Source organism: Salinimicrobium marinum (genome assembly GCF_014651535.1).
In the GTDB taxonomy this organism is placed as follows: Bacteria; Bacteroidota; Bacteroidia; order Flavobacteriales; family Flavobacteriaceae; genus Salinimicrobium; species Salinimicrobium marinum.
This window is the reverse complement of record NZ_BMXB01000022.1, coordinates 1-57,671: the sequence shown is the minus strand read 5'-3', so window position 1 is coordinate 57,671 and position 57,671 is coordinate 1. Positions and strand designations below refer to the sequence as shown.

Here is a 57,671-nt window from a genome sequence, read left to right as displayed (position 1 = left end):
TCATCCGTGATAGTCACATCAAAGCTACAGGTAGCAGTGTTTCCGGCTGCATCAGTTACCACGAAAGTATTGGTAGTGGTTCCTAATATGAATTCACTTCCTGAAGCTAATCCGGTAGTTTGTTCAACAGTGAACTCGCAGTTATCAGAAGCTACAGGAGCATCGTAAGTTACAACTGCAGTTGTTCCACCGGAAACTACAGTGTCAAAAATGTCATTTACACAAACAATTTCCGGAGCGATATTATCAACTACAGTTACCGTGAAAGTAGTAGTTACTTCGTTTCCTTCAGCATCGGTTGCAGTGTAAGTCACTGTGGTTTTTCCTAGCGGGAAAACTTCTCCTGAAGTTAAACCTTCAGTTAATGTCACAGTTACACCATCACAATTATCAGTGGCAGTTGGTAGTTCATATTCCACAGTTGCAGAACATGAATCTACATCTACATTCTGAGTGATATTGGCCACTGAAGTTATCTCAGGAGCTTCATTATCATTTACAGTCACGGTAAAGCTACAGGTTGCAGTGTTTCCTGAAGCATCTTCCACCTGGAAAGTCACAGTAGTAGTTCCCACAGGGAAAACTTCTCCTGACACCGGACCGGCAATTTGAGTTACAGTTACATAACCTGAGTTATCAAAACCTTCCGGAGTTGTGAATTCCACAACCGCGCCGCATGTTTCTGCATCAACGTTTACGTCAATGTTCTCAGGACATGAAATCGTTGGATCTTCATTATCGTTGATGATTACGTCAAAGCTACAGGTAGCGCTGTTTCCGGCATCATCAGTCACAACAAAGGTGTTTGTAGTAGTTCCCAATGGGAATTCAGATCCTGAAGGAAGTCCGGCAGTTTGTTCAAGAGTATAAGTACAATTGTCTGCAGCTACTACTTCGTAAGTTACTGTTGCAGAAGTTCTATTCTCACTAACTGGCTTAGAAATATCACCAGGACAAACGATGGTTGGATCAATGTTGTCAACCACAGTCACAGTGAAAGTAGTAGTTACAGTATTTCCTGCAGCATCGGTAGCAGTATAAGTCACAGTGGTTTCCCCAAGTGGGAAAACTTCTCCTGAAGTTAAGCCTTCAGTTAAAATTACTTCAACCCCTTCACAATTATCAGTGGCAGTTGGTAGTTCATATTCCACAGTTGCAGAACATGAATCCACATCTACATTTTGAGTAATGTTTGAAACTGAAGTGATTTCAGGATCCTCATTATCAGTTACTGTTACATCAAAGCTACAGGTTACAGTGTTTCCGGCAGTGTCTTCCACCTGGAAAGTCACAGTCGTAACTCCCACAGGGAAAACTTCACCTGAAACCGGACCGGCAATTTGCGTTACAGTTACATCTCCTGAATTGTCATCACCTTCTGGAGTTGTAAATTCTACAACTGCGCCGCAGATTCCTGCATCAACATTTAGATTAATAGGAGCAGGGCAGGTTATAGTTGGATCTTCATCATCGGTGATGGTTACATCAAAGCTACAGGTAGCAGTGTTTCCAGCAGGATCGGTCACCACGAAAGTATTAGTAGTAGTTCCCAATGGGAATTCACTTCCTGAAGGAAGTCCGGCAGTTTGTTCAACGGTGAACTCGCAGTTATCAGAAGCTACAGGAGCCTCGTAATTTACAACTGCAGTGGTTCCACCGGAAACTACAGTGTCAAAAATGTCATTTGGACAAACAATTTCCGGAGCAATATTATCAACTACAGTTACAGTGAAAGTAGTAGTTACTTCGTTTCCTGCAGCATCGGTTGCAATGTAGGTCACTGTGGTTTCACCAAGTGGGAATTCACTTCCTGAAGCTAAGCCTTCAGTTAAAATTACTTCAACCCCTTCACAATTATCGGTTGCAGTTGGCAGTTCATATTCCACAGTTGCAGAACATGAATCCACATCTACATTTTGAGTAATGTTTGAAACTGAAGTGATTTCAGGATCCTCATTATCAGTTACTTTTACATCAAAGCTACAGGTTACAGTATTTCCGGAAGCATCTTCCACCTGGAAAGTTACAGTAGTAGTTCCGACAGGGAAAACTTCCCCTGACACCGAACCTGCGATCAGGGTTACAGTTACGTCACCTGAATTATCAAAACCTTTGGGAGTATCAAACTCCACAACAGCACCACAAATTCCTGCATCGACATTAACGTTGATTGGAGCAGGGCAGGTGATGGTTGGATCTTCATCATCGGTGATGATTACATCAAAGCTACAGGTAGCAGTGTTTCCGGCAGCATCGGTCACTACAAATGTGTTGGTAGTGGTTCCTAATGGGAATTCAGATCCTGAAGCTAAACCTTCAGTTTGTTCAACAGTGAACTCGCAATTGTCTTGAGCGGTTAGCTCGTAAGTTACGATGGCAGATGTTCCATTCTCTCCAACAGGCTGAGAAATATCACCAGGACAAACGATGGTTGGATCAATGTTGTCAACCACAGTCACGGTGAAAGTAGTAGTTACAGTATTTCCTGCAGCATCGGTAGCAGTATAAGTCACAGTGGTTTCCCCAAGTGGGAAAACTTCTCCTGAAGTTAAGCCTTCAGTTAAAGTAACTTCAACTCCTTCACAATTATCGGTGGCAGTCGGTAGTTCGTATTCCACAGTTGCAGAACAAGAATCGACATCCACATTCTGCGTGATATTGGCCACTGAAGTAATTTCAGGAGCTTCATTGTCATTTACAGTTACTTCAAAGCTACAGGTTGCAGTGTTTCCGGCAGTGTCTTCCACCTGGAAAGTCACAGTCGTAACTCCCACTGGGAAAACTTCACCTGATTCCGGACCGGCAATCTGGGTTAAAGTTACGTCCCCTGAGTTATCAAAACCTTCCGGAGTTGTAAATTCTACCACCGCGCCACAGATTCCGGCATCAACATTTACGTCAATGTTTTCAGGACAAGTTAATGTTGGATCTTCATCATCGGTGATGGTCACATCAAAGCTACAGGTAGCAGTGTTTCCGGCAGTATCGGTTACTACAAAAGTATTGGTAGTAGTTCCCAATGGGAATTCAGATCCTGAAGCAAGTCCGGCAGTTTGTTCAACAGTAAACTCGCAATTGTCTGCAGCTACTACTTCGTAAGTGACGGTTGCAGTAGTTCCATTTTCACTAACAGGCTGAGAAATATCATTTGGACAAGAGATTTCCGGAGCGATATTATCAACCACAGTTACAGTGAAAGTAGTAGTTACAGTATTTCCGGCAGCATCAGTCGCTGTGTAAGTCACAGTAGTTTCTCCCAGTGGGAAAACTTCTCCTGAAGTAAATCCTTCAGTTAAAATTACTTCAACCCCTTCACAATTATCGGTTGCCGTTGGTAGTTCGTATTCCACAGTTGCAGAACATGAATCTACATCTACATTCTGAGTGATGTTAGCACCTGAAGTAATTTCCGGAGCTTCATTGTCGTTTACAGTTACGGTATAGCTACAAGTTGCAGTGTTACCTGAAGCGTCTTCCGCCTGGAAAGTTACAGTCGTAGTTCCCACAGGGAAAACTTCTCCTGACACCGGACCTGCAATTTGAGTTACAGTTACATCATCTGAATTGTCAGCACCTTCCGGAGTTGTGAATTCTACAACAGCGCCGCAGATTCCAGCATCAACATTTACGTCAATGTTCTCAGGACAAGTTATAGTTGGATCTTCATCATCGGTGATGGTCACATCAAAGCTACAGGTAGCAGTGTTTGCTGCAGCATCGGTCACTACAAAAGTGTTAGTAGTGGTTCCTAATGGGAACTCAGAACCTGAAGCAAGTCCGGCAGTTTGTTCAACTGTGAACTCACAATTATCGGAAGCAACAGGAGCGTCGTATGTAACCACGGCTGTAGTTCCATTTTCTCCTACGGTCTCAGAAATGTCATTTGGACAAGTAATTTCAGGAACGACAGTGTCTTTAATAATTACTTTTTGAACCGCGGTGGTTTGGTTTCCGCTCTTGTCGGTAAAGGTCCAGGTAATAAAATAATTACCTTGTTCTGTAAAAGAAACAGCATCAGTAGTGGTCGCTGTAATTTCTCCGTCACAATTATCTATGGTTAAAGGCGCTGCAACTTCCGCCGCACATTGTGCCGTGATTTCTTCTAAAGAAATGTCCTCAGGAGAGGTGACATCTTTTACTTTGATTACCTGTTGTACATCAACACTACCACATTCAGAAGCTATTCTGAAAGTTCTGGTGATTACAGCAGGAAAGGTCTGATCAAGTTTGTCCCGATATTGGATTTTTTGAATATCCTTTTCCGAGGCAATCGTACCTCCCAGATTTTCGAAAGAATTTTTGGTGATGGTAGTGAATTGAGTTGAAAAGCCCGGAACTGAGGAACTGCTGAACTCTGTGCCACAACCTTCAATTTCTATATTTTCCGGTGAAGTAACTTCCGGTTTTGAGAAAACTGTTACGGTAATGGAAGTTTTGTTAGGGCTTATACAGCTTGAGGACTCTCCTTCGGCAACATAATAGGTGAATTCCCCGGCTTCTTCAGTAGAAGGAGTAATAGAGGTTTGAGGAGTTCCATTTTCAGAAGTATAATAGAAAAGCGAATAGTTTGAAAGGCTAGGCGTGGCCTTAAGGGCAGCGGCCTCTTCACCTACACAGTACTCAACATCTGGTGCATTGGGAACAGAAGTTATCTCATTTACAACGATGTTGAATGATATAAAACAGTTCTCAGACCTCGGTAAAACTGCATAAAACTGTCCCGAAGAATTTGGGAAAGGATTGTTAACAGAGTATTCCGTAGAACTTGTAGTGACTGGATTTTCATTATAAAATCGTGTTCCGGCAGGAAATGCAGAATTTATACTGGAAACCGGAATTCCATTTCCGATGTTACAGAAAACAAACTCCCTTTCATTTGGAGTATTACCACAATTTTTTGCAATAAAATCTTCGGCGTCTATGGCTACACCCAAAGTTTCGGAAATAGGTTGTCCCTGGCAGAAACCATCTTCAGTATATCCCTGTATGAGATCAACATTTTGAAAAGCAGTACCACTAATTTTCCCTTTTCCGCTGATGCTTCCTTTAAAGGAAATATTTGCACCATCTCCACAGCTGGAGTTTTTTAAAATGGTACAATCTTCGGTAACTTTGAAACTAACCCGCAAATCGGCAAGGATATTATTAGTATTATCAGAATCAGGTAATGTTCCGATATTCCAGACAAGGGAACCTGTAGCTCCAAGGGAAGGATCATAGGTAATCTGATTCGGGGCAGGAGCAGGAGAGAAGTAAATATTTTTTTCTGCGGAATTTGTTATATACTCTACATTGTAAGGAACCGGAATTACAAGTTTTGCATTTTCTATAGGTTCTGTCCCTTTATTTTTTATGTCTATTTTATAGGTGATTTCATTGCCTGGTAATGCCGAATACGGCTGAGAAACAGGATCATTTCCAATACTAAAAATGGAGCTTATTCCTTCAACTTCGGGAGCATAGGCATCCACCGACATGACCATGTTGAAAATAACATACGTATCCTGCGTCGATCCATACCTAAATCTGGCGGACGTCTGATTATTTTTAATTACCGAATTGTTTGGGTTCGGTATATTAAACATGCTGATATCGAGGCCGGTGTTGTTTTTAAGGTTTGGTAGCCTTTTACCTTCTGTCTTTATAGAGGAATTAAAAAAATTATTTTGGGAATTCTGACTGTGGTTTAGATCAATCCATGAAGAATTATCCTGATTTCTAATTTGAAAATAATCTCCGGAAATACCTTTGTCGCCTTCCCCGGCCATCATTCCCAGTTTCATGTTTACCGGACCTTCTTTGGCAGTATTAAATCCTGAAACCGGAATTTGAAATGAAGCGGTTTTATTTCCTTCTACATAGGCATATCCATCAAAAACAGTTACATCCCTTAGGTTCATCATCTCATTTTCATAGATAACCACCAATCCCCAGCCTCCGTAAAAACCTGTGACTCCGCCGTTTCCAGTAGAAACTTCTATGTCTGCTACCCAATATTCCCCTGTTCCTCCGGTTTTTACCTCGTCAGTGACTTCTGCATAGGCCGCATACATGTTATCATCTCCCGGAAAAAGAATGTCTGCTGAATTTGCGGTAATCGTTTTATAAGAACCTTTAGGAGTTTTAAATTTAACCGATTGTTTATTGGAATCCTCTATCTTGTTCTTTGTTCTTCCTGTCCAGTATAAACCGGCATATATAATTTTTGAACATCCTGGATCGGCATCATTTTCAGAAGAAAATGTAAGTTCGGCCATAGATGAATTAGTTGTGGAGGTAGAGTTATCTTCATCCACATGTTGCATCTGGTTATTACTATTGTTGGTATTCTCCCCATAATTCACGAGCGTCATGTTGGTATTCCCAATCATGGTGAAATCTCCATTGATATTGTAAATTTTTTTGTTGGAAGAATATTGCGAAGTCCGTTGATTGAAATTCTTTCTTACCTGTGCATCTGTATGTTGAATTCCTCCCAGTATGAAAATTAATAGGAGGAAAAATGAGCTTGTAAATGTAACCGATAAGGACTGAAAGTAGTTTTGTTTCATAATGCTAAATTGACCGGCAGGAATATTATTCAGGAGTAGCGATGATATAGAAAACCAAAATGTCCTCCAGATTTGAGAAAAGATTTTGAATGGCCGTTGAGTTGCAGTCAAAAGAACATTCTATGAGGATATATTTCAGGCTGCGGAATGCAGTAAGAGTAGCAGCATCAATAGTAGCATTAAGATCTGCGGCTTTGTTTATTTTAATCGTCAATAACTTAACCGCATTATAATTTTGATTGGTTGTTTGCAGGAGTGTGTAATTGGCCGCGTGAAATTCTGCTTTTACGGGAGCTTCCTGGCCAAAAGTTTTAATCTCTGCATCACTTATGAAAACAGTTGGATGAATATCGTACACCAGGGAATTGATCTCTTCAGATTCATTTAGAGTAAAAGTTTCGCTGTAATTATCCGGTGACTGGATAAGATCGTTTAAATGGATCACCTTATTTTGCGCAAAGGAATTGGCAGGTGAGAAAAGGAACAGGTTTAGAATTCCTATAATGCAGGTTAATTTAATGTTCATAATAGTATATTGAGAGTTGTTTTTCCGACTACTTATACGAGAAGTGGATTCACTATTTGATGGACCTGCAGGGGAATAAGTCCGGCCGATAAGGAAATAGAGTTTTTTAGCTTTTTCGGAAGTGGTTTTTACGGTTCATAATTCGATTAAAGGGCAACTTAAAATATGAATTGTGAAGTAAATCTATCTTCAAAATTCTGGTAAAAAAAGTAATTGCAGATGTTTTAGATATAATGTGCGTTTTTACGGACAAAATACATATAAGCAGTCTGTTACAATTAATATTTTAAGCTAGGGGTTTTCCACCATAAGCTTTTTTTTTTAAGTCCATTTTTATGAAAAATTCCTTTACACAAAACGACCATTTTTTGAGAAAATATGAGTAATTTCAGGAGCGTAAAGAAGGGCGAAGAAAAGCCCCGTTTTAATAGGTATTTGGTGTGAAAACTTTAGTTTTTCATATTCCCTTTTTTAGTCTTCATCATAAATCTTGTAAATTGCAGTAATGAAAAACAATCTCCACGATTACAGAAAATCATACGAGAAGCATAAACTCCTGGAAGAGGAGATTGTGCTCGATCCATTTCAACTTTTTAATATCTGGCTGGATGAAATTGAAGCCTCAAGAGAGGTGGAAGAAGTCAACACTATGACAGTTTCTACTGTGGGACTGGACGGATTTCCCAAGTCCCGGGTTGTGCTTTTGAAGGAATATGACAATGAAGGATTTACTTTTTATACCAACTATTCTTCTGAAAAAGGAAAATCTATAGCGAATAACCCAAAGGTTTGCATATCGTTCTTTTGGCCCGATTCCGAACGGCAGGTCATTATTAAAGGAATTGCTGAAAAAACTTCGGAAGAAGCATCTCTGGAATATTTCAATTCCCGGCCCAGGGGAAGTAGACTGGGTGCCTGGGCTTCTGAACAAAGTAGTGTGATAACTTCCCGTGATTTCCTAGAAAAGAAACTTGAGGCGTTGGAACGCGAGTATGAAGGAAAAGAAATCCCGAAACCTCCTTATTGGGGTGGTTACAAGGTGATTCCGTCCGAATTTGAATTCTGGCAGGGAAGGCCTAACCGACTTCATGACCGGATTTATTTCACAAAAGAATCCGATGCCAACTGGAAAATTGATCGTTTAGCACCTTAATTATGAAGAGATTGATCCTCGTTAGACACGGAAAATCCTCATGGGAGAAAGACTTGCCAGATGATGAGCGTCCTTTGAAAAAAAGAGCTTATAATGATGCCGAACTGGTGATCAATGGGTTTAAAAGTGCTTTTGAGAAGCCTTTTACTATCTGGAGCAGCTATGCAAAAAGGGCTTTAACTACGGCTAAAATATTCAAGGAACGATTAGAAATAAGGGATGAGGATTTCCATATAAAGGCAGAGCTTTACACTTTTGATGCCCCCGTCCTGTTGCAAACAATAAAAAGCTGTGATAACAACGTGGACCAGTTAATGGTGTTTGGACATAATCCGGCAATGACCGAAGTAGTTAACTCTCTTGGAAGTTCTTCCTTTGAAAATGTTCCTACCACAGGATTATGTGTAATTGAATTTGAAACAGATTCCTGGAAAGATCTTAAAAATGGGAAAACCCTTCTATATTTGTTTCCGAAGAACTTAAGGTAGTATATGCAGAATAATCAATATGTTAACAGGGAAATAAGCTGGTTACAATTCAATGCCCGCGTCTTACAGGAAGCTGCAGATAAAACTGTTCCTCTCATCGAAAGATTAAGATTCATAGGGATCTTTTCAAATAATCTGGATGAATTTTTTAAGGTTAGATATGCGACCATAAAAAGAATTGACCTTGCAGGAAAAGGAGGTAAAAGTGTTTTAGGTGGTGTAAAAGCAAGTACGCTGTTGGAGGAGATTACTCAAATTGTTATAGAACAGCAAAGTGAGAGTTTGAAAATACTTGATTCCATACAAAATAAGCTTACGGATCATAACATTTTCATCATTAATGAAAAGCAGGTAGAGAATTCTCAAAAGAAATTTCTCAAGAATTTCTTTCTGCAAAAGGTCAGTCCGGCGCTTGTGACGATTATTCTTAACGATTTGGCAGAACTGCCCCGCCTTAAAGACAGCGCAGCTTATCTGGCAGTAAAAATGACCATGAAGTCTCCGGCACAAAAAGAAGGAGTACCTACAACAGCAAAAGCTGCTGTTACAGAGAAAAAATATGTTTTAATAGAGATTCCCCGAAGTATTGAACGTTTTGTGGTGCTTCCAAAAGAAGGAAAAAAACAGTATGTCATGTTGCTCGATGATCTCATAAGATATCATCTTCATTCCATATTTAATATTTTTGAGTATGAAAGCGTTTCTGCTCACATGATCAAGATCACCAGAGATGCAGAACTGGATATTGATAGTGATCTTAGTAAATCTTTTATTGAGAAAATATCCGAAAGTGTCCAGGATAGAATAGAAGGAGAGCCTGTGCGTTTTGTATATGATATGAATATTGAAGAAGATACCCTTCAGTATTTAATGAATAAAATGGGTATTGATGTTACCGATAGTATTATTCCGGGAGGGCGCTATCATAACAGGCGTGATTATATGAACTTCCCAAGCCTTGGCAGGGAAGAATTGCTGTATGAATTTTATGAGCCCCTATCTATTCCGGGACTGGTATTGCAAACAAGTCTGCTAAAAGGAATAGCAGAAAAAGATTATTTGCTGCACACCCCTTATCAGAATTTCTCCTATATCGTAAAGTTCTTGAGAGAATCGGCCTTAGATCCTCAGGTAAGAACAATTAAGATCACCATTTATCGCCTGGCCAAAATTTCTCATATAGCCAGTTCTCTTATCAATGCCGTGAAGAATGGCAAAAAAGTCACAGTTCAAATAGAACTCAGGGCACGTTTTGATGAGGTGGCGAATATCAATTATGCAGAACAACTTCAGAAGGAGGGGGTAAACCTCATTTTTGGGGTAAAAGGTTTGAAAGTGCATTGTAAAGCTTGTGTAATTGAACGCCAAGAAGAGGGAAGGCTAAAAAAATACGGCTTCATAAGCACTGGAAATTTCAATGAATCTACTGCGAGAATTTATTCAGATTATACCCTTTTTACAGCCAACCAGCCCATTCTGAAAGAGGTAAATAAGGTTTTTGATTTCTTTGAAGTCAACTACAAGATCAACAGGTATAAACATCTTATTGTTTCTCCTCACTACACCCGTTCTGCCCTTATAAAACTCATCCAAACTGAAATAGAAAATGCGGCAGCCGGAAATCCTGCGGGGATAAGGCTAAAACTGAACAGCCTGTCTGACTATACAATGATTGACAGGTTGTATGATGCCAGTCGTGCAGGTGTGAAAATCAAACTTATTGTTCGGGGAATTTGCTGCCTGGTCCCCGGTATTGAAGGAATGAGTGAGAATATTGAAGTAATTAGTATTTTAGATAAATATCTTGAGCATCCAAGACTGTATATTTTTGAAAATGGAGGTAAACCAAAGATCTACATTTCATCTGCAGACTGGATGACCCGAAATCTCGACCTTCGGGTGGAAATTGGCTGTCCTATTTACGATCATAGTATCCAGCAGGAAATAATGGATACTTTCGAAATATGCTGGAAGGATAATGTTAAAGCAAGAGTACTTTCTGCCAGCCAGGACAATGCATATCGCAAGAATAATAAGCCCGCCCTACGGTCGCAGTTTGCACTTTATGATTATTATTTAAAAAAAATAGAAAAAGAAAGATCTTGATCAATCAAAAAAAATATGCCGCTATAGATATAGGCTCCAATGCCGTGAGGTTGCTGATCTCAACTATTACTGAGCAGGAGGGGCGGGAACCTCTCTTTAAAAAGACCTCTCTTGTACGGGTACCAATACGCCTTGGAAGCGATGTTTTTATTTCTAAAAAGATCTCTTCTGAAAATATTACCAGGATAGTCGATACGATGCAGGCTTTTCAGCTATTAATGAAATCCCATAAGATCGAAAAGTTTAAAGCCTGTGCCACTTCTGCTATGCGGGAATCTTTGAATGGACAGGAAGTTGCTGACCTGGTGGAGGAAAAAACAGGTATTAAGATCAACATTATTGACGGAAATGATGAAGCTGCTATCATTGCAGCTACAGACTTACATGCCCTTATTAAAACCGATAAAACCTATTTGTACGTAGATGTTGGAGGTGGAAGTACAGAGTTCACCTTGTATTCTAATGGCAAGACCATCGCTTCCCGATCTTTTAAATTAGGTACAGTGCGTTTGCTCAACGAAATGGTCTCCCAGGATGTGTGGAATGAGGTGGAACAATGGATAAAATCTGTGACTAAGAAATATTCAAAAATAGACCTTATAGGATCTGGTGGGAATATCAATAATATTTTTAAAAGTAGCGGAAAATCTGCCGGGAAGCCTCTCAGTTTTTTCTACTTAAGTTCTTATTATCAGTTGCTGCAGTCATTTACCTATGAAGAAAGGATCACTGAATTGAACCTGAATCAGGATAGGGCAGATGTGATCGTTCCGGCGGCGAAGATCTACCTTTCAGCAATGAAATGGACCCGTGCCCGTAGGATTTACGTACCGAAAATAGGACTATCAGATGGGATTATTAAATCTTTATATCAGGAAAATCTTGAAGTTGTTTAACCGTGCACAGTTTCTGAAGTTCCAAGATCTTTCATGATCTCTGCTTCATATTCCAGAAGTTCTTGCCACTTTTGATCCACCTCTTTGCGGTCACCAAATTTACGGGCAAAATTTAGGAACATGGTGTAATGGTTTGCTTCGCTCACCATAAGGTTGTGGTAGAACTCGGCAAGCTCCTTATCCTTTAATTTTTCTGATAGTAACCTGAACCTTTCACAGCTTCTGGCTTCAATAAGTGCAGCATACAACAGTCGGTGAATTAGGTTGGTGAGCCTGCTTCCTCCTTTTGGGAAAAACTTCAGCAATTGTAAGACATATTCATCTTTTCGGTCTCTCCCCAGTGTAAGCCCACGTTCCAGCAGTTTGTCATGAACCATTTTAAAATGGCTCATTTCTTCTTTGGTGAGTGCTGTCATGGCCGTCACCAGTTCGGGATACTCGGGATAGGTAACAATTAGGGAAATGGCAGTTGAAGCCGCTTTCTGTTCACACCACGCGTGATCAATAAGGATTTCTTCTATGTTTTTTTCTGCAATATTAGCCCATCTCGGGTCTGTTGGAAGTTTTAAGCCTAACATATTAAATATCTAAATCAAAAGTGGTGCGTAATTTATCGATCAAAGGATTCTTTTCCCTAAGTTTTTCATATTTCTCCATTGGAGTAAAGGCATATTTTTTAGCTACCTGTTCATTTACCTTTATTTTAAGGGCAATATGGGTATTCTGTAATTTATCTTTAATGTGCCCTAACAGATGATACTGTGCACGTTCAAGCTCCTGCTTCATGGTATCGTTAGGAAGCTCCAGGCAAATATTTTTCCCTTCCAGCCGCGGCGTATCGGTTTCCATAATAGATGCCAGTATCTTTTCGCCCTGCTCATGCTGTTTGTCTACGAATTCTTTCCAGGCTTCAAGCATTTGTGCTTCTGTGAAATCTTCGTTTTTTTCTATTGCTCTTTCTTTTTCTGCCTGTCGTTGTTGTGCTTCCAGCTCTTTTTTCTTCTGAATACTTTTTAACGACAACCCGGAAACCTTCCTTTTTTCAGTCTTTATTTCTACTGAAGGAGTTTTATCTGTTTCAGGTTCCTGAACCGGAATTATAGCTTCATCGTTTTCTTCCTGAACCTCTCCGGAAGCTTCAGACAGATTAGTTTCAGGAGCACAGGAGGATTTTCCGACTTCAGTTGAAGGAATTTGTGATTGTTGAGAAGGAGCAGAATCTCCCTCCGAATATTCATTATTCGTAATGACGGCTTTTTCTTCCCGCGATAATTTCAATGCAGGTGCGGGTGCGGGAGCCTGAGTAAAATGAGACGCCGGAATTATGAAGTGATCATACTTTTTTTTTTCTCCGTCGAAAGTGACAGAGGCTAATTGCATTAGGCAAAGTTCAACCAACAGCCTCTGGTTTCTGCTGTTTTTATACTGGAGATCACACTCATTAGCCAGCTCAATCCCTTTCAGAAGAAACGGGGTAGAAGCTTTTTGAGATTGTTCAAAATATTGTGCCTTCGTGTTTTCTCCCACCTCCAGCAGGTTTATTGTTTTAGGATCCTTGCAAACAAGCAGATCTCTGAAATGTGATGCCAATCCTGCTATAAAATGATGTCCGTCAAAGCCGTGAGACAGGATCTCGTTGTACAATACCAGCAGTTGGGGAATATCGTTTTGTAAAATAAGCTCTGTAGCACTTAAATAAGTGTCATAATCAAGCACGTTCAGGTTTTCGGTAACAGCCTGCCGGGTAAGGTTATTTCCGCTAAAGCTTACTACCCTGTCGTAGATGGAAAGGGCGTCTCTCATGGCTCCATCAGCTTTCTGAGCAATGATGTGCAAAGCGTCATCCTCTGCATTCACGCCTTCCTGTTCTGCTATATGGCCAAGATATTGTTTGGCATCTTTTACGGTAATCCTTTTAAAGTCGAAAATCTGACAACGGGAAAGGATCGTAGGGATGATCTTGTGTTTTTCTGTAGTAGCAAGTATAAAGATGGCATGCTTTGGTGGCTCTTCCAGAGTTTTTAGAAAAGCATTGAAGGCCGCCTGGGACAACATGTGTACCTCATCGATAATATAAACCTTGTATTGACCTACCTGTGGCGGGATCCTTACCTGATCGATAAGATTCCTGATATCGTCTACCGAGTTGTTAGAGGCTGCATCCAGCTCAAAGATATTGAAAGCAAAATCTTCCTGTGGATTCTCGGTGCCGTCCTGATTGATCTTTTTGGCCAGGATACGGGCGCAGGTAGTTTTTCCTACTCCGCGAGGTCCTGTAAATAACAGTGCCTGGGCCAGATGATCATGTTCAATGGCATTGAGTAAAGTATTGGTAATAGCCTGCTGGCCCACTACATCTTTAAAAGTTTGAGGGCGGTATTTTCTTGCCGATACTACAAAATGTTCCATTGAAATTCTTTATCCCGACAAATATAAAAATACATATTCGAAGTAGGGAATCTATTGGTTTATTTTATCCACAAATTCTGGTTAAAAGATTTTTTTTCCGGTAGTTATTTTATGCTGAAAAAAGATAATCGGGCAGGCTCAAAAGACGACTGCTAATTTTTGTAGTACAATATTTTCTTTAAAATAGAACGATAGAAGGTAGTTCAAAAAAGTTATTTCCATAGTATCTTTGCCACAAAGCAGATCGCCTTATCGCTGTCCCGTCCCGATAGCTATCGGGAAAAGCGGGATGGAGGAAAGTCCGGACACCACAGGGCGGCATAGTGGGTAACGCCCACCAATCTTTTTTCGGTAACGAAAGGGGATTAGGACCAGTGCAACAGAAAGGATGTACAGGTAATGCTGTAGTGAAATCAGGTAAACTCTATGCGGTGCAATGCCATGTAAACCGGCATTTAAGGATTGCCCGTCCGTTGCCGGAGGGTAGGCAGCTAAAGGTTTTTGGTAACAAAAATCTCAGATAAATGATAAGGATCCCCTTCAATGAGGATACAAAATCCGGCTTACAGGTCTGCTTTTTTTATTTTTTCAGAAGGTCTTCGGCCCATTTTACAGCTTCTTCAAAATCAAGAAAAACTTCAAAAGGGATTTTGGAAAAATTTTTTTCAAAACTCGCTGTACTAAAGCAGTTGTTATGGCTGCATACAATAGCAATTCCTCCAAGATTTTTTACCTCTTTTAAATTGAGATAGACAACAGGATTGACATTGTAGTTATTGATCCTTTTGGAGATATAGATGAACCTTTTTTCTTTATAAAAATCTGTACAGATTTTGATCAGCCTGTTTAATTTTTTCTGTTCCAGCAAAACGCCATCCTTTAATTCTGAAATAACAAAATTTTCATGAAATTTCAGAATCACGAAATCCAGATCTTTAGTTTTTAAAGTGGAAGCCATGCTTTAAGATACATAAAAAAAGCTGAATACCGAATTTCCATATTTTCTGGATTCCGAGAAATGTTCAAGGTTTGATAAATCCATTTTTTTGGAATGTTCGATGATCAAAACTCCGTCTTCCTTTAGCAGGTTATTTTCAAATGTAGAGGTAACTATTTTTTCCAGGGAATCAACTTCAAAATTATAGGGCGGATCTGCAAAAATGATCTTTGAGGTCACCGAAGTTGAATTCAGATATTTGAAAACATCACTTTTTACAGCAGAAATAGGCATATCCTGCTCAGTAGCCGTTTTACTAATAAATTTTACACATTCAAAATGCCCGTCTACGGCAATAATGGATTCTGCACCGCGAGAAGCAAATTCGTAAGAAATATTTCCGGTGCCGCTAAAAAGATCCAGAACCGTAAGTCCCGAAAAGTGATATTGATTGTTCAGAATATTAAAAAGTGCCTCTTTAGCAAAATCGGTTGTTGGACGTACCGGCAACTTTTTAGGTGCAAAGATCTTTTTTCCTTTATGTGTCCCTGAAACGATTCTCATTAAAGTGATTTAAATGTGGTAAAATGTGCGTAGCCTTTTGGCAGAACACTTCCGGCTTCAAAAATGAAACCAAAAGAAGTTTTCAGGAAACTTAAATTTTTGATGTACGTATAGGCGATTTTATACCTTTCAGATTCTTTAGAGATATCGCCAAGGAAAATCAGGTCAAAGGAGGAAGGATCAAGCTCCAGTTGTTCTGCTGTGAAAAGAAGATAATAAATGAAATCCTCTTTAGTATCGCAGGTAAAAGAGTTGGTAAGGATCAATTTCCCCTCCTGAATAACGACCAAGTCATATCCCGAAGGATAATTATTGACATACATCTTTGTGCCGACCTTTTTTTCTTTGTTCAGCTTTAAGAGTTCCTCTACAAGAACTGAAGTATCATGCCGATATTCAAATTCGCCGTATTGATCGAAAAAGAAATTAATGATATTGGTAAAGGGAATATAAACGTTCACCAGTTCATGCTCCTCCAGGTGATCCTGAGCGACAAAATCTGTTTCCAGAATCTTCGTGTTGAACTTTAAATAATCTGAAGCATTGTCTTCTATAAAAAACTTTTCGGGAACGAGGCTGTAGAGTTCATTGGAAAAAAGAAGGATTACTTCATCAAGAGGAGTTCTTAAAAATTCTTCTTTTTCATACACCTTTTCAATCTGCTGAAGGACCTCAATGGGGTTTAATCTCTTCCTATAGTCAATTACCTTAAAAAAGACAATCGTGTTTAGAGGTTTGTTTATAGCACAAAAAGAAAGTCCATTCAGGCTAACCTGAATGGACAATTTATAAAAATTATTTTTTGAATTATTCGTTTTTACCATATTTTAAAGGCCAGTTACCGCTGGTGTTGACTTCTTCCATAGAACCAACGCTAATATAAGGACCATTTATATCGTCTACAGACATTACTTCTTTTTCCTGCATTACAAGGTCTTTGTTAAGATCATGTAACACAACATCCTTAGAAACTTTGGCTTCAAATACCGGAATTTGGTTAGTACCTTTTGTAACAGTTCCTGCATCCAGCTCAAATTGAGCGTCTACACCATCAATAGGAACATTTATCATTTCTCTGTATCGTTGTTCATCTCCTTTGTACAAGGAATCTTTTACAGATACAAAACCAAGAGTGTCAATCACAACATCTTCTACATACTGGTCTACACCGTAGGTTTCCAGGTATTCTTCATCAAGATAGACGGTATCTCTTCGCTGCGTTAGAGTAAACTGTGCAGTATCAAGAAAACGAACTAGATTGTCAAAGTTACCTTCAAACCTTCCGGTAACCTGACGGTGAGCCATCTCGGCGGCCCTTATATCATTAAGGTTTTCAATTACTTTTGCGTAGCGCTTTTCTTTAACTTTATCAAATTGGATAGGCTCGTATACCGAATTAAATACAAGATATCCCAGGACTATTATTACAATCCAAAGAAGTAATTGAAATACAAGTTTCATGCTTTGTGAAATTTTAGTTAATAAGTGTTCATCGCAAATCTACAACTTTTTTTTATTCGCAAAAGTTTCTCTGCTAAAAATCATTAGTATCTTTGAGATTTGAGACGAGTTTATGGAGAAATTTAATGTTGGTTCTTTTTACAACCTTCTTCTGGAGGATCTTGGTTTTAAGGCCAAGTTGAAGCAGGACATTGCTTTACAACAAATTTCATCCTTTGTGATCGATGAAAAAAAAGATGCTCTTTTTCTCCTGAAAGGCTATGCAGGAACAGGAAAAACTACCATAATAAGTTCTCTTGTAAAGAATTTATGGAAGATAAAAAAGAGCGGAGTACTACTTGCGCCTACCGGAAGGGCGGCAAAAGTGATATCTAACTACTCCGGAAGGGAAGCTCATACGATCCATAAAAAGATCTATTTTCCGAAGAAAAAATCTGGTGCCGGAGTACAATTTGTCCTGCAGCCCAACAAGCACCGGAATACTATTTTTATTGTGGATGAAGCTTCCATGATCCCCGATGTTAACAATGATGCTAAAATGTTCGAGAACGGATCTCTTTTGGATGATCTCATCCAATATGTGTATTCGGGACATAAATGTCAGTTAATCCTTATGGGAGATACCGCACAATTACCTCCCGTAAAATTGGAGGTGAGTCCGGCGCTCGAGGAGCAGAAGCTGCAGTCAAATTATTATAAGGAAGTCACTCATATTGAGCTGGATGAAGTGGTAAGGCAGAGCGAGGAAAGTGATATCCTTTTAAACGCTACGCTTATTCGTGATGCTCTACGGGAGGAATTTTATGAATCGTTTAAATTCCGGTTGACTCCTAAAGCAGATGTGATACGACTCATTGATGGGCATGAGATCATGGAAGCCATTGAGGATTCTTACCGAAACCTTGGACATGAGGATACTACTATTATTGTGAGGTCGAATAAACGGGCGAATATGTACAATCAGCAAATTCGGAACCGGATTCTTTTTCAGGAAGAAGAAATATCGGCCGGCGATTATTTGATGGTGGTTAAAAACAATTATTTCTGGATCAAACCAAACAGTGAAGCCGGTTTTATTGCAAATGGGGATATCATAAAAGTACTGGAAATTCAGTCGATTAAGGAATTGTATGGTTTCAGGTTTGCAGAGGTGAATGTCCAGATGGTAGATTATCCCAATATGAAACCTTTTGAAACTGTGGTGTTGCTGGATACCCTTGAAAGCAATAATCCCTCTCTTACCTACGAGGAATCGAATTCGCTTTACCAGGAGGTGATGAAAGATTATGAGGAGGAAAGATCTAAATATAAAAAGTTCCTGAAGGTGAAGAACAACAAATTCTTCAATGCCTTGCAAATAAAGTTTTCTTATGCCATGACCTGTCATAAATCCCAGGGAGGGCAATGGCACACGGTCTTCGTGGAGCAACCCTATTTGCCTGACGGTGTGAATAAAGATTACCTTAGATGGCTTTATACTGCTGTAACCCGTGCAAAGGAAAAACTGTATTTAATAGGGTTTAAAGATGATTTTTTTACTTCAGATTAAAAAAAATGAGAATAATTAAAGGGTAGGAGTTAACTCCTTTCCGATTTTTAACACTATAATTGAATTGCTTTGAGCGAGAAACCACTTAAAATAATTGCCATGATCCCTGCGAGGTATGCAGCTTCTCGATTTCCGGGGAAATTGATGCAGGACCTTCATGGAAAAACAGTAATAAGAAGAACTTATGAAGCTGCTGTTAACACCCAACTGTTTGAACAGGTATATGTGGTGACGGATAGTAATATTATTTTTTCTGAAATAAGGTCATTTGGCGGAAATGTCCTGATGAGCAAAAAGGAACACGAGTGCGGCAGTGACCGTATTGCCGAAGCCGTAGAAGATATGGAAGTGGATATTGTGGTAAACGTCCAGGGGGATGAGCCAATGATTGATGCCGAAAGCCTGCGGAAAGTGCTGGAGGTTTTCAGGGGGAAAGATGCCGAAAAAATTGATCTTGCTTCTCTTAAAACTCCGCTGCACCAGCAAAAAGACATTGATAATCCCAATAATGTAAAGGTGATCACCAATAAAGATGGGTTTGCCTTATATTTTTCAAGATCACCCATTCCATATGCACGGGAGAGAAATTCCGGAGTAACTTATTATAAACATATCGGGATCTACGCTTTTAGAAAAGCTGCTTTAATGGACTTCTATAAACTGCCAATGCTGGAACTGGAAGCTACCGAAAAAATAGAATGTATTCGCTATCTTGAATACGGGCACAACATAAAAATGGTGGAAACAACTGTGCTAGGAGTTGGTATAGATACTCCGGAAGACCTTGAGGAGGCCAGAAAAATGTTCTAATGCAGGTTTTACTGCAATTGAATTTCAGAAAATCGGAGATTCCAATGTTAAAGAGTGAATTTAGCTTCAGGGTTTATATTGCCTTGATATTCAGAGTCTATCGGAATATGTTGTAATAGAAATTCTTCCAGAAGTCTTCATTTCTGCTGTATAGAAAAATCTGGTTTTTCAGTAAAGAAATTATATATCTTTGATCAAACCAACAATCTAAAAATATGAAAAATTTAATTTTATTTCTTTGCGCCGGATTTATTTCCTGTGTAAGCTTTGGTCAGATCCAGACGCCCCAGCCTAGTCCTTTTTCTAGAATAGAACAGAAGGTAGGCCTCACAGATGTTACTCTTGAATATTCCCGACCAGGAATGAGAGGCCGCACCATTTTTGGAGATCTTGTTCCTTACGACCAGGTATGGAGAACGGGAGCGAATTCCAATACCAAAATAACCTTTAGTGATAATGTGACAATAGGAGGAGAGGAATTACCTATGGGAACCTATGGGCTATATACGGTTCCCAAAAAGGGGGAATGGGAAGTGATCTTTTACAAAGACAGTAATAACTGGGGTGTGCCGCAGGACTGGGATGAAGAAAAAATTGCTTTACGCACTACAGCAAAGGTTCAGGAGCTGCCATTTCCAATGGAAACTTTCACGATCATGTTCGACGAACTAAAGATGGATTCAGCAACTCTGAATATCATTTGGGATCATACGGTAGTACTACTGGAATTTGAGGTGCCTACAGATGCTATTACAATGGCCAGTATCGACAGGGTAATGAACGGTCCTACGGCCAATGATTATTTTGCAGCTGCCAGTTACTATCATGATTCGGGTAAAAACCTTAATAAAGCATATGAGTATATTCAAAAAGCTGTAGAGGGTAATGATCCTGCTTTTTGGGTATATCGAAAAAAGTCTTTAATCGAAGCCGATCTTGGGAAAAAAGAAGAAGCTGTTAAATCTGCCAAATTATCTAAGGCAGCAGCAGAAAAAGCCGGAAATCAGGATTACGTTAAAATGAACAATGATTCCCTGAAGGAGTGGGGAGCACAGTGATTTAAATCACACTTATAGAAAAAAAGAGACTGCCTGAAAATCACTTTTCAGGCAGTCACTTTTTTATTTGGGTTGTTTTGGATTGGCTGTGGTTTAAGACTGCGATTCCTTTTTATCAAGAATTTTGTTGATCTTTGCAATAAGATCTTCCATTTCAAAAGGCTTGGCAATAAAATCGTTAGCACCTGCATTCCTGCATTTCAGCCCTGCGTCATGAAGGGCAGACATCATCAAAATGGGAATTTCGGAAGTAGCCTCATTTTTCCGAAGTCGGGCGCAGACATCGGTTCCGTTGACTCCAGAAATAAGCATGTCCAGCATCACCAGGTCGATGTTCTTTTCCTTAATTATTTCTTCGGTTTCATCGGGCTTTTCTGAAACAGTAACCTCAAATCCATAAAATTCAAGTAAAGTTTTCAGCATTTCACCAATGCCCGAATCATCATCTACCACTAAAATTCTCGTATTTTCTGCCATTTTTTTGTTTTTACTATTATTTTTCTGAAGCTACAGATAATATAAAACTAAAATCTGAACCTTTCCCTTTTTTACTTTTTACAGCTATATGTCCCTTATGCCTCTGTATTATTTCATTTGCAAGGTATAAACCTATTCCAAAACCTGAATATGTTTCCTCGCTTTTTCCACCAATCCTGTAGAAGCGTTTGAATATGTTCTTATGATTTTTCCTGTCAATTCCAATTCCATGATCTTTTACACTCACGGAAACCTTATTATTCCTGGCTTTCTGGATTTTAATAAGTATCTCCTGACTCTCGGGTGAATACTTTATTGCGTTGGTGATGAAATTGATTAAAACCTGCCCAATCCTGTCCTTGTCTGCAAAGATACTGCACTTGTAATCATGAATGATCTCGATCTTATGCTGTGTATTTGTATAGTTGATATCTTGTACTGTTTCGGTCACCAGGTCATTGATACTGAAAACTTCTTTTTGAAGCTCGAGCTTATTTTCTTCCAGTCTGGAAAGGTCAAGCATTTCAGAAATCAATCTTGTCAACCTAATGATTTGGTGATCTATACGTTCCAGAGAAGGAGCCAGGGGTAAGCTGGAAAAGTCTTTTTTCTGTCCCGATTTTACCATACTCAATAACAACTGAACGTAGCCTTTAATGGAAGTAACGGGAGTTTTTAGCTCATGGCTCACCATCTTCAGGAAGTCTTCTTTACGCTTTTCTTCTTCCTTTATTTTATGAATTTCGGTATTTGTTCCAATCCACATTTTAATGTTTCCTGTTTCTTCCCGAACAGCTTCTGCACGGCTTAAATGCCAGCGATATTTATCAAATTTATTCCGGAAGCGGGCCTCAAATTCAAAGTTTCTTCCGGTATTGAGGGATTCCTGCCATTTCTTAGCAAAAAGTTCCCGGTCTTCAGGATGAATCAAATCTGTCCAGAACCTGGAATTTAATTCTTCACTGTTAAGTCCGGAATATTGTAACCAGTTTTGATTGAAATAGAGAAAGTTTCCTTCCTCATCTGTATTGGTGACCTTATCGGGCATTAAATCGGCTATTTGCCGAAAATAGGATTCGCTTTCTTTTAATAATAATTTGGACTTGACGTTTTCTGTAACATCGAGGGCCATGTTCAGAATGCCGTAAATTTCCCCCTTTTCATCACGTAATGGTTTATAGGTAAAATTGAAATATCCGGTTTGTATTCGGTCGTCAATCATCAAATCAACCTTGTCTTCCTGACCCCAGTAAATTTTACCGGTAGAATATACCTCTTGCAAAATTTCAAAAAAGGGTTGGTTTTCCAGCTCAGGAAGTGCCTGTGGCAGGTTTTTTCCAACCACTGCTTTATCTTTGCCCCAAAGCCTTATCATGGCCTCGTTGGCTATTTCTATTTTTAGATCTTTACCGGTGTAAACGGCTGTTGCCACAGTAGCCTCTTCTACAATGTTGCGAATACGGTGTTCTTTTTCTTGTATTTGCTGTTCTTTGATCTTTTCTTCGTGAACTTCCAGTACAGTTCCAACCATTCCTTCAAATTCTCCCGCGGCATTAAATTTAGGTTGTCCTCTGTCCCGTACCCAACGATATTCGCCACTTGCCGTGCGCAGCCTATAAGTGTAACTGTAGGATTTTCTTCGTTTACTGGCATCTAAAAATTGATTTCCTGCCTCGTCTCTATCTTCGGGATGTACAGCTTCCAGCCAGCCGAAGTTCTCAGCCTCCCTTGCATTTTGTCCGGTGTATTTGTACCAGTTCTCATTCAGGTAAGTACTGTATCCATCTTTGGTGGTGATCCAGATGATCGCAGGTACAGTATCAATTAAATTTTTAAGTCGGAATTCATTTTCCTCTACTTTTTTCCTGACTTCTACTTTTTCTGTTACATCTATTACATGAACAAAAATCCCATCAACTTCTCCATTGTCATCCAGCATGGGCTGATATACAAAGTCAAGGAAAGAATTTTTATATTTATTATCTCCAACCTCCAGATTTATCTGCACCTCATTCCCAATAAATGGTTTTCCCGAAGTATAAACATTATCCAGTATTTCAAAGAACCCCTGGTTTTCTACTTCCGGTAAAACTTCCCTTACCGGTTTTCCAATGATGTCTTGTTTTCCGATAAGTTGATAGTAATGTTCGTTGGCAACCTCAAAAATGTGCTGAGGGCCTTTTACAATGCATATCATCGCAGGTGCATTCTCAAGGATATTCTGAAGCTTTTTTAGATATTCCTTTTGCTGAAGTTCGGGAAATGGAATAATAACTTCTTTAAAGGAGATGATCACAAGAGGGGCGTCATGAGACCTGGTGTTTAAAAGGTTGACATTGACAAGAAACGAACGACAGCCAAGATTTCGGAAATTTGCAGTGATTTGATGATCCTTAAAGCTTTTCTGCTCTTTGATTACCTTCTGAAGTAATTTTTTTAATTCAGAAATATCCCATTGGTCATCGTCCAGTTCAAAAACCAAGGTGCCTTCAGCTACATCGGACTCAATCCTGAACCTGACGTAAAAACTCTCACTGGCAGATACGATTTGGAAATCCTTGTTCAGTATCAGGATTGGTTCCCGAATAGTATCTGTAATAGAACGGGCAAAAATCTTTGCTTCTTCTGTGATACTATGAAGGTTCTTGGAAAGCCCGTGAGGATTACTCATATATTCTTTTCTTATCAGGAATTTCGTGAATCTAAAAAGCTACTAATATAAGCTTTTTTGAAAGGTTCACCTACCAAAGATAAAGTCTTATAGGCTCACCTTAAGGAAGAAATTAAAATTAACTTTTCTTTATAATTTGATTTGAGAAGTGGGGTTAATATTCTAATGCAATCTGGTTTCTAATGTCATCCAAAAGGGAGATGAGATCAAGACTTTTGGAAAAGGTCATTTGAACACTTTCCATCTGTCCCTTTTTCAGCATTTCCTGAACGTGTTCTGCTTCAAAATTGTAGCCATTAGAGGTCACTCCAAATTCTTTGGTTTCAATACCTTTTTCCGAAGTAATGCTAATAGTGGAAGGTTCGTGAAAGCGGGAATGGATAAGTATGGTTGCTTCCTTAAGTTCCAGAACAGCAGTAGTAGGAGTATTTTTGATGATGCTGCTGCCAATTTCTGCTTTTACATTATCAGGGTAATGGAAGATGATATCGCAGTCTTCATCAATCGAGGTAGAACCTATGTTTGCTTTGGCTGTGATCTTCTCAGGTTTGCCAAGTGTGCTTAAGGCTAAAAAAACCGGGTATATACCTATGTCTAGTAAACTTCCTCCACCAAGTTTCTTGTTGAAAAGCCGACTTTTTGCATTGAAAGGAGCACTGAACCCAAAATCAGCTTTCAGATTTTTGATCCTGCCATACTTTCCGGATTTAAGCAAATCGATGACAAACCGGAAATGTGGCAAAAATTGTGTCCACATGGCCTCCATCAAAAATACATTTTCCTGCCGGGCCGTTGCGATCATTTGTTCCACCTGCTGCCTGTTCATGGCAAAAGGTTTTTCACATAAAACCGCTTTTTTATGTCTAAGGCATAGCAGCGTATGCTCAAAATGAAAAACATGTGGAGTAGCGATATATACTACATCAAGCGCTTCATCCTGTAGCATTTCTTCATAAGAACCATAGGCCTTTGCAGCTTTCCATTCTTCTGCAAATGCTGCGGCTCGTGGAAGTGATCTACTGCCAATGGCATACAATTCTGCATCTTTTACATGGGTAAGGCCAAGAGCAAATTTTCCCGCGATCCTTCCGGGGCCCAAAATTCCCCATTTTATTTTATTTTTTTTCATGGTCTTTAGTTGTTTGCAGGTTGCATGATCGCCTGTAGCATGAGAGCCAATCCCATTACCAGTCCACATCCGGCCAAGTTCAGCCATAAGTAGGGCATTATATCCATTTTAAAAATGATGATGATGGCAACCTGGGTAATAATGGCAGCAATAAAAACCGAATTGCTTTTCACGTATTTCACAAAGAATGCGAGTAAAAATATTCCCAGTACATTACCGTAGAAAATGGATCCAATAATATTTACCAGCTGAATCAGGTTGTCATAAAGATCGGCTAAACTGGCGAATCCAATGGCGATAACTCCCCAGCCCAGGGTGAACCATTTGGAAGCCTTTAGGTAATGCTGATCAGGTTTCTGAGAGATATTTCTCTTGTAAAGGTCAATGACTGTAGTGGTGGAAAGGGCATTAAGTTCAGATGCTGTGGAAGACATGGCAGCAGAAAGAATGACAGCCAGTAAAAGCCCGATAAGTCCTCGTGGAAGATTGTTCAGTATAAAATGAAGGAAGACATAATCTTTGTCATTGGTTTCCACATCTTTCTTGAGACCTTCAATATAATTCCTAGCTTCCTCGCGTTTTGCCATTTCTGCAGCATTGAACTGCAACATTTCAGCCTTAAATTTATCTTCTGAAGCGGTCTCTGAATTTGCAGCATATTGTAAAGTTCTCTGGTGTTTTTGAAGCTGTATCTCCCTATGTTCCTCTTCCAGATTTTGATATTGTGCCGAATATTCTGAATTATGGACAGCGTTTGTCGCCGCCGGATTAAAATTCAGAGGGGAATAATTGAACTGATAAAATACAAACACCATCACTCCAACCAGAAGAATGAAAAACTGCATGGGTACTTTGAGAAGTCCGTTAAAAATTAAACCCATCTGACTCGTACGCACATCTTTTCCGGAGAGATATCGCTGCACCTGACTTTGGTCTGTTCCGAAGTAGGAGAGGGCCAGGAACGTCCCTCCAATCATTCCACTCCAGAAGGTGTACCTGTTGTCAAAATCAAATGAAAAATCCAGAATATCCAGTTTGCCGCTGGCACCGGCGATTTCCAGTGCATTGGTGAAAGTAATATTATCGGGGAGGTAACTTATAATGAGGAAAAAAGCAGCAAACATACCTATAAAAATGACGGCCATTTGCTGTTTTTGAGTCACATTCACTGCTTTCGTCCCTCCCGAAACTGTATAAATGATCACCAAAACTCCAATGAGGATGGTGAGGGTGGTGAGATGCCAGCCCAGTACTGCCGAAAGAATGATTGCAGGGGCAAAAATGGTGATTCCAGCTGCAAGCCCCCGCTGGATCAAAAACAATACAGCTGTAAGGGTCCTGGTTTTCTGGTCGAAACGCGATTCAAGATATTCATACGCAGTATATACCTTTAACCGGTGATAAATAGGAATAAATACCATGCAAATAATGATCATGGCAATGGGCAGACCAAAATAGAACTGCACAAACCCCATCCCGTCATGAAACGCCTGGCCGGGCGTAGACAAAAAGGTTATGGCACTTGCCTGTGTGGCCATTACAGAAAGTCCAATAGTCCACCACTTCGTGTCATCACCTCCTTTTATGTAATCCTGGACATTCTTGCTGCCACGGGTTTTATAGGATCCGTAACTAACAATAAAAATAAGGGTTCCAATAAGAACGATCCAGTCGATTGTCAGCATATCAGGTAAATATATTCATTAGAACATAAAAAAGAAGAATATAGGCTGCGTTTGCAATTAACACCATCGTATAGGATTTTTTCCAGATGTATTTTTCAGGTTTGGGAGGTAAATCCCCTGTATCTTGTGCTGAATTTCTTTGTGTTGGTTCCATCTGATCAATTACTTGTTATATTCTTCCTGCCTACCCAGGGAGATCATATTTGCGAATAACCGGAATGCTCCCGGCACTCCCGCAGGAAACTCCCTGAAAAAACTGAGTCCGGTGTAAATGTAATGCCCCTTTCCATAAGGGGCTACCAGTAAACTTCCATTTTTAGGAGTTTCTCCTGCATCATTCATAGAAAGAACAGGTGTGAATTCTTCAGACCATTCCTCCGGAAAATAGAGTCCGCGCTCCTGCACCCAGCCTTCGAAATCCTGTGGGGTAATCTTGTTCGGAGTATTGACTACCGGGTGTTCGCTGGCAAGGATCCTCACTTCGGCTTCTTCGTTGGTAACCCTGTTCCGGGATAATTTTAAAGGAAAAGGAGCCAAATAGTTCGTTTTTAATCCATGGTTGGTATTGTATTGAATGATGAGGTTTCCGCCCGATTTTACAAACGATAATAAATCCTCCTGCTTATACTTTAATTCATCTACGACATTATAGGCCCGGATTCCCATCACCACGGCATCAAATTTCTCCAGGTTTCCTGCAGAAATATTTTCGGGAGCTATGGTTATTACCCGATAACCAATCTGTTCCAGGGCCTGCGGAACCACATCCCCGGCACCCTGAACATATCCAATTAATTTTCCTCTTTTCTGAATATCCAGCTTTACCAGTTTTGCTTCAGATGGCAGCACCAGAGTTTGCAGCGGAATATGTTCAAAATCTATCTGTACGATTTCATCTGAAAATGTTTTGCCTTCGATAATGACTTCAGGTCTCACGACAGCTTCTTCCTGTCCTTGAGGCGGAGTTACTGTAAACATAAAAGTTCTTTCTTCTCCTTTTTCTGAAAGGTTAAAATGGTAAGAATCGGGAGAAACTTTCCAGGAAGCAGGATGATCGAGTTGCAGGGTTCCGGTTAAATTAGCCTTTGCAGTTTTAACGGTTACAGGAATTACTTTAGAGGAGGAATCCGCAAAGATCTCTACTTTGTTCAGCAGAGAAAGGGAGACTTTCGGTATTATTTCAAAAGGCTGATACATTTCTCCGAAAACAGGATCATTCTTTTTGTAAACAAGTTCCCGTTCAAAAGGAATGGAAATTCCGTCAATTTCAATGGTGAAAATAGCTTTAAATGGAGCGGGTGTCTCAGGTTTTCCAATCAGTTCCGGGTTTTCGACTTTGTACATCCCAAGGCTTCCTTCGTTTTTCAACCAGTACGGAGTACTGTAAGCTGCATTTTCTGGAATTTTGACAGATATTTGTTCCTGCCAGTCCTCATTATTCTGAAGCGCAGTTTGTGGCGTAAGATTTTCTTTGAGATTCTGAATTTCCACAGAAACCAGGTTCATGTTTCCAACACTCCGGTTGATGACTTCAAGGTTTATCTGAATTTCCTCTCCTCGTGTAGCAGCAGGATTTTCTGCAACTGCTTCCAGAAAAAGACCTGCAGAGGCTGCTATAATTTCTTTAATTTCTTCAGATTTTAAATCTCTCCAGTGATCGTCCTGCAATTGCTGAATAAGTTTATAAGCTTTTACCAGTTCAGGAATACTTTGAGATGGATTTTGAAAATCGAAGTTTTCCTCTACAGCATAAAGAATGTCTCCAATCGCTTTACCGCCGTCAATCCTGCTCCAGGTAGTATTTATCCCGGCAAAAAGATCATTTGTGTTTTTAGGATGCTCGCCGGCAATGAGCTTAATATATTCCGTTTGTTTACCGCGGGATCCAGTACTGCCAAATCCCTGGGAACGATGCTGACTTCGGCTAAGGGAGGCGATCTCGGTATTTGATAATCCAATCAACGGAAAATACTGCCCTATATTAAATTCTATGAAATCTGATTTGTCGGCTTGTTCAAATGCTTCCTGACTTTCATAAAACCAGGGAGAAGTATTGAAAAACAGCTTTTTTGGCTGCCATGGTGCTGCCAAATCTAATGATGAATCCTTTCCTGCAAGTTCAAAAGCCTCCACACTTAATATGGCTGAAGAAGTGTGGTGTCCATGAGTGCTTCCCGCGGTAGTATGATCAAACCTGTTGATAATCACATCGGGTTTAAAAGTTCTTATCCTGTGAATGACATCTTTTAAGACCTCATCTTTATTCCAGATCTCCAGCGTTTCTTCGGGATGTTTGGAGTAGCCAAAATCATTGGCCCTGGTGAAGAATTGTTCTCCGCCATCAATACGTCGTGCAGCCAGAAGTTCCTGGGTGCGAATAATTCCTAAAAGTTCCCGTAGCTGGGGTCCAATTAGGTTTTGCCCGCCATCACCACGAGTAATGGAAAGATATCCGGTTCGTGCATTCAGGTGATTGCTCAGATATGAAATGAGGCGGGTATTTTCATCATCGGGATGTGCTGCAACATATAGAACAGAACCCAGAAAATTCAGTTTCTGGATCTTTTTAAAAATTTCTGAAGAATTTAATTTTTCCGGCTGCTGAGCGTAAGAAATTGAAAAGAATAGAAATACAACAAAATATAAAATCTTTCGCATTAGAGGTTTATTTCTGAATCCCTCCAAATATAATAAGATTACCTATTCCTCTGCACTATTTCATGATTTTGTTATAGTGCATCCTTTCCTTCATCGGGATGATATTCCCTTTCAATCAAAGAAACCGCTTTTTGAAGGATGAGGTTGTTGGGATAGGTGATGAGTTCGCCTTCCATGGTACGAAGGTGCAGGTGAAAAGCTCTAATGTCTTCTATTACGGCTTCCACAGGCATTTCTTTATCATGTATCCTGATCTTGCTGCCAATTTTGTACGGAAAGGAAAAAAACAGAATGATTCCCGCTGTGATATTACTCAGCATCGACCAGATGGCAAACATAGCTACCCCGATAATAGCAAAAACTGAAGAAAATATCACAGCCAGTTGGCTGGTGTCATATCCCCATGTTAAAGCCAGTGCAAAAATGGCTATAATGGTAACAAGAATGTTGATGTATTTGAACATCAACCGAATTCTTGTTACGTGAAGATCTCCTTTATTACCAATTCTATTGGCAGATCTTTTAAGGACGTTTCTGAAAATAAAAAGTATCAGCAGGATAATTGCTGTATAGATAACAGGATTTTGGTTTGCTAAAAAATATTCACTCATTGCTGGAAACTTCAGATTTTTGGCAAAGATAATTCATTAATCAATCGGGCGCTGCAATTCTATCGGGATGTTATTGGGAATTAATCCGTGAATTCCAGGAGGGTTTTATATACCAGATTTGTAGGTAAACCTACCACATTATAATAGCTTCCTTCTATGTGATCTATTCCTATTAAGCCTATCCATTCCTGAATTCCGTAGGCTCCTGCCTTGTCGAAAGGACGGTATTCATCAATGTAATACTTAATTTCATCATTGGAAAGTTCACTAAAGCTAACCCGGGTTGTGGAATTCACTGTTTTTTTTCTTTCGGGAGTGCGAAAACTGACCGAGGTGATCACTTCATGAGTTTTTCCGCAGAGGGATTTGATCATTTCAAACGCCTGAGCAGCATCTGCCGGTTTTCCAAGAGCAGCTCCTTCATGCCAAACGATAGTGTCACTTGTGATGAGAATATCTCCGGTTTTTAGATCTCCTTCAAAAGCATCAGCTTTTAATTCAGAAAGGAAATCTGTGATTTCAGCAGCTTTTAAATGTTCCGGAAAGTTTTCTTCAACAGGTTTCAGGCGTATTTCAAATTCTAAGTTGAGATCTGTAAAGAATTGCTGGCGACGGGGTGATCCCGAGGCAAGGATAATATGATAGTCTTGAAGTTTTTCTTTCAGCATAATTAGAGTAAAATAAATCTGTAAAGTCCTATGGAAACTAATCCGAAGGCCAAAATCAGCTTTAGTAACATACTTAAATGATGATACTGCTTTTTTGTTTTAGCCGTCGTTATTTTTACCAGAAAGTAGAGTAGTGGCCCCAGTATTAGAAACAGGGCATACGCTACTGCCAGTTGATTTTCATACAAATATTCATAAATGTAGTAAAGAACTCCCGCAATAGGAAACAAGGCTGCCAGAAATATGATCTTATTGGTACGTTCCCTTCCCAAAACCACCGGCAGCGTTTGCATTCCGGCGTTATAATCTCCTTTTATATCCTCCTGATCTTTTACCATTTCCCTAAGAAAGTTCACAAGAAAGCCAAAAATTCCGTAGTCAATGAGGATCGAAAAAATGACTCTCTGGGTGTCGCGGTTTTGAGAAGTAATGGCAGGATACAAATCGAAAATTCCCACCATCACAATGATCATCCCTACCATGATGCTCACTACAAGGTTTCCTACCAAAATCGTTCTTTTGATTTGGGTGGCATACAAATAAAGTAATGCAGAGGGAATAATAAACAGTGCTGTAAAACTTGGTTTGCCCACGAGATTTGAAAGATAGAAACCAATTCCTACCCCCCAAATGTTTAGTGCTATAAACCAGTTGTAAGCAACGGGTTCTGAAATTTCCTTACCTATGGTTTGTTTATGCGGTTTGTTAATAGTATCTGTGTTGACGTCGTGGATATCATTGATAATATTTCCCGCAGCCGCCAGTACCACCATCGAGAAAACGAGTAAAAAGAATTCGAAAGTGTCTAAAGTAACAGCAATGTTGAAAGGTGCGAAAAGGAAATATTTTACCAGTACCATGGTCCCTATGATCATCAAAAGGTTCGGGATCCGTATAAGTTTCAGAAAAGCTTTTACCGGCATAAATTAATTAGAAACAAATTTTAAGCCTACAATGGAGACAATAAGGGTGAAAAGAAAAAACAGTCGCCAAAAATGAATGGGTTCTTTAAACAGAAAGATACCCACAATCACAGTTCCCATGGCTCCAATCCCGGTCCAAACAGCATACGCCGTGCCTATAGGAAGGGTTTGGGTAGCTTTATATAATAAAGTCATGCTTATGGACAGGCAAATAAAAAATCCCATCATCCAGAAAAGGGCTGTATTGCCCGTGGTTTCTTTCGCTTTACCCAGGCAGGTAGCAAATCCCACTTCAAATAACCCTGCGATAACCAGTAGCAGCCAATTCATTATTCCTCTATCCATTTTCCCTGAACCTTCAGGACCTGTTCAATCACGTCTCTCACGCAGCCTTTTCCACCTTTTTTATGGGATATATATTTTGAAATTTCCTTAATTTCTGAAGCTGCATCCTGGGGGCAGCACGGCATTCCAATCTTGCGCATAGGGTAAAGATCGGGGATATCATCACCCATGTAAAGCACATTTTCGGGAGCAATTTCGTAGATATCAAAAAATTCTTCCATCTGTTCAACTTTATCTGCACAGCCAAGATAAATATCTGTTATTCCAAGACCTTTGAGTCGGTGGCGCACGCCTTCATTTTTTCCTCCGGAAATAATACAGATGGTGTAGCCTTTTTCACGTGCATGTTTCATGGCATATCCATCTTTAATATCCATGGTTCGCAGTAGTTCTCCGTCGGTGCTTATTTGGATGGAACCATCTGTTAGTACTCCGTCGACATCAAAAATAAAGGTAGTGATCTGCGATAAAAATTCTTTATAACTTTTTTCCATGGGAAGTTTTAATTGCTTTGGTTAATAATTGATAAATATCTTTGTCTGAGGGAGACGCGATTAGTTCTAAATGGGCATTAATAGTAGAATTATCTCCCCGTTTTGCGGGGCCCGTTTGTACCTCCTTTGGTGAGGAGCGGGTTATTTTTTCGGCCGTTTCCTTGATAAGCGGTTGCAGGATCTCGAAAGGAAGTTCATTATTCCTGCATATATCCTCCCCTATAGTATATAAGTGGTTGACGAAATTACATACAAAAACAGCAGCCAGATGCAGCTTTTTTCGCTGAGAAGAATCAACTTCATAATAATTCCGGGAAATTCCCGAAGCAAGATCTTTTAATAGTTCTAAATCATCAGGAATTTTCGCCTCAAGGCAGAACGGAATTTCTGAATAGTCAACCGGCTGGTCTTTTGAAAAAGTTTGAAGTGGATAAAAAATACCACTTCTCCGGCATTTTTCCAACGCGTTGAGCGGAACTGCTCCGGAAGTATGTACTACTAATCCATTTCTCTCCTGAAGTTTATTTGCAATCTCTACAATGATGTCGTCCTTTAACGCCATGAGGTAAATATCGGCTTCCTTAAGTTCCTGCAGGGAAGTAGTTACAGCAGTTTTTTCCGAAAACGGAAGAAGACTGGCTTCAGAATGATTGTATACCTGAATTACCACTACTTCTTCAGAAGTTGAAAAAGCCTGGAATAAATGGGTGGCCACGTTTCCTGTGCCTAAAAGTACCACGTTGATCATCCGGCTAAATTACCAAAAAAATCAGCTTTTTAAAATTAACAACCTTCTGGCATAAATACTGTTTAGAAATGGGCGGTTAAACAGTTAAAATTCGTTAATTTCGCACCGATTTAAAAGTACTCCCTAATGCAAAAAAAAATAGCTTCTATCCTCTTTTCAACCCGCTTAATGGCAGTCTTATTTATAGTTTTTGCTGTAGCCTTAGGACTGGGGACTTTCATTGAGAACTGGTACAGTACAGCAACAGCCAAGGTTTGGATCTATAATGCTCTTTGGTTTGAAGTAATTATGGTGTTTTTTGTCATAAATTTTGCCGGTAATATTGTACGCTACCGGCTGCATAAGCGTGAAAAATGGTCTACTTTATTACTTCACATTTCATTTATCCTCATCCTTGTTGGGGCTTTTGTTACCCGGTATATAAGTTATGAAGGTATAATGCCTATTCGTGAAGGTGCCACAGAAAACACATTTCTTTCAGAAAAAACCTATTTAACCACTTTTATAGATGGGGAAATGAACGGAGAGCCACGAAGAAGAGTGGTGCAGGAAGAAGTTCTTTTAGCTCCCGGTGCAGCGAACGACCTTACTTTTAATACAGATTATAATGGCCAGCCGGTAAAACTGGAAGTAGTAGAATATATTCATGGTGCGGAAGAAGGCCTGGTAGAAGATCCCGCCGGAGAAAATTACCTGAAGATTGTAGAGTCAGGTGGTGGAAACCGACATGATCATTACCTTAAAGAAGGGGAAGCTTCAAATATCCACAACATTATTTTCACCTTCAATAAACCGGCAGAGGGCGCGATCAATATTACGCTGGACGACGGAGAGTATAAGATCTATTCGCCATTTGAAGGTACTTACTTGCGTATGGCCGACCAGGCAACAGGTGGGGTGACACCAGATTCTACACAAACTTTAATGCTAAGGTCCCTTTATAATATGGCCGGAATGCAGTTTGTAATTCCAGATCCTGTTGTGAAAGGCGTATATGACGTTATTCCTACAGAGGTCAAGGAGCAGGGGCAGCAGGATGCTGTAAAATTGAGAGTGTCCAGCAATGGGGAATCTCAAACTGTTTCACTGCTGGGTGGAAAAGGAATTATTAATGATCCAAAGAAGCTCAACCTTGGGGGGCTGGAATTCTATGTACAGTATGGTTCAAAGGAGTTTGAACTTCCGTTTGCGCTTAAACTGAACGATTTTATAGCTGAAAAATATCCCGGAACCGAGAAAAGTTACTCTTCTTTTAAAAGTAAGGTAGAGGTGGTAGACGACGGTGAATCATGGCCTTACGAAATTTACATGAACCACGTACTGGATCATGAAGGTTACCGGTTCTTCCAGGCCTCATTCGACCCGGATGAAAAGGGAACCGTTCTTTCTGTAAACCATGATTTCTGGGGAACCTGGATCACATATATTGGGTACACACTTTTATACATTGGACTTATGTGGATTTTATTTGATAATGGCTCCAGGTTTGGACAATTAAAAAGATTGCTGGATAAAGTGAAATCGAAAAAAAATAAAATCACCACCGTCCTTGCGGCAATTTTGATCAGTACATCGGGATTTGCTCAGGAGCAGGAACATGAACATCAAAATTCCCCGCTCCACATCCCGAAAGCACGCATAGATTCTGTTATAAAATCTAATGTTGTTGCTGAAGAACATGCCGAAAAGTTTGGAAAACTGGTTATTCAGGATGCCGGCGGAAGGATGAAACCCGTTAACACATATTCTTCTGAATTACTTCGGAAGTTAAGTAAAAGTTCAGATTATGAAGGATTGACATCAGATCAGGTTTTGATCTCCATGACCGAAAATCCTACCATTTGGTATAATGTTCCGGTTATAAAAGTGAAAAAGCACAATGACAGCATCAGGCATATTGCCGGAGTTTCGGAAGATGAAGAATTTCTTGCACTTACCCATTTCTTTGATGAAAAAGGGAACTATAAACTGAGTCCGTACCTTGAAAGTGCTTATCAGGCAGCGGTTCCAAATCAATTTCAGAAGGATTTTATTGAGACCGATCGTAGGGTGAACCTTCTTTACAATGCTTTGCAGGGTGAAATTCTTCGCATTTTCCCTGTGCCGGAGCATGAGAACAATAAGTGGGTTTCCTATTCCGAAGCGAAAGAGGAAGCAGGCTTAACCGGAATGGATTCGGTGTACACCCAGCAAATTCTTCCGTTATATTTAAATGCCCTGCAAACGGCGAAACAATCGGGAGATTATAACCAGGCAAACGAGTTCCTGGAAAGCATCAGTGGATTTCAGAAGAAATTTGGAAGTGAAGTAATGCCTTCCGAAGAGAGGATAGAGACGGAAGTTTTATACAATAAATATGATATTTTCCGGAACCTATTCTGGATGTATATGCTTGCGGGAGGGTTGATGCTTGTATTTGTGATCGTACAGATCTTTAAAAACAATAAATTCCTGAGAGGTGCTATTAAATTTAGTGCGATTGCTATTATTATTTTGTTCGTGCTGCATACGGCAGGATTGATAGCACGCTGGTACATTTCGGGCCATGCTCCCTGGAGTGATGCGTATGAATCAATGATCTATGTGGCGTGGGCGACGATGTTATTCGGACTCCTTTTCGGAAGGAAGAGTGACCTTACTATCGCTTCTACGGCTTTTGTGACCTCTATGATCCTTATGATCGCTCATTGGAACTGGATGGATCCTTCTATTGCGAACCTGCAGCCTGTACTGGATTCATACTGGCTAATGATTCACGTTTCGGTGATTGTAGGTAGTTACGGACCCTTTACTTTGGGAATGATCCTGGGAGCAGTGGCATTGATCCTTATGATCCTTACCAACGACCGTAATAAGGCGAAGATGGACCTTACGATCAAAGAGATCACTATTATTACAGAAATGGCACTAACCATAGGTCTTGTTATGTTAACCATCGGGAATTTCCTTGGAGGGCAATGGGCTAACGAAAGCTGGGGTCGTTACTGGGGTTGGGATCCAAAAGAAACCTGGGCCCTGGTAAGTATCATGGTCTATGCTTTTGTAATCCACATGAGGCTCGTACCTGGACTTCGTAGCCGATGGTTGTTTAACCTTATGGCTGTGATTTCTTTTGCAAGTATTATGATGACTTACTTCGGAGTGAATTTCTACCTATCAGGATTACATTCCTATGCCAGTGGAGATCAGGTAATCACCCCTAATTTCGTTTATTACTCTATTGCTGTAGTTGCCATTCTGGGGGCACTATCTTATTTCAGATTTCAGAAATATTACGTTAAAGGAAATAGAAAAAGAATGGAGGAGTAGATCTCAAAAGTTCTTAATAAAACAAAACTAAAAAAGGACAGGAAAAATTTATTTTTTCTGTCCTTTTTTAGTTTTAAAATGATCCTGGTTAAATGCAGGAATTTTTATATTTCTACAGTCATCCTATTTCAGGCAAAGTCAGAGTTTACCATTTTCCCAGCTTTCCGTTCTGGTAATCTTCATAAGCCTGTTCAATTTCTTCTTCCGTATTCATTACGAAAGGTCCTCTTGCCACTACAGGTTCATCAAATGGTTTTGCATGGCCAAATAGCAAAGTAACATCAGAGAGGGCTTCGATATGCAGTTGATCTCCGTCGTTGTTATATTCCACCAGGTTCAACGGACCAACAATTTCTCCGTTCACTTTAATTTCCCCTTTAATAACATAGCAGAGAATATTGTTTTCCTGCGGAACTTCTGTTTTAAAAATCCCTCCTGCTTCAAAAAAGACTGTACTCAGAGTAACATTAGAAAGAGTTTCAAAAGCACCAGTGGTGCCGTTGAGATTTCCGGAAACTACCTGCGCAGTTACCTTTCCATCATCCATGGTAGTAACCGGTATTCCATCTTTTTGTATTCCCTTGTAGGCCGGGGCAGTCATTTTTCGTTCTGCCGGAAGGTTTACCCACAGCTGAAGGATCTCAAGATCTCCGCCCTGTTCTTTAAATTTATCAGAAGAAACTTCTGCATGGATCAGTCCGCTACCCGCTGTCATCCATTGCACACCGCCGCTTTCTATGACACTCTTATTTCCGCCGGAATCTTTATGGGCGATGTCTCCATCGAGAATGAAGGTGACAGTTTCCATTCCGCGGTGAGGATGAGGCCCAAATGGCAATCCGTTGTTATGCGGCTGATATTTTTGGGGTCCGTGATGGTTCAAAAATAAAAATGGATCTATCATATCCAATGAGCGAGTGGGCATTGGAGAATAGGTGATCAAATCTGCGATGGGTCGGTATTCTGCCTTGTATGTTCTTTTTACTGTTCTCAAAATATATAAATTTTTGTTCCTGTGGTTGTTCAATCTCTTTAGGAGCTATGGGCCCTGCGAATATCCTCCTGTTCCTTTTGTTCTTTCTCTTCATCAATCTGGTTCTCTCCCGTCTCGCAATACTGCTTCAGCATTGATAAATGCCGGGCCCAGTGGTAATTGCAGATGGCATACAATTGATTGGCATCTTTATAATGACAATGCTTGAAATCAAGACAACTCAAGTCACCTTTTGAGGAAATCTCGAACATAAGTTCTGTTCCGCTCCAGCCATCGGCTTCATTTACACATTCCCATTGTACGAATTCATTCCTGTTCAATTCCTTTACCCTCATCTTGTTGGTAACCCCATTGGAACGTCTAAAGATATTAACATGGCCTACCTTAGGCTCTGCCATACAATCTTTAATCCACCATTTGGAAAGCCCTTCCTGTGTAGTCACTGCCTCATAGATCTTCTTTGCAGGGGCATCTATTAAAACCTGATGGTAGATATTTGCCATGGTCTTTATTCTTTATTCCTTACGTAAATAAGCTTGTATTTGCCACGCTGATTTTCCCGGGATTCTATTTCAAATTTGTCAATAGAGTTAATCATAGGGGTTAACTTTTGAAATCCGTAATTCCTGGAATCGAAATTCGGTTGTTTTTTCTGAAGTAAACTTCCTACATCTCCAAGAAAAGCCCAGCCATCATCATCGGCAACATCTGATATTGTGGAAGAGATCAATCGTACTACTTTTGAAGTAATTTTATCCACATCACTTTTCTTGGTTTCCTTTTCCTTGGTGGTTTGATCTTTACCCTGTCCTTTTAAGATCTCGATATAAATAAAACGGTCGCAGGCTACTATAAAAGGATCGGGCGTTTTCTTTTCACCAATCCCAATCACATTCATTCCTGCTTCCCTTAACCGTGTGGCTAAACGGGTAAAATCGCTGTCACTCGAAACAAGGCAAAATCCATCTACTTTTTCTGAATACAGGATGTCCATAGCATCTATGATCATCGCTGAATCTGTAGAGTTTTTCCCCTGTGTATATCCATACTGTTGTATTGGGTTCACGGCATTTTCAAGCAGCACATTTTTCCACTTGGCCAAATGCGGCTTTGTCCAGTCACCGTATATTCTTTTTATGGTAGGATTCCCGTATTTGGCGATCTCCTCCATCATTTCTTTTACATAAGCTGACGGAATGTTATCTCCATCTATTAAAACTGCTAATCTTACTTCCATTAAATTTTGTTCTGTTTAAGTTTTTAAAGATAATTAAATAACTTCTGAAGCCGGAATGTTAAAAGCTAAAGTTAATTTAAAGCTTCCCCGGGCAATTTTCCGAAGTAGGAGGAAAGAAGAAATAATTTATGTAAAACTGAAAGCTTCAGCTATACATCATATCCGTGGAAACTCCGAATGTTCTGTGTCTTCGGGTTCTATGTGGATAAGGATATCGGCAATTTCAGGCATGGCTGTCAGAAGTCTGTTTTTTAAATTATGTGCAATTTCATGGCCTTCTGTGACACTTATTTCACCATTCACGATCACGTGAAGATCCACATGAAAGGTCATTCCGGTTTTCCTGATAAAGCATTTTTCAGTCTCAATTACGCCAGGCTCCTTCTGCGATAAGGTGCGAATTTCTTCTACCATATCATCATATAAATGTTCGTCCATGATTTCCCCCAAAGCAGGCCTTAGGATGAGATATGCATTGTAGAGGATAAATCCCGAAGCCAATAAAGCCGCCCAGTCATCGGCTGTTTCATAGCCTTTACCCATAAAAATAGCAATAGAAATTCCGATAAAGGCCATTAAAGAAGTGATGGCATCACTGCGATGGTGCCAGGCATCGGCCTTTAAGGAGGTGCTTTTGGTTTCGTCACTTTTTTTAGATATAAACCGGTAAAAAAGCTCTTTTGTGATCACTATAGCTGCAAGCACAATAAGGGTATAGGATTCCGGTATTTTATGAGGCGTCCTAATGTGTTCAATGCTTTCGTAAGCAATAATGGTTGCGGAGATCACAAGAAATCCAACAACAGCAAAGGTGATAAGAGGTTCTGCTTTTCCGTGACCGTAAGGATGGTTTTCATCGGCTGGACGCGAAGAATATTTTAAGCCAAAAAGTACCAGGAGTGATGCAAACACATCGGTAGTAGATTCAATGGCATCTGCAATCAATGCATACGAATTTCCGAAAATTCCAGTGACAGCCTTGATAATGGCCAGTAAGGCATTTCCCAGGATACTCAGGTAGGAAGCTTTAATGGCATTTTTATGATTTTGATTCTCCATCTGTTCTTTGTGCCGGAACTTGACTTGTGAAAAATAAAAAAGATTTGGAGTAACCCAAATCTTTCTCAGTTAATGTCTTTAGTAAGTACTATTCTTCTTCTGAAGCTTCTTCCATGGTATGATATACATGCTGTACATCATCATCTTCCTCCAGTTTTTCGAGGAGTTTCTCCACATCGGCTGTTTCTTCGACAGAAAGTGTTTTAGTGACCTGCGGAATTCTTTCAAATCCTGAAGAAAGTATCTCAATATCCCTGTTCTCCAGTTCCTTCTGAATGGCTCCAAAATTTTCAAACGGAGCATAGATCAAAATTCCATCTTCATCTTCAAATACTTCTTCGGCACCAAAATCAATTAGTTCCAGTTCCAGTTCTTCGGCATCAAGTCCTTCAGCAGGAATCCTGAAATTACAGGTATGGTCAAACATGAATTCCACAGATCCTGAAGTCCCGAGGTTTCCGTCACATTTGTTGAAGTACGAACGAATGTTGGCCACTGTACGGTTGTTGTTATCTGTTGCAGTTTCTACAAGTACGGCAATCCCGTGAGGGGCATAGCCTTCAAAAAGCACAATTTTATAATCCCCCTGACTTTTGTCGGACGCACGTTTGATGGCGCGTTCAATATTGTCTTTGGGCATATTCACACTCTTGGCGTTCTGGATAACAGCCCGTAGCCTGGAATTGGTATCCGGGTCTGGTCCGCCTTCCTTAACAGCCATAACAATATCTTTTCCAATGCGGGTAAACGCTTTGGCCATTGCCGACCAACGCTTCATTTTACGCGCTTTTCTAAATTCAAATGCTCTTCCCATATAAATTATGATTCTTCGGCAAAAATAGAAAAAACGTTCTATTAAAAGAAGAAGCTTTGAGGAGATAATTAACCTGCGTCAACTATTTCTTCAATAGTCCGTGCCAGTTTAAAATCTTTTTCGGTTACTCCGCCTGTATCATGTGTAGAAAGGGAGATAGTGAGTTCATTATAAACATTTCGCCATTCGGGATGATGCTGTTGTGCTTCGGCTTCAAATGCTATGCGCACCATTACCGAAAAGGCTTCCTTGAAATTCTCAAACTCAAAGGAAGTGTGAATGGCATCTTCTTTATATTCCCAGCCATCCAGTTCTTTTAGCCTGTTTTGGATTTCTCCTTCGCTTAATTTGCTCATATAATTGTTTTTTAAAAGTACTTAAAGATAGGTATATGAATAGTGGGAAACCAAAAAAGCAGGAAACAAATGTGAAGCCTTATTTCACCAGAGAATTTTTCACCACTTCCTGAACAGATATCTGCAAGTTTTTTGGGAGGAGGTTATCTTTTGGTAGAACTGCGAGAAAACGGTCAAAATTTGAATCATACACATTTTTCAACAGCGGCTTTTTCTCTCCCAGTATTTCGCAGATGTCTGAAACAAGGTCATTATGGTGTACCAGGTCATTACTTCCCAGGTGAAACACCCCCTGCCTGCCACGGTTAATGATATAATGGATTTGCTGGGTAAGTTTAGCCTCTGTAGTAGCATTTACCACAACATTAGAAAACACTTCTACGGCTTCTTTTTCTTTGATCTGCCTTTTAAGTTTCAGTACCCGGGGAGAATTTGCTCCATAGATCATTGGTACGCGGCCAATGACATATTTATGGTTTGGCAATCGTAAAAGTGCATTTTCGATCTTTATTTTAAACCTGCCGTAAACACTCTGGGATAATGTTTTGTCGTATTCATAAGATGGATAATTGGTAAAAGCATCGAAAACATTTGCTGAAGAAAGAAAGATGAGTTTGCACTTATTATTCAGGATATAATTAATAATTTCAAAATGCATCGCCACCTGGGCATCAAAATTTCCCCTTACCGAAGAAACTATGACGGTGGGTCGAAGGTTTTCCAACAAAATACGCACGTTTTCCTGTTCCAGGTCAAATTGATGGAATTTATGGTTTTTAGCGAAATGAGCATCATCGGTAAAATAGGTGCCGTGAGTATCAAAATAAGGATACAGCTCTTTATATAAGGCATTGCCAATAAAGCCGCTTGCTCCTAAAATCAATATTTTTTTCAATAAAATTATCCTTTATAAAATGGCATTTTGACCACTGTTGCAGGAAGGGCTTTTTTACGTACCTGAATATTGATCTTGCATCCCGGTGTGGCCATTCCTGCAGGAACATAACCCATTCCAATCCCTGTTCCAAGGGAAGGTGACATGGTTCCTGAAGTAACAGTGCCTATAATATTACCACTGTCATCTACAATATCGTATCCCTGTCTTGGGATCCCACGGTCTTCCAGCTGGAAACCGACAAGTTTTCTTTCAGGACCTTGTTCTTTCTGTTCCTTAAGTGCTTCAGAATTTACAAACTCTTTGGTGAATTTGGTGATCCAGCCTAATCCTGCTTCGATTGGGGAAGTAGTGTCATCAATATCATTTCCATAGAGACAAAATCCCATTTCCAGGCGCAGGGTGTCTCTTGCAGCCAAACCTATTGGCTTGATGCCATAATCGGCTCCGGCTTTAAAGACATTCTCCCAAACAGTCTGGGCATCTTCGTTTTTTACATATATTTCAAATCCGCCACTTCCGGTGTAGCCCGTAGCAGAAATTATTACATTTTCTGCACCAGCAAATTCAGCTACTTCAAAGGTGTAGAACTTAATATTGGTAAGGTTCACACTGGTTAATGACTGCATAGCTTCAGCAGCTTTTGGACCCTGGATGGCAAGGAGTGAATAATTGTCTGAAAGATCACGCATGGTAGCATCCATGGTGTTGTGCTGCGAGATCCAGTTCCAGTCCTTTTCAATATTGGAAGCGTTTACTACCAGTAAATATTTTTCTTCATTAAACCTGTAAATGATCAAATCATCTACAATTCCTCCTTCATTATTGGGCATACAACTGTATTGCGCTTTTCCGTCAACCAGCTTGGAGGCATCATTAGATCCTATTTTCTGAATAAGGGCGAGGGCATTTTCTCCTGTAATAAGAAATTCACCCATGTGAGAGACATCAAATACTCCTACCGCTTTTCTTACCGTTTCGTGCTCAATATTAACGCCTTCGTATGATACAGGCATATTAAATCCGGCGAATGGAACCATTTTGGCACCAAGAGCAATATGGGTTGAAGTAAGGGCTGTGTCTTTCATATGTTTAAATTTTGCGCAAATTTATTCAATTTAAGCAAGGATAATGCCGAAAAGCGGTAAAATTTCAGAAGAAAATCTAAAACCTGAATTCAGGAGAGTTTGAAATTCTATATTTGTAAGGCATACTAAAAACGGAACTTCAATGAAAATATTTTCAGCAGAGCAAATAAAGGAAGCAGACAGACAAACTGTGAGTAAACAGGGAATTTCTTCAGATGAATTGATGGAAAGAGCGGGAAAGCTGGTGTTTGAGGAAATTCATAAACGGCTTGAAGGTAGCGGCGGACCTATTAAAATTTTCTGCGGAATAGGAAATAATGGAGGAGACGGACTTGTAATAGGTAGGTATCTCATTGAACATCTTTACGATGTCACTATTTACGTTGTAAACTACAGCGATAAAAGATCCGATGATTTTCTGAAAAGTTATGACAAGGTAAAAAATACTACTAAAAACTGGCCGATACTTTTAAAGAGTGAAGATGATTTTCCCGAAATAAAAAAGGAGGATTTTGTCATAGATGCAGTTTTTGGAATAGGGCTGAACAGGCCTCTCGTGGACTGGGTGGCAAATTTGATAAAGCACATCAATAGTTCACAGGCTTTTGTTTTATCAATAGATATGCCTTCGGGATTATTTGCAGATCAGCCTACAAAGGCTCAAGATGCAGTGGTCCAGGCTAATTTTACGCTTACATTCCAGGCGCCAAAACTGGTGTTTTACCTGCCCGATACTGGAAAATTTGCAGGAGACCTGCAGGTAATAGATATAGGGCTGGATAGGAATTATCTAATAGAAACTCCTACCAGTGCCCATCTTATCAGGAAGCAGGAGGCAAAAGCCATGTATATTCCGAGGGAGGAATTTACTCATAAAGGTACCTATGGCCATGCATTACTGGTAGGGGGAAGCTATGGGAAAATAGGAAGCATAAGCCTTACAGCTACGGCTACTTTAAGAGCAGGAGCGGGAATGGCAACGGTTTTCGTTCCGAAATGTGGATATGAAATTATGCAAACCCTGCTTCCGGAGGCAATGGTCATCACTGATAAAGCTGAAAAACATTTAACGGATATCGTTTTTGATCTGGAACCTTCCGTTATAGGTTTTGGAGTAGGAGTGGGGCAAAGTGACGAAACTTTACAGGCTTTTGAAGCTTTACTGGAGAAAACCGAAAAGCCGATGGTCATAGACGCAGACGGGTTAAACCTATTGGCTGCAAACAAACATTTATTAAAAAAACTTCCAAAGGATTCTGTTTTAACGCCTCATCCCAAGGAACTGGAGCGATTAGTGGGCAGCTGGGAAGACGATTTTGAGAAACTGGAAATGGCCCGTGCCTTTGTAAAGGAGCATAAGGTGGTGCTTTTAATCAAAGGCTCCCGCACTATTACAGTAACTGAAGAGGATATTTACATAAACAGCACCGGAAATCCCGGGATGGCCACTGCAGGAAGCGGAGATGTTTTAACCGGCGTCATAACAGGTTTAATTTCCCAGGGTTACGATCCTTTAACAGCCGCAGTTTTTGGAGTATATTTGCACGGCAAAGCAGGAGATATTGCGGTAAATCAGCTTAGCTATCAGGGATTAATAGCGGGAGATATTGCACAACATATCGGTGCTGCCTATCTTGATCTTTTTAGTACACCAAACGCCTAATTTTTAAGAAATCTTCATTATGAGCGAACATCATTACATCTCTTCTTCTGTATTGGACCTGGAAGAAATTCACAGTATTATTACCGGTAAGAGGAAATTAGCTTTAAGTGATGAGGCACGAATCAATATCGAAAAAGCCAGGAAATATCTTGATGACAAGATAAAGGAAAATAAAACTCCGGTCTACGGAATAAATACCGGCTTTGGCTCTTTGTGTAATGTGAAAATTTCTACCGAAAACCTCACTCAGCTTCAGGAAAACCTGGTGATGTCCCATGCCTGTGGAACCGGAGAAATGATTTCCAAACCTATTATTCGTTTAATGCTGCTGTTGAAGATCCAGTCATTGAGCTATGGACATTCAGGGGTTTCTATGGATACTGTAAACCGGCTGGTTGAATTTTATAATTATGACATTCTTCCGGTGATCTATTCCCAGGGATCTTTGGGGGCTTCGGGAGATTTGGCTCCTTTGGCGCATATGTCCCTGCCGCTTATTGGAAAAGGGGAGGTTTATTACGAAGAAAAAATTATTCCTTCTGAAGAAATCCTGAAAAAATTTGGGTGGGAACCTGTAAAGCTTCAATCGAAAGAAGGGCTTGCACTGCTAAATGGAACTCAGTTTATGAGTGCCCACGGAATCTATGCTCTGCTGGAAAGCTATAAATTATCCTATTGGGCAGATGCGATTGGTGCACTTTCCATAGATGCCTTTGATTGTAATACAGATCCTTTTGATGAGCTGGTTCATATGGTAAGGCCGCATCGTGGCCAGATCAAAACGGCAGGGCGAATTAGGCAGTTTCTGGAGGGCAGTGAGATTGCAAAACAGCATAAAGACAATGTTCAGGACCCATATTCTTTCAGGTGCATTCCGCAGGTGCATGGAGCGACCAGGGACACGATCTCTTTTGTGTATAAATGCTTCAAAACTGAAATAAATTCGGTTACCGATAATCCGAATATTTTTGTGGATGCAGATAAGATCATTTCAGGAGGGAATTTCCACGGACAACCCCTGGCTTTGACGCTGGATTATTTGGCAATAGCGATGGCAGAGCTCGGGAATATTTCCGAAAGAAGGGTTTATCAGCTGGTTTCGGGATTACGTGGTCCGGCATTTTTAGTGGATGCTCCCGGATTAAACAGCGGATTCATGATTCCGCAGTACACTGCAGCAAGTATCGTGAGCCAGAACAAACAACTGGCTACTCCCGCTAGTGTTGATTCTATTGTTTCTTCAAACGGGCAGGAAGATCATGTGAGCATGGGCGCAAATTCGGCAACAAAAATGATTAAGGTGCTGGAAAATGTGTCTACCGTTCTAGCTATAGAATTATTTAATGCTTCGCAGGCATTGTCGTACAGAGGACCGCATAAAACTTCACCTTTTCTTCAGGATGTGATAAAAGAGTTTAGAAAAGAAGTGCCATTGGTAAAAGAAGATGTGGTGATGGCTCCCTTTATTCAAAAGTCAAAAGAATTTATTAATAACTATGCGATAAAATCTGAACACATTTTTAATTAAAAGTCGGCCAGTGTGCCGTTCATCCAGGCAAGGGCTTCCTTATAGGAAGTGAAAACTTTAAACCTGTCCTTTTTATAGAAATTTTGTTCCAGTTGGGCAGCTTTCAAACCTATTTCGTTATTTGTTACCACAGCAATCGCTTTTAAAGAAGTATGATTTGCAGATTCCCTGTATACCAGCGGATCTACAGCATAAGAAAAAATTCTGTTCGAAATATAGCCGTATGGTTTTCCATGAAATTCCTGAGTGCCAATATCCAGCAGTTGACGGTTACTAGCTACGTCAAAAAGGATCCCTTCGTTTAATTCGGAAATCAGGATATTGTCAAAAATTCTGACGATACCAAAATCAAGTTCATATTTCTTTGACATTTTCTGAGTAGGGCATTGATAGTTGTGAAAATACCACAATTGCCTGAAACGAAGAAGATATTAATACAAATTTAAGTTGGCAGTTTGTATTTTCAGATCTACTGTAGGGAATAAAAAAGTCCTTCAAAACATGATTTTTGAAGGACTTTCTATTAGTATTAGGTGAATTTATTTTAAACCACCCACCATATCTTTTGGATCTACCCACTCGTCAAATTCTTCGGCAGTCACATACCCCAGGTTCACTGCTTCTTCTTTAAGTGTCGTCCCGTTTTTATGAGCAGTGTTTGCTATTTCTGCTGCTTTATAATATCCTATCCTTGTATTTAAAGCCGTAACCAGCATCAGGGAATTATTCAGTAATTCCTGGATTCGTGGATGATTTGGTTCCACTCCTGCAATACAATGTTCTTCGAAAGAAGCACAGGCATCACCTAATAACTGAGCACTTTGAAGGATATTTGCTGCCATTACTGGTTTAAAGACATTCAGTTCAAATTGTCCCTGCATTCCACCAACATTAATAGCAACATCATTCCCCATTACCTGAGCACAAACCATTGTAAGCGCTTCTACCTGAGTGGGATTCACTTTACCCGGCATAATGGAAGATCCGGGTTCATTTGCAGGAATGTTGATCTCTCCAATTCCACTTCGAGGTCCTGAAGCAAGCATTCGTATATCATTGGCTATTTTGTTAAGTGAAACAGCCAGAGTCTTTAAAGCTCCGTGAGTTTCCACAAAAGCATCATGGGCGGCAAGGGCTTCAAACTTATTGGGAGCAGAAGAAAAAGGTAATTCTGTGAATTTAGCAATGAACTCTGCTACTCTCTTGGAATATCCTTTTGGAGTATTAAGTCCGGTTCCTACTGCAGTGCCACCAAGGGCGAGTTCGGCAAGATGCGGCAGTGTATTTTCCAAAGCGGTTAATCCGTGGTCGAGCTGAGAAACATATCCGCTGAATTCCTGCCCAAGGGTCAATGGGGTGGCATCCATAAAATGGGTACGTCCTATCTTCACCACGTTTTTAAATTCTTCCGATTTCTTTTTGAAGGTATTCCTTAGGGTACGAACCCCCGGAATAGTTACTTCGGTTATTTTTTTATAAGCAGCAATGTACATTCCTGTAGGGAAGGTGTCATTGGAAGACTGGGATTTATTAACATCGTCATTTGGATTCAGGGTTTTTTCGCCTTCCCCAATTTTCTTTCCTGCCAGTTGATGTGCACGGTTGGCAATCACTTCATTGACATTCATGTTGCTTTGGGTTCCACTTCCTGTTTGCCAGATCACTAATGGAAATTGATCGTCATGTTTTCCGGCCAAAATCTCATCACATACCTGTGCAATAAGATCTCTTTTGTCTACAGGAAGGACACCAGATTCACAATTGGTATAAGCGGCTGCTTTTTTAAGATAAGCGAAGCCGTAAATAATCTCCAGAGGCATACTGCCGGGAGCACCAATTTTAAAATTATTTCTGGAACGCTCTGTCTGTGCGCCCCAAAGTTTATCTGCAGGGACTTTAACTTCCCCCATAGTATCCTTTTCTATTCTATAATCCATAATGCTTATATTTTAGAATACAAATTTACGGTTTCAGCTGTTTTTAAGCTCAAAAAAATCCTACAAAAATTTGAAGTTTTCAGAAATAAATGATACTAAAAGATTCTCAGGTAAATGCTTTAGAAATTAATTTGAGAATTATTTGTAATAAGCTGTGAAGAGTTGTTATCTTTGACGAAGATTCAAAAACTAAGGAAATCATGTTTGAATTTGATCAGTATCTGGGTTTTTTAGCATTTGCCATCATTGTCCTAATAGGATTCTGGCTTATGCTTTTCTTGGCTGCCATCGTTCCCTATTGGATTGGAGGAGCAGTTAAAGAAATGCTTGATGAAAAGAAAGAGAAGAAACGCCTGGAAAAGGAAAACGCATAAAAAAGGACTCAGGTCCTTTTTTTTATGTCTTGGTTTTTCCAGAATTTTGGACAAATAAAAAAAAACCATCTGATTTATTCTCAGATGGCTTTTTTACATTGTTTTTCTTCCGCTTAAAACTCGCCTTCTCCCATATCGTCACCATTTTCTCCTTCTCTTCGTTGGTCTCTTTTCTGTTGATTAAACCTGTACATTAAAGAGATATTGAAGGAACGTTGTCTCCACTGGAATTCACTATACCTGTCATAGGTATTGGTGGTGGTATATCGCTCCCTTTTCCTAGAATTAAGCAAATCCCTAACATTAAAGGACAGGGTAGTGGTCTCGTTGAACAATTCCTTGCTCAATGCAAGATCTATGGACAGTAAGCCTTCCTGAGTTCCTTGAACTCCTTCAGATGGTCCTGCGTAAAAAGCATTTGTTTGCCAGTCTATACTTCCCGGCAGCGTTACCTTAGAACTAAATCGTGCAAAATAACTGGTATTTTTGGCATTATAATCTCTGTTGTTGAATTCACCTTCGGTTTTGAACTGAAAATAATTAAAGCTACCATTCAGTCTTAGCCAGTTTGCCGGATTATATAAAAGCCCAAGTTCCCCACCTGTTCTTTCATTACTCGAAAGGTTCACCGGAATAGTCCTTACCACATTAGATCCTTCCACATTCTCCTCAATACGTTCAAAGGCATCTGTTTCCTTTTGGTAGTAAACAGAAGAGGTAAGGGTTAATTTTTCCCATCTCTTTAGATATCCAACATCAAAGGCGTTGGAAAAAGCAGGCTGGAGGTTAGGATTTCCCTGGAAAACATTGTTTGTACTACTTCTGGAAGGGAACGGATTAATAAACCATCCCCGAGGACGGTTGATCCTTCTGTTATATCCTATGGTAATGTTCTCTGTTTCAGCTAATTCATAAATTACGTTTACCGTTGGGAATAAACCTAGATAATTATTATCAAAACTGGTATTTATAGGAAACCCGAATTCCTCTTCAAGTTCGGCTTCTGTAAGTTCAGATTCTATTTCTCCTTTCAAGTTGGTGTTTTCCAACCTTAATCCCAGTAGAAAGGAAACATCCCCGAATTTTGTTCCGTACTGCGTATATAATGCCTGTACATTTTCTGTGTAATCAAAAATATTGGTAAGTCTATTATTTAACACCAAATTTCCTAAAGTGTCTTCCTGTCTAATATTGTAGTCTGTGGTTTCGTTCTCAAAGTTACCACGGTATCCAGCTTCAAACTGTGAGTCTTTTCCAATTGGTAAAACATAATCTGCCTGAATCAACCATTCTTTTTGTGTCTCTTCCTGGTCTATGGCTTCTCCGAAAAGAAAACGCTCATATTCTATTTCATTAAAATCAGGAGTTTCATCGATTCTTGTTGTCTGAGTCTCTTTGTCAGTTTCATATTGAAGATCAGCTGTAAGTTGATGTCCGCTTTCGCTAAACCTATTAATGTAATTCAGAGCGAACTGCCAGCTGTTATCTTCTTCCATTTGATTTTCAATCCTTGTAGTTCCGTAAGCAGGATTGCTTGAACTGAAAGTGTTCAGGTAATTATCTGTTACGTTTGTAGTTACATCCTCATCCTCTCCGGTTCTAAAGAAAATACTACCTGTAATAGACGATTGGTCGTTCAGGTAATACTCCATTCCCAGATTGGTATTATAGCCACGGTTTAAGCGGGTGATTTCCCTGTCTTCTACAATCCTGTCAAAATCAACATTACTGTTTTCATTATATCGCGTATCAAAAAATCCGTTTCCGGGGGCATCAAAATATCTGAAACCTGTGGTGTTGAATAGATTAAATTTGTCTGTTCTGTAATTTACATTGGCAGATATCCCGGCATTGTCCGGATGTCCTGCAGTGAGAGTTACAGATCCGTTAAAGCCCAAAGTTTTTTCTTTTTTTAGAATAATATTCAGGATACCGGCTGTTCCTTCAGCATCGTAACGGGCAGAAGGGGAAGTAATGACCTCCACACGCTCAATGGCATCTGCAGGCAATTGCGCCAAAACATCTGTACTACCAAAACCGGCCATTGCCGATGGTTTTCCGTTAATGAGGATCCTTACGTTTTCATTACCCCGAAGGCTAATTCCACCTTCAAGGTCAACAGAAACCGAGGGTACATTATTTAAAGCGTCACTCACGGTACCTCCTGCAGTGGTAAGATCTTTTCCAATATTATAAATCTTTTTATCCAGTCGCACTTCTACCTGAGTAGTTTCTGCCGTTACAACTACTTCATCGAGTTCTCCGGCGGCCATTCCCAGGGTAATTGTGCCCATTTCAACATCGGATGTTATTTCTCTTCCTGAAAAAGTTTTGGGTTCAAAGGAGATAAACTCTACAGTAATGTCATAGGTTCCTTCACTTACATCTATAGAAAATACTCCTTCGGGATCTGTAATTCCCCCGGTAATATTTTCGGGATTGGCAGTATTTTCAAAAGAAATTGTAGCATATTCGAGAGGTGTTCCCGCCTCATCCACTACTTTTCCTGTAACGGTATTTTGTTTGTTTTGTGCTTGAATACTAATAAAGCTGAAAAGAAAAATAAACATTAAGGCAATTCCCGAGAAATGCCGGGGTATTTGGAAGGTCATATCTTGTTTTTATTGTTTGACAAGGAAAACCTGCAATGGTTTAAAAAGGGAATGCCAAAATTTTCTAAAAATATAACACGGAAGAGGATTTACTTCTGCTTGTTTTGGCTCTGTTGATTTATTTTTTCTTGCTTTAATGCGATGTATCTGTCAAACTGAGGCTGAGTAAGGATGTCCCTCATATCTTTGTATTCAAGTTCCTGTAAGGCTTTTAACCGTTCTGTTTTTGCTTCCTCCCGCATTTTAGACTGGATGATTTTTTCCCTTTTAAGAGCAAACTCCACAATTTTCTTCTCCATAAGAGCAGCCTGTTTTCCGCTAAGGGAAAGTTCTTCAATCCACATATCTGTTTTTTCTTTTGCCACTTCCTCAAGTTCCGGACTGGGTTCATTTTGGGTCATTGTTTGCGAATAACCCATAGCGCCTGGAAAAAACAGTAATGCAAATATTATAAATAACCGGTATTTTTTAACTAATCTCATCTCTGGGGTTTTCTTTTAAAGATAAAAAGGAAGAGAGAGCTTTTGGGTTAATGTGCCGTTAAATCTTTAAGCCTTAGGTCAAAGCATTGTTAATTGAGTAGATCTGAAATTCGGGATGCTGGCCGCCCCACAACAGCATCATTGTTTTTTACGACAATGGGACGCTGAATTAGTTTTGGATTTTCAACCATAATCCTAATTAGTTCATCGTCGCTGAGATCTTTTCCTTTGAATTCTTTTTTCCAGATTTTTTCTTCTTTTCTTACCAGTTCAATAGGAGCCATTCCCAACTTGTCCAGCAAAGATTTTAGTTCTTCTGTGGATACAGGCTCTTTTAAATATTCTCTGACTTCAAAATCTTTTCCGGAACCATTTAAAAGTTCAAGTCCTTCTCTGGATTTTCTGCATCGGGAGTTGTGATATATGGTAACCATAGTTTAAGCTTTAAAATATTCTGATCTCTAAGTTACAAAGTCCGTAAATGAAAACCCAATCCAGGATAGTACTATCCGGATCCTCTGGAAATAGAAATAATAATAATGAGAGCTAGGATTCTTCTTTCTGACCCATCATCATTAAAAATGCCTTCAGGAACTGGTCAATTTCCCCGTCCATTACATTATCAACATTTCCCGTCTCTTCTCCAGTTCTTACATCTTTAACCAGCTTGTACGGGTGCATTACGTAATTCCTGATCTGTGATCCCCATTCAATCTTCATTTTTGAATCTTCGATCTCTCTTCGCTGGGCCTGCTGCTTCTGAAGTTCTATCTCATAAAGCTGACTTTTCAAGAGTTGCATAGCCTTTGTTTTATTCTCCAGCTGTGACCTTGTTTCTGAATTCTCCACTACAATTCCGGAAGGTGCGTGGCGCAATCGTACTGCCGTTTCCACCTTGTTCACATTCTGTCCTCCCGCACCCGATGATCGCATGGTTTCCCATGAAATTTCCGATGGATTAATTTCAATTTCGATGGTATCATCTGCCAGGGGATATACATAAACAGAAGCAAAGGAAGTATGTCTTTTGGCATTGCTGTCAAAAGGAGAGATGCGTACCAGTCTGTGGACTCCGTTTTCACCTTTAAGCCAGCCAAATGCATATTCGCCCTCAATTTCAAGGGTCACCGTTTTGATTCCGGCAACATCTCCAGCCTGGTAGTTCAGTTCTTTGATCTTATATCCATTTTTCTCAGCCCACATAAGATACATACGCATCAACATTTCTGCCCAGTCACAACTTTCTGTACCCCCGGCACCGGCGGTAATTTGCAGAACGGCGCTTAAATTGTCTCCTTCTTCAGAAAGCATGTTTTTAAACTCCATACTTTCAATGATGTTTATAATTTTATCATACTGTTGCTGCACCTCTTCTTCAGAAGCATCACCCTCATCATGGAATTCGATCAAAACCTGAAGTTCTTCGGCCCAGTTCTTCGCTACCTTATAATCTTCTACCCATTTCTTCTTTTCATTAAGGCTTCGCATAAAAAGTTCCGCCTCCTTAGGATCGTTCCAGAAATCGGGATCAAAGGTTTTTTCTTCTTCATTCTGTATCTCAATAAGTTTTTGATCGATACCTAAATGTATCTTCAGCTTATCGAGACGGGTAGCAATATCTTTTACCTTTTCGGTAGTAACCATATATTATTTTTTATTGAAGTATAAGTCTTTTTTTAAAAATCGGGAAGAAAAAGTAATTCTTTGTTGTTGACAGAAAACTTCAGCAACAGCCGGGACAGGTCTGTACCGGATGGAGACCAAATGTGGGAAGTTTGTCGGCGGAAATTTTCATATCTACAGTAATTACTTCTGTCCGTTGCAAATTTAGGTATCTTCCTTTTACCTTTAGCAAGTAAAAATAATGCTTTTAATTTTCTTCAGAATAATATTATTTATTTCTTCTGAAACCGGGCAGCATAGAATCGAACAGTTTCATGTAATTATCTTTAAAAAAGATAAAATGCAAATTATTGATTATTAGAAGTGTGTAAAATATTATTTTTATGTCGGCTTTGGAATCTAAGTTAAAAACCGGCTTCTACTTTTCTAAAAAATGATTTTGTTTAAATTTGAGAAAATCATTTTGATGAAAAATCAACTACTCCTCAGCCTTTTTCTATTTATCTCGAATCTTTCCATTGCCCAGTTTTCTGAACAAACAGAAAATCTTGAAAAGTATGAAGGGTTTTTCAATTTTCATTATTCTGAAGTAGAGGATAAAATCCTTTTGGAAGTAGACAAAATAGATACTGAATTCCTGTATGTTCATTTTCTTACCACAGGATTGGGTTCTAATGATATTGGTCTCGACAGAGGCCAGTTGGGAGGAACTAAAGTGGTACGGTTTGAAAAAGCCGGAAATAAACTTCTTTTAGTGCAGCCGAATCTGGATTTTAGGGCAGAAACCGATAACGAGCTGGAGCGGAGAAGTGTGGAACAGGCTTTCGTACGATCTGTCCTCCATTCTTTTGAGATCGAGGAACAGGAGGAAGGGAAATATCTAATTGATTTCACACCCTTTTTACTGCAGGATGCCCATGGTGTTTCTCGCAGATTACAACAGGGTGGCCACGGCAGCTATCGTGTAAACCGTGATAAAAGCGTGCTGGCGCTGGAAAACACCAAAGCCTTTCCTGAAAATGTGGAATTCGAAGCATTGCTGACATTTGAAGGAGAGCCATCGGGGAGAACCGTGAGAAGTGTAGCGCCAGATGCAGGAAACCTGAGTCTTATTCAGCATCATTCCTTTGTGAAACTTCCGGAAGATGGTTATGAAAAAAGAATATTTGATCCCAGGAGTGGCGCTATTTCCATTTCTTATATGGATTATTCCACTCCGGTTTATGAGCCTATTACCAAGCGCTACATTGTAAGGCATCGCCTGGAAAAAAAGAATCCCGAAGCTGCCCTGAGCGAACCGGTAGCGCCTATTATCTACTACCTGGATCCCGGCACGCCTGAGCCTGTTAGATCTGCCTTGCTTGACGGGGCAAAATGGTGGAATGAAGCTTATGAGGAAATTGGTTTTAAAGATGCTTTTCAGGTGAAAATGCTTCCGGAGGATGCAGATCCGCTGGATGTGAGATATAATGTAATTCAATGGGTGCACCGTTCCACGCGAGGCTGGAGCTACGGTGCAAGTGTGGTAGATCCAAGGACCGGAGAGATCATCAAAGGTCATGTGAGCCTGGGGAGTTTAAGAATCCGGCAGGATTTCATGATTGCACAAGCACTAATGAACAAGCCATTTTCTGAAAATGATGATAATCATAATCAAATGATGGAAATGGCGTTGGCAAGGATCCGACAGCTTTCTGCCCATGAAGTGGGGCATACCATCGGGTTTGCTCATAACTTTGCTGCAAGTGCAAATTCTAAAGCATCTGTAATGGATTATCCTCATCCGCAGTTTGAGCTGAAGGAAGGAGAAATAGATTTCAGCAATGCCTACGATACCGGAATTGGGGAGTGGGACAAGATCACCGTCAAATACAGTTATGCAGACATTCCTGAAAATACTATGGAAAAAGCCTTTTTGAATAGTGTTTTAACCGAAGCTAAAGAGCGGGGGCTTCAATTTATTTCAGATAGTGATGCGAGGGCTCAGGGTGGAGCTCATGTAAATGCGCATTTGTGGGACAACAGGGGAGATGCGGCAGAGGAATTAAAGGAAGTGCTGAAAATCCGGGAAAAAGCCATCGACAATTTTTCTGAAGATAATATAAGGACAGGAGAAGCCTATTCGGTGCTTGAGGATGTATTTGTGCCGCTTTATTTTTTCCACAGATATCAGACTGAAGCTACCGTAAAGATTATTGGCGGACTGGATTATAATTATGCCGTAAAAGGGGATGGGCAAACGGTGGTGGAAACGCTTGATCGAAAAAGACAGGAAGATGCTCTCGATGCTCTTATGTTAACGCTGAAATCTGAAACCATTGCTATCCCAAAGCAAAAACTAAAGCTTTTCCCGCCCCGAGCTTTCGGCTTTAACCGAAGCAGGGAATCTTTCAAAAGTAATACAGGAGTGGCTTTTGATGCTCTTGGTGCTCCTGCCACGGCGAGTGAAATGACTTTAACCCTACTTCTTCATCCGCAGCGTGCAGCCAGGCTTGTTCAGCAAAAAGCCATTGATGGTGGTCAGGTCGGATTGGAAGAAGTTTTAGAGAAATTGATTTCCGGAACTATAAAGACTTCCCAAAATGATGCTTATTTGCAGGAAGTGCAGAATGCTGTAAATTATAATGTGCTTCAATACATAATGAATCTGGCAGTACACAAAAATTCGACACCACAGGTGAAAGCGATCAGTAACCTTAAAATTACCGAACTGCGGGATTGGCTGAAGAAAAACCGGAATAGAAACAAAGCCGCCCGACTTCAGTTATTAAGGGAGATCGAAGCTTTTGAGAGAAATCCGGCTGATTTTGAGCTTAAGCTTAACGTACCAAAAATTCCCGACGGTTCCCCGATTGGGAGTTATATAGATTTGAGACGTTAGATTTATAAATGAGACAAGAACCAGGAATCAATAGAAAAGAGACAGGAGACATTGTGTTCTTTGCGATATCTCTGCAACGTTGCGATAAAAAAGTATAGAGAATAGCTAGATAGACGTTCAAGATTGTGGAATAAAAAAAATACTGATATAAGGGCGCAAACAAGTATTCGTGGATTTTTGGCAAATCGCAAGACCATTTTAAGAAAAATAATAATTATTATAAGTTAAAGATTTCCGCCTTCGCGGAAATGACAAATTTTAGAGCATGAAAGAAATAGATCTAAGAAGTGATACGGTCACAAAACCTACTAAAGGAATGTTGCAGGCGATGATGACTGCAGAGGTGGGTGATGACGTGTATAAAGAAGACCCTACAGCTAATATTTTAGAACGAAAACTGGCAGAAATGTTCGGAAAATCGTCTGCTTTGTTTTTCCCAACCGGTACCATGGCCAATCAGGCTGCGATAAAGATTCATACGCAGCCGGGCGATCAATTGATCTGTGATAAATGGGCACATGTTTACAATTATGAAGGAGGCGGAGTATCCTTTAATAGCGGAGTCTCCTGCAAGCTGGTTGATGGCCATCTGGGAATGATCACTGCCGAACAGGTGCAGGATAGTATAAATCCGCCCGATTTTTATCATAGTCCGTTGACAACCCTTGTTTGTCTGGAAAATACCACCAATAAAGGAGGTGGGGCCTGTTATGACCTGGAAGAGATCAAAAAGATCAGGAAAGTTTGTGATAAACATAATCTGGGGCTGCACCTCGATGGCGCAAGATTGTTTAATGCTTTGGTGGCAAAAGGAGAATCTCCCAAACAGTACGGGGAATTGTTTGATACTATTTCCATCTGTCTTTCAAAAGGACTGGGAACACCCATGGGATCGGTTTTGATCGGGGATGATAAATATATGCAGAAAGCAATGCGGACAAGAAAAGTTCTTGGTGGCGGAATGCGGCAGATTGGCTTTATGGCCGCAGCCGGAATTTATGCTTTAGATAATCATGTGGAGCGACTGGCTCAGGATCAACAAAGAGCTTCAGAAATAGGAAAAGCCTTAAGTCGACAAAAATATATTCGTGAAGTAGAGCCGGTAGAAACCAATATTGTTATTTTCTATCTTAAAAAACCTTCAGAAGAACACCATTTTCTAAAGCAGCTGGAGAAAGACAACATCAGGATTAGTAATATGGGGCAGGGGAAGCTAAGAATTGTTACCCATCTGGATTATTCGGAAGATATGCACCAGAAATTTATTTATGTAATAGATAAAATTAAACTGAAAGGATAATTTAAAGGAGGCTGTCGATTGAAAAATGGACAGCCTCTTTTAAATTTATTGCATATCTGTCAATCCCGGAATATCGGGCATTCCTTCTTTTGCAACAGCGCCAAGCTCGGCTTCGTTCACATTTGTTGCCTTGGTAATGGCTTTATTGAGGGTGAGGACGAGATAATCTTCCAGTTGCTCTTTATCTTCCAAAAGCTCGTCTGCCACACTAATATTTTTGATTTCCCTATTAGCGGTAATGGTTACTTTTAATAATCCGTCGCTGGAAGCTTCTTCAAGCGTTACTGTATCCAGTCGCTTTTTTGTCTCTTCCACTTTTTGTTGGGTTTCTTTGATCTTATTCATCATACCCATCATATCTCCAAACATAGTTTCTCTTTTTTAAAAGTTGATTACCTACAAAAATAAAACAAAAACTTTACTTCCTCTTCTTTCCCGGAAAGATACTTAATTATTTTACTGAGATACCTTACTTTTGCAAACTTGTAAAAGCAGATTGTAGTACTACCCTTTTACTAGACCACCAATTCTTTACTTAAGGTGTTTTAAAAGGCATCAAGCAGCATTATGATATAGCTGTGATGGTCTGTTCCGTTGAATGC

47 protein-coding genes and 1 other RNA gene (1 of these 48 running past the window's edge) are annotated in these 57,671 nt (G+C 40.0%); 14 read left to right on the top strand and 34 right to left on the bottom strand.

What is annotated here, in order from left to right:
* Together IE056_RS17245 and IE056_RS17240 are read right to left on the bottom strand one after the other, a co-directional pair.
* The coding region annotated (locus IE056_RS17245) for an HYR domain-containing protein (protein ID WP_189606232.1) crosses the window boundary (this coding region is incomplete at its 3' end): on the bottom strand, positions 1 to 6,551 show 6,551 of its 7,011 nt. The annotated region extends 460 nt beyond the left edge of the window.
* A gap of 25 nt (positions 6,552 to 6,576) precedes the next feature.
* On the bottom strand, positions 6,577 to 7,077 hold the full coding sequence (locus IE056_RS17240) for a hypothetical protein (protein ID WP_189606231.1): 501 nt from the start codon (positions 7,075 to 7,077) through the stop codon (positions 6,577 to 6,579).
* Between the two features lie 505 nt (positions 7,078 to 7,582).
* Between IE056_RS17240 and pdxH the strand changes: the two genes are divergently transcribed.
* Genes pdxH through IE056_RS17220 form a run of 4 tightly spaced genes read left to right on the top strand, consistent with a single transcriptional unit; the run spans position 7,583 to position 11,720 of the window.
* Positions 7,583 to 8,230 carry a pyridoxamine 5'-phosphate oxidase gene (gene pdxH / locus IE056_RS17235; protein ID WP_189606230.1) on the top strand — a complete coding sequence of 216 codons (648 nt, stop codon included), beginning with the start codon at positions 7,583 to 7,585 and terminating at the stop codon, positions 8,228 to 8,230.
* A 2-nt stretch (positions 8,231 to 8,232) separates the two neighbouring features.
* Positions 8,233 to 8,718: a SixA phosphatase family protein gene (locus tag IE056_RS17230; protein WP_189606229.1), complete on the top strand. Its 486-nt coding sequence runs from the start codon at positions 8,233 to 8,235 to the stop codon at positions 8,716 to 8,718.
* Positions 8,719 to 8,721: 3 nt separating this feature from the next.
* Positions 8,722 to 10,824 (top strand): polyphosphate kinase 1, encoded by a 2,103-nt coding sequence (ppk1, locus tag IE056_RS17225; RefSeq protein WP_189606228.1) that lies wholly within the window; start codon positions 8,722 to 8,724, stop codon positions 10,822 to 10,824.
* The gene (locus tag IE056_RS17220; protein WP_189606227.1) at positions 10,821 to 11,720 is read left to right on the top strand and encodes a Ppx/GppA phosphatase family protein; all 900 of its coding nucleotides are present in this window, start codon (positions 10,821 to 10,823) and stop codon (positions 11,718 to 11,720) included. Before ppk1 ends, IE056_RS17220 begins: the two co-directional genes overlap by 4 nt.
* Here the strand turns inward: IE056_RS17220 and IE056_RS17215 are convergent.
* Both IE056_RS17215 and IE056_RS17210 read right to left on the bottom strand, forming a co-directional pair.
* Entirely contained in the window at positions 11,717 to 12,298 is a 582-nt protein-coding gene (locus IE056_RS17215; RefSeq protein WP_189606226.1) for a MiaE family protein, read from the bottom strand. The two genes, IE056_RS17220 and IE056_RS17215, sit on opposite strands and share 4 nt — an antisense overlap.
* Before the next feature lies 1 nt (position 12,299).
* Positions 12,300 to 14,129: a DNA polymerase III subunit gamma/tau gene (locus IE056_RS17210; protein ID WP_189606225.1), complete on the bottom strand. Its 1,830-nt coding sequence runs from the start codon at positions 14,127 to 14,129 to the stop codon at positions 12,300 to 12,302.
* Between the two features lie 236 nt (positions 14,130 to 14,365).
* Here IE056_RS17210 and rnpB point away from each other — a divergent pair.
* Positions 14,366 to 14,711: RNase P RNA component class A (gene rnpB, locus IE056_RS17205), an RNA gene on the top strand.
* Here the strand turns inward: rnpB and IE056_RS17200 are convergent.
* The 4 genes from IE056_RS17200 to IE056_RS17185 are packed head-to-tail and all read right to left on the bottom strand — an operon-like array spanning position 14,710 to position 17,091.
* Positions 14,710 to 15,087 (bottom strand): hypothetical protein, encoded by a 378-nt coding sequence (locus IE056_RS17200; RefSeq protein ID WP_189606224.1) that lies wholly within the window; start codon positions 15,085 to 15,087, stop codon positions 14,710 to 14,712. The two genes, rnpB and IE056_RS17200, sit on opposite strands and share 2 nt — an antisense overlap.
* A 3-nt stretch (positions 15,088 to 15,090) precedes the next feature.
* Positions 15,091 to 15,630 carry an RsmD family RNA methyltransferase gene (locus IE056_RS17195; RefSeq protein ID WP_189606223.1) on the bottom strand — a complete coding sequence of 180 codons (540 nt, stop codon included), beginning with the start codon at positions 15,628 to 15,630 and terminating at the stop codon, positions 15,091 to 15,093.
* Entirely contained in the window at positions 15,630 to 16,454 is an 825-nt protein-coding gene (locus IE056_RS17190) for a DUF3822 family protein (RefSeq protein ID WP_189606222.1), read from the bottom strand. Before IE056_RS17190 ends, IE056_RS17195 begins: the two co-directional genes overlap by 1 nt.
* A complete protein-coding gene (locus IE056_RS17185; protein WP_189606221.1) occupies positions 16,438 to 17,091 on the bottom strand; it encodes a hypothetical protein in 654 nt (217 codons plus the stop codon). The genes IE056_RS17190 and IE056_RS17185 overlap by 17 nt, the downstream gene beginning before the upstream one ends.
* Before the next feature lie 112 nt (positions 17,092 to 17,203).
* Here IE056_RS17185 and IE056_RS17180 point away from each other — a divergent pair, with 112 nt between their 5' ends.
* From IE056_RS17180 to IE056_RS17170, 3 genes are all read left to right on the top strand, one after another.
* Complete coding sequence (locus tag IE056_RS17180) at positions 17,204 to 18,640, top strand: ATP-dependent DNA helicase (RefSeq protein WP_189606220.1); 1,437 nt, start codon at positions 17,204 to 17,206, stop codon at positions 18,638 to 18,640.
* A gap of 99 nt (positions 18,641 to 18,739) precedes the next feature.
* A complete protein-coding gene (kdsB, locus tag IE056_RS17175) occupies positions 18,740 to 19,450 on the top strand; it encodes a 3-deoxy-manno-octulosonate cytidylyltransferase (protein ID WP_189606235.1) in 711 nt (236 codons plus the stop codon).
* A gap of 215 nt (positions 19,451 to 19,665) precedes the next feature.
* Complete coding sequence (locus IE056_RS17170) at positions 19,666 to 20,508, top strand: DUF2911 domain-containing protein (RefSeq protein WP_189606219.1); 843 nt, start codon at positions 19,666 to 19,668, stop codon at positions 20,506 to 20,508.
* A 93-nt stretch (positions 20,509 to 20,601) separates the two neighbouring features.
* On the opposite strand, the gene IE056_RS17165 is transcribed toward IE056_RS17170, so the two are convergent.
* From IE056_RS17165 to IE056_RS17115, 11 genes are all read right to left on the bottom strand, one after another.
* On the bottom strand, positions 20,602 to 20,985 hold the full coding sequence (locus IE056_RS17165) for a response regulator (RefSeq protein ID WP_189606218.1): 384 nt from the start codon (positions 20,983 to 20,985) through the stop codon (positions 20,602 to 20,604).
* Between the two features lie 16 nt (positions 20,986 to 21,001).
* Positions 21,002 to 23,656, bottom strand: coding sequence for a PAS domain S-box protein (locus tag IE056_RS17160; RefSeq protein WP_189606217.1), 2,655 nt, complete (start codon positions 23,654 to 23,656; stop codon positions 21,002 to 21,004).
* A 154-nt stretch (positions 23,657 to 23,810) separates the two neighbouring features.
* Positions 23,811 to 24,785, bottom strand: a complete 975-nt coding sequence (locus IE056_RS17155; protein WP_189606216.1) for a Gfo/Idh/MocA family protein — start codon at positions 24,783 to 24,785, stop codon at positions 23,811 to 23,813.
* 5 nt (positions 24,786 to 24,790) lie between these two features.
* Positions 24,791 to 26,470 carry a sodium:solute symporter family protein gene (locus IE056_RS17150; protein WP_189606215.1) on the bottom strand — a complete coding sequence of 560 codons (1,680 nt, stop codon included), beginning with the start codon at positions 26,468 to 26,470 and terminating at the stop codon, positions 24,791 to 24,793.
* A 162-nt stretch (positions 26,471 to 26,632) separates the two neighbouring features.
* Complete coding sequence (locus tag IE056_RS17145) at positions 26,633 to 29,128, bottom strand: PIG-L family deacetylase (protein ID WP_189606214.1); 2,496 nt, start codon at positions 29,126 to 29,128, stop codon at positions 26,633 to 26,635.
* A 71-nt stretch (positions 29,129 to 29,199) separates the two neighbouring features.
* Positions 29,200 to 29,739, bottom strand: coding sequence for a mechanosensitive ion channel family protein (locus IE056_RS17140; RefSeq protein ID WP_189606213.1), 540 nt, complete (start codon positions 29,737 to 29,739; stop codon positions 29,200 to 29,202).
* An 80-nt stretch (positions 29,740 to 29,819) separates the two neighbouring features.
* Positions 29,820 to 30,407 carry a Maf-like protein gene (locus tag IE056_RS17135; protein WP_189606212.1) on the bottom strand — a complete coding sequence of 196 codons (588 nt, stop codon included), beginning with the start codon at positions 30,405 to 30,407 and terminating at the stop codon, positions 29,820 to 29,822.
* A 2-nt stretch (positions 30,408 to 30,409) separates the two neighbouring features.
* Positions 30,410 to 31,330 carry a geranylgeranylglycerol-phosphate geranylgeranyltransferase gene (locus IE056_RS17130; protein WP_189606211.1) on the bottom strand — a complete coding sequence of 307 codons (921 nt, stop codon included), beginning with the start codon at positions 31,328 to 31,330 and terminating at the stop codon, positions 30,410 to 30,412.
* A 3-nt stretch (positions 31,331 to 31,333) separates the two neighbouring features.
* Positions 31,334 to 31,660 carry a DMT family transporter gene (locus IE056_RS17125; RefSeq protein ID WP_189606234.1) on the bottom strand — a complete coding sequence of 109 codons (327 nt, stop codon included), beginning with the start codon at positions 31,658 to 31,660 and terminating at the stop codon, positions 31,334 to 31,336.
* Positions 31,660 to 32,169: a KdsC family phosphatase gene (locus IE056_RS17120; protein WP_189606210.1), complete on the bottom strand. Its 510-nt coding sequence runs from the start codon at positions 32,167 to 32,169 to the stop codon at positions 31,660 to 31,662. Before IE056_RS17120 ends, IE056_RS17125 begins: the two co-directional genes overlap by 1 nt.
* Complete coding sequence (locus IE056_RS17115) at positions 32,153 to 32,917, bottom strand: Rossmann-like and DUF2520 domain-containing protein (RefSeq protein ID WP_189606209.1); 765 nt, start codon at positions 32,915 to 32,917, stop codon at positions 32,153 to 32,155. The genes IE056_RS17120 and IE056_RS17115 overlap by 17 nt, the downstream gene beginning before the upstream one ends.
* Before the next feature lie 126 nt (positions 32,918 to 33,043).
* Between IE056_RS17115 and IE056_RS17110 the strand changes: the two genes are divergently transcribed.
* On the top strand, positions 33,044 to 36,226 hold the full coding sequence (locus IE056_RS17110; RefSeq protein WP_229793805.1) for a cytochrome c biogenesis protein: 3,183 nt from the start codon (positions 33,044 to 33,046) through the stop codon (positions 36,224 to 36,226).
* A 145-nt stretch (positions 36,227 to 36,371) separates the two neighbouring features.
* Here the strand turns inward: IE056_RS17110 and IE056_RS17105 are convergent, their stop codons facing one another.
* From IE056_RS17105 to gcvT, 8 genes are all read right to left on the bottom strand, one after another.
* Complete coding sequence (locus IE056_RS17105; protein WP_189606208.1) at positions 36,372 to 37,220, bottom strand: pirin family protein; 849 nt, start codon at positions 37,218 to 37,220, stop codon at positions 36,372 to 36,374.
* Positions 37,221 to 37,258: 38 nt separating this feature from the next.
* Positions 37,259 to 37,723 (bottom strand): SRPBCC family protein, encoded by a 465-nt coding sequence (locus IE056_RS17100; protein ID WP_189606207.1) that lies wholly within the window; start codon positions 37,721 to 37,723, stop codon positions 37,259 to 37,261.
* Positions 37,724 to 37,728: 5 nt separating this feature from the next.
* Positions 37,729 to 38,457, bottom strand: coding sequence for an NYN domain-containing protein (locus IE056_RS17095; protein ID WP_189606206.1), 729 nt, complete (start codon positions 38,455 to 38,457; stop codon positions 37,729 to 37,731).
* 156 nt (positions 38,458 to 38,613) lie between these two features.
* Positions 38,614 to 39,516 (bottom strand): cation diffusion facilitator family transporter, encoded by a 903-nt coding sequence (locus IE056_RS17090; protein ID WP_189606205.1) that lies wholly within the window; start codon positions 39,514 to 39,516, stop codon positions 38,614 to 38,616.
* Positions 39,517 to 39,604: 88 nt separating this feature from the next.
* A complete protein-coding gene (locus IE056_RS17085; protein ID WP_189606204.1) occupies positions 39,605 to 40,330 on the bottom strand; it encodes a YebC/PmpR family DNA-binding transcriptional regulator in 726 nt (241 codons plus the stop codon).
* Between the two features lie 68 nt (positions 40,331 to 40,398).
* A complete protein-coding gene (locus IE056_RS17080) occupies positions 40,399 to 40,686 on the bottom strand; it encodes a 4a-hydroxytetrahydrobiopterin dehydratase (RefSeq protein WP_189606203.1) in 288 nt (95 codons plus the stop codon).
* A 79-nt stretch (positions 40,687 to 40,765) separates the two neighbouring features.
* Entirely contained in the window at positions 40,766 to 41,581 is an 816-nt protein-coding gene (locus IE056_RS17075; protein WP_189606202.1) for a sugar nucleotide-binding protein, read from the bottom strand.
* A 5-nt stretch (positions 41,582 to 41,586) separates the two neighbouring features.
* Complete coding sequence (gene gcvT / locus IE056_RS17070) at positions 41,587 to 42,669, bottom strand: glycine cleavage system aminomethyltransferase GcvT (protein WP_189606201.1); 1,083 nt, start codon at positions 42,667 to 42,669, stop codon at positions 41,587 to 41,589.
* Positions 42,670 to 42,811: 142 nt separating this feature from the next.
* Here gcvT and IE056_RS17065 point away from each other — a divergent pair, with 142 nt between their 5' ends.
* Together IE056_RS17065 and hutH are read left to right on the top strand one after the other, a co-directional pair.
* Positions 42,812 to 44,332 carry an NAD(P)H-hydrate dehydratase gene (locus tag IE056_RS17065; RefSeq protein WP_189606200.1) on the top strand — a complete coding sequence of 507 codons (1,521 nt, stop codon included), beginning with the start codon at positions 42,812 to 42,814 and terminating at the stop codon, positions 44,330 to 44,332.
* Between the two features lie 19 nt (positions 44,333 to 44,351).
* Positions 44,352 to 45,860, top strand: a complete 1,509-nt coding sequence (hutH, locus tag IE056_RS17060) for a histidine ammonia-lyase (RefSeq protein ID WP_189606199.1) — start codon at positions 44,352 to 44,354, stop codon at positions 45,858 to 45,860.
* Here hutH and IE056_RS17055 read toward each other — a convergent pair.
* Both IE056_RS17055 and fumC read right to left on the bottom strand, forming a co-directional pair.
* Entirely contained in the window at positions 45,857 to 46,231 is a 375-nt protein-coding gene (locus IE056_RS17055; RefSeq protein ID WP_189606198.1) for a hypothetical protein, read from the bottom strand. The genes hutH and IE056_RS17055 overlap by 4 nt on opposite strands.
* 168 nt (positions 46,232 to 46,399) lie before the next feature.
* Positions 46,400 to 47,797 (bottom strand): class II fumarate hydratase, encoded by a 1,398-nt coding sequence (gene fumC, locus IE056_RS17050; RefSeq protein ID WP_189606197.1) that lies wholly within the window; start codon positions 47,795 to 47,797, stop codon positions 46,400 to 46,402.
* A gap of 200 nt (positions 47,798 to 47,997) precedes the next feature.
* Between fumC and IE056_RS17045 the strand changes: the two genes are divergently transcribed.
* Positions 47,998 to 48,171, top strand: a complete 174-nt coding sequence (locus IE056_RS17045) for a hypothetical protein (protein WP_189606196.1) — start codon at positions 47,998 to 48,000, stop codon at positions 48,169 to 48,171.
* Positions 48,172 to 48,284: 113 nt separating this feature from the next.
* Here the strand turns inward: IE056_RS17045 and IE056_RS17040 are convergent, their stop codons facing one another.
* From IE056_RS17040 to prfB, 4 genes are all read right to left on the bottom strand, one after another.
* Positions 48,285 to 50,783, bottom strand: a complete 2,499-nt coding sequence (locus tag IE056_RS17040; protein WP_189606195.1) for a TonB-dependent receptor — start codon at positions 50,781 to 50,783, stop codon at positions 48,285 to 48,287.
* Positions 50,784 to 50,872: 89 nt separating this feature from the next.
* Complete coding sequence (locus tag IE056_RS17035) at positions 50,873 to 51,265, bottom strand: hypothetical protein (protein ID WP_189606194.1); 393 nt, start codon at positions 51,263 to 51,265, stop codon at positions 50,873 to 50,875.
* Between the two features lie 89 nt (positions 51,266 to 51,354).
* Positions 51,355 to 51,699, bottom strand: coding sequence for an arsenate reductase (glutaredoxin) (gene arsC, locus IE056_RS17030; RefSeq protein WP_189606193.1), 345 nt, complete (start codon positions 51,697 to 51,699; stop codon positions 51,355 to 51,357).
* 112 nt (positions 51,700 to 51,811) lie between these two features.
* Positions 51,812 to 52,909 (bottom strand): peptide chain release factor 2, encoded by a 1,098-nt coding sequence (gene prfB / locus IE056_RS17025; RefSeq protein ID WP_189606192.1) that lies wholly within the window; start codon positions 52,907 to 52,909, stop codon positions 51,812 to 51,814.
* Positions 52,910 to 53,354: 445 nt separating this feature from the next.
* Here prfB and IE056_RS17020 point away from each other — a divergent pair, with 445 nt between their 5' ends.
* Both IE056_RS17020 and IE056_RS17015 read left to right on the top strand, forming a co-directional pair.
* Positions 53,355 to 55,769 carry a zinc-dependent metalloprotease gene (locus IE056_RS17020; protein ID WP_189606191.1) on the top strand — a complete coding sequence of 805 codons (2,415 nt, stop codon included), beginning with the start codon at positions 53,355 to 53,357 and terminating at the stop codon, positions 55,767 to 55,769.
* Between the two features lie 265 nt (positions 55,770 to 56,034).
* Entirely contained in the window at positions 56,035 to 57,069 is a 1,035-nt protein-coding gene (locus tag IE056_RS17015; protein ID WP_189606190.1) for a threonine aldolase family protein, read from the top strand.
* A gap of 45 nt (positions 57,070 to 57,114) precedes the next feature.
* Here IE056_RS17015 and IE056_RS17010 read toward each other — a convergent pair whose 3' ends face one another.
* A complete protein-coding gene (locus IE056_RS17010; protein WP_189606189.1) occupies positions 57,115 to 57,438 on the bottom strand; it encodes a YbaB/EbfC family nucleoid-associated protein in 324 nt (107 codons plus the stop codon).
* Between the last annotated feature and the right edge of the window lie 233 nt (positions 57,439 to 57,671).

Coding starts and splice junctions, on each gene's coding strand:
- IE056_RS17240 (WP_189606231.1), bottom strand. CDS start 7,077: ATGAACATTAAATTAACCTGCATTATAGGAATTCTAAACCTGTTCCTT.
- pdxH (WP_189606230.1), top strand. CDS start 7,583: ATGAAAAACAATCTCCACGATTACAGAAAATCATACGAGAAGCATAAA.
- IE056_RS17230 (WP_189606229.1), top strand. CDS start 8,233: ATGAAGAGATTGATCCTCGTTAGACACGGAAAATCCTCATGGGAGAAA.
- ppk1 (WP_189606228.1), top strand. CDS start 8,722: ATGCAGAATAATCAATATGTTAACAGGGAAATAAGCTGGTTACAATTC.
- IE056_RS17215 (WP_189606226.1), bottom strand. CDS start 12,298: ATGTTAGGCTTAAAACTTCCAACAGACCCGAGATGGGCTAATATTGCA.
- IE056_RS17210 (WP_189606225.1), bottom strand. CDS start 14,129: ATGGAACATTTTGTAGTATCGGCAAGAAAATACCGCCCTCAAACTTTT.
- IE056_RS17200 (WP_189606224.1), bottom strand. CDS start 15,087: ATGGCTTCCACTTTAAAAACTAAAGATCTGGATTTCGTGATTCTGAAA.
- IE056_RS17195 (WP_189606223.1), bottom strand. CDS start 15,630: ATGAGAATCGTTTCAGGGACACATAAAGGAAAAAAGATCTTTGCACCT.
- IE056_RS17190 (WP_189606222.1), bottom strand. CDS start 16,454: ATGGTAAAAACGAATAATTCAAAAAATAATTTTTATAAATTGTCCATT.
- IE056_RS17185 (WP_189606221.1), bottom strand. CDS start 17,091: ATGAAACTTGTATTTCAATTACTTCTTTGGATTGTAATAATAGTCCTG.
- IE056_RS17180 (WP_189606220.1), top strand. CDS start 17,204: ATGGAGAAATTTAATGTTGGTTCTTTTTACAACCTTCTTCTGGAGGAT.
- kdsB (WP_189606235.1), top strand. CDS start 18,740: ATGATCCCTGCGAGGTATGCAGCTTCTCGATTTCCGGGGAAATTGATG.
- IE056_RS17170 (WP_189606219.1), top strand. CDS start 19,666: ATGAAAAATTTAATTTTATTTCTTTGCGCCGGATTTATTTCCTGTGTA.
- IE056_RS17165 (WP_189606218.1), bottom strand. CDS start 20,985: ATGGCAGAAAATACGAGAATTTTAGTGGTAGATGATGATTCGGGCATT.
- IE056_RS17160 (WP_189606217.1), bottom strand. CDS start 23,656: ATGAGTAATCCTCACGGGCTTTCCAAGAACCTTCATAGTATCACAGAA.
- IE056_RS17155 (WP_189606216.1), bottom strand. CDS start 24,785: ATGAAAAAAAATAAAATAAAATGGGGAATTTTGGGCCCCGGAAGGATC.
- IE056_RS17150 (WP_189606215.1), bottom strand. CDS start 26,470: ATGCTGACAATCGACTGGATCGTTCTTATTGGAACCCTTATTTTTATT.
- IE056_RS17145 (WP_189606214.1), bottom strand. CDS start 29,128: ATGCGAAAGATTTTATATTTTGTTGTATTTCTATTCTTTTCAATTTCT.
- IE056_RS17140 (WP_189606213.1), bottom strand. CDS start 29,739: ATGAGTGAATATTTTTTAGCAAACCAAAATCCTGTTATCTATACAGCA.
- IE056_RS17135 (WP_189606212.1), bottom strand. CDS start 30,407: ATGCTGAAAGAAAAACTTCAAGACTATCATATTATCCTTGCCTCGGGA.
- IE056_RS17130 (WP_189606211.1), bottom strand. CDS start 31,330: ATGCCGGTAAAAGCTTTTCTGAAACTTATACGGATCCCGAACCTTTTG.
- IE056_RS17125 (WP_189606234.1), bottom strand. CDS start 31,660: ATGAATTGGCTGCTACTGGTTATCGCAGGGTTATTTGAAGTGGGATTT.
- IE056_RS17120 (WP_189606210.1), bottom strand. CDS start 32,169: ATGGAAAAAAGTTATAAAGAATTTTTATCGCAGATCACTACCTTTATT.
- IE056_RS17115 (WP_189606209.1), bottom strand. CDS start 32,917: ATGATCAACGTGGTACTTTTAGGCACAGGAAACGTGGCCACCCATTTA.
- IE056_RS17110 (WP_229793805.1), top strand. CDS start 33,044: ATGCAAAAAAAAATAGCTTCTATCCTCTTTTCAACCCGCTTAATGGCA.
- IE056_RS17100 (WP_189606207.1), bottom strand. CDS start 37,723: ATGGCAAATATCTACCATCAGGTTTTAATAGATGCCCCTGCAAAGAAG.
- IE056_RS17095 (WP_189606206.1), bottom strand. CDS start 38,457: ATGGAAGTAAGATTAGCAGTTTTAATAGATGGAGATAACATTCCGTCA.
- IE056_RS17090 (WP_189606205.1), bottom strand. CDS start 39,516: ATGGAGAATCAAAATCATAAAAATGCCATTAAAGCTTCCTACCTGAGT.
- IE056_RS17085 (WP_189606204.1), bottom strand. CDS start 40,330: ATGGGAAGAGCATTTGAATTTAGAAAAGCGCGTAAAATGAAGCGTTGG.
- IE056_RS17080 (WP_189606203.1), bottom strand. CDS start 40,686: ATGAGCAAATTAAGCGAAGGAGAAATCCAAAACAGGCTAAAAGAACTG.
- gcvT (WP_189606201.1), bottom strand. CDS start 42,669: ATGAAAGACACAGCCCTTACTTCAACCCATATTGCTCTTGGTGCCAAA.
- IE056_RS17065 (WP_189606200.1), top strand. CDS start 42,812: ATGAAAATATTTTCAGCAGAGCAAATAAAGGAAGCAGACAGACAAACT.
- hutH (WP_189606199.1), top strand. CDS start 44,352: ATGAGCGAACATCATTACATCTCTTCTTCTGTATTGGACCTGGAAGAA.
- IE056_RS17055 (WP_189606198.1), bottom strand. CDS start 46,231: ATGTCAAAGAAATATGAACTTGATTTTGGTATCGTCAGAATTTTTGAC.
- fumC (WP_189606197.1), bottom strand. CDS start 47,797: ATGGATTATAGAATAGAAAAGGATACTATGGGGGAAGTTAAAGTCCCT.
- IE056_RS17045 (WP_189606196.1), top strand. CDS start 47,998: ATGTTTGAATTTGATCAGTATCTGGGTTTTTTAGCATTTGCCATCATT.
- IE056_RS17040 (WP_189606195.1), bottom strand. CDS start 50,783: ATGACCTTCCAAATACCCCGGCATTTCTCGGGAATTGCCTTAATGTTT.
- IE056_RS17035 (WP_189606194.1), bottom strand. CDS start 51,265: ATGAGATTAGTTAAAAAATACCGGTTATTTATAATATTTGCATTACTG.
- arsC (WP_189606193.1), bottom strand. CDS start 51,699: ATGGTTACCATATATCACAACTCCCGATGCAGAAAATCCAGAGAAGGA.
- prfB (WP_189606192.1), bottom strand. CDS start 52,909: ATGGTTACTACCGAAAAGGTAAAAGATATTGCTACCCGTCTCGATAAG.
- IE056_RS17020 (WP_189606191.1), top strand. CDS start 53,355: ATGAAAAATCAACTACTCCTCAGCCTTTTTCTATTTATCTCGAATCTT.
- IE056_RS17015 (WP_189606190.1), top strand. CDS start 56,035: ATGAAAGAAATAGATCTAAGAAGTGATACGGTCACAAAACCTACTAAA.
- IE056_RS17010 (WP_189606189.1), bottom strand. CDS start 57,438: ATGTTTGGAGATATGATGGGTATGATGAATAAGATCAAAGAAACCCAA.